This is a genomic window from Pandoraea pneumonica, assembly GCF_902459645.1.
In the GTDB taxonomy this organism is placed as follows: Bacteria; Pseudomonadota; Gammaproteobacteria; order Burkholderiales; family Burkholderiaceae; genus Pandoraea; species Pandoraea pneumonica.
The window spans coordinates 115344-171450 of the sequence record NZ_CABPSK010000006.1 but is presented as its reverse complement, the minus strand read 5'-3'; the positions used below and the strand labels follow the sequence as shown (position 1 = coordinate 171450).

Below are 56107 nucleotides of genomic sequence, written 5' to 3'. Positions count from 1 at the left end.
GCCCGCGAGAAGCTCAACGTCGCCACCCGCACCGAAGCCGTCGTGCGCGCCGCGTTGCTCAATATCATTCAGTTGTGATGCCCGCCGTGATTGCCCACTGCTCCCGCCTTAGCCCAGCCCGACCGGATTCCCTGCATGTCTAAAGCGTCCAAATCACCGAGCACGAAGCTCCCCGTTCGAGGGCGAATGTATGGGCTGCTCGCCATCTGTCTCGTCGTCATGGTCGCCGTGGGCGTCGTCGTACACCGCGAAGTCGACACGTCGCAACGCACGGCGCTGGCCGCCGAGCGCGCACAGATCGAAAACCTGAGCGTGCTCGAAGAGCTCAACGACTACATCTCCGACTTCCGCACGGTCGAGTCCGAAGCGCTCGCCCCGATGTCGCCCAAAGCGCTTGCAGCCATTCGCAGCGCCGCCGACGAGTTCGACGACAAGATCAAGAACGCCTCCGAGCGTTACCAGAAACTGCTCGTGCACGACGAGTACCGCCTTGCCTTCTCGAAATTCCAAACGCAATGGGCGCAGTACCGCCGAATCTCGAATCAGGTCTTTCAACTGGCCCAGAACGGCAAACTCGGCGATGCCGTCAAACTCTACCGCGGCGATTCGAACGCCAAGTACACGCTGGCGAACAGCACCTTCGGCGCGCTGGTCTTCCGCAGCACCGAGGGCCTGATCAAGAACGTGGAGACGAAGGACCGGGCGGCCCACCACCGGCTGCTGCAAATCGACGCGCTGATCGCCGCGATGATTCTCGTCACGCTGGGCTGCCTGCTGTATGTGGATGCGGCGATGCTGCGGCCGTTCACGCGCCTGATCCATCTGGCCGGGAACGCCATTTCGGGCAAGAACAAGACACGCCTGCCGTGGCTCACACGCGGCGACGAAGTCGGCACGCTGTCTCGCACGATCGCCAAGTATCAGGAAAGCACGGCGTCGCTCGTGCGCAATCAGAAGCTCGCGACCGCCAAGAACACGATTCTCCAGCGCGCGCTGGCCAACGAAGAGCGACTCAACAACTTCCAGAAGACGTTCCGCTCGATGGCGTCGCATGAATTCCGCACGCTGCTCAACGTGATCGATGGTCACGCGCAGCGCCTGCTGAGCCCACGCAACGAGGAAGCCGATTCCCGCCCGCGCTACACGAAGATTCGCGAAGCCGTGGCGAAGCTCAATAACGTGATTCAGAACTGGCTGGAAGCGGCGCAAAGCGCCTCGCTCGACGATCCGAAATTCGGCAAACGCTCGGAGCTGTCGCTCGTGGCGTTACTCGAAGATGTGCGCGATGTGGGTTCCGACATGTTCCCCAACGCGACCATCACCGTGACGCCGACAGCGGACCTCGACAGCCGCATGATCGGCGACAGCAACGTGCTGTTCCATGCGTTTATCAACATCGTGAGCAACGCGACGAAGTACACGATGCTGCCGCCCGCTATCGATATCGGCGTGGCTGACGCGGGCGATGCCTTGCGTGTGACGCTGCGCGACAACGGCACGGGCATTCCGGAAGACGAACTCAAGGAAATCTTCCAGATGTCGTTCCGCTCACGCAGCAATGCCGTGCTGGAAGATGGCTCCGGGGTGGGATTGGCCGTCGTTCACGCCGCCATCGAATTCCATCAGGGCACCATCGAAGTGACCAGTCAGGTCGGCGTAGGCACGACGTTCACGATCACGCTGCCGAAGGCCCCGGCAGTGCAAGCCACCACCGAGGCCGACGCGTAACCATTACGCGTTGCTAACGGCTAACGGGGCATCAGCCAGCGGGCGAACTCACGTCGCTGGCATTGCCCCCGCCGCCCAGCGATTTGTACAACGCCATGCGGTTGTTCAACCGGTTCAGGCGTACCAGTGCATCGGCGCTTTGCGCGTCGCGCACGCGCTGCTGCTGATCCAGCCAAAGCTGCACTCCCGTCGCACCGGCCAGAAAGCGTGAGCGCGCCAGCGTCTCGGCACGCTGTGCCTGCACCAGCGACAGCGTCCGCTGCTCGCCTTCACGCGCCAGTTGCTCACGTGCCGACAGCGCGTTCTCGACTTCGCCCAGCGCCGTGTAAAGCGTTTTGCGGAACAACACCACGGCTTCGTCGAATTGGGTCTGCGAAACCTTGATGTTCAATTGCATGGTGTTCCACTGGATGAACGGCAGCGTCAGTCCCGCGCCCAGTGTGCCGATCGGGTTCGTCAACACGCGCGACAAGCTCGTACTCGTCGTACCGGCTTGCCCAGTGAGGGTGAACGTCGGATAGAAGCTCGTGCGCGTCGCGTCGACATTGGCCAGCGACTCGCGCAGTCGCCACTCCGCCGCCCGCAAATCCGGGCGGCGCGCCAGCAAATCAGCGGGCAACCCGGCGGGCACTTCCGGCAACGGCTGGGCGGGCAGCGCCGACGGCTCGGCAGCCGATTGCTGCGGCGGACGGTCGAACAAGATGGCGAGCGCGTTACGGTTCTCGGTGCGCTGCTGCAAAAGCTGGGTAATCGCTGCGCGTTGCACGGACAGGTTCTGCTCGGTCTGCGCGACGTCAAGGCCCGACACGGCGCCTGCGGCGTATCGCGTGCGCACCAGCGCCAGCGTGCGCTCCGCATAGGCGATATTGGCCTCGCCGTAAGCAATCTGCTGATTCAGATAGCCGATCTGCCAATAGAGCGCCGCCGTCGTGCCAATCAGGGAAAGACGAGCCGTCTCGCGGTCCGCTTCGGTCGCATCGGCCTCCCAGCGTGCCGCATCGCGCTGTGCGGCCAGCTTGCCCCAGAGATCGAGCTCGTAGCTCACCTGTGCTTGCAACTGGTTGCCTTGCGCCATCCGATGCGTGTCGAGCGTGCGGCTGATCTGACCGTTGGCCCCGACGCTCACGCTAGGCGTGAGATTCGTGTCGGCCAGGCCCGCCTGCAACTGTGCGCGGTACACGCGGATGCCCGCGGCCGCGAGATCGTTGTTCGCGGCAAGCGCCTCGGCAATCAGGCGGTCGAGCACCGGGTCACCAAACGCCCGCCAGAAGTCAGGCGCGATGGCCTGTGCGGCGGATGCAGCAGGTGTGGCCGTGGGCGTAGCCGTCGGTGCAGCCGTTGCTGCGCCGGGCACCGCCGCCCCGGTCCACTGCGCAGGGACCGCCACCGCTGGCAGCGGGTCGTGGCGCACGCCCGCACAACCGGCGAGCACGATGGCCGCACTCGCGAGCGCGAGCACCGTACGGGAAACGCTTGGCATGGCGGAAATAGCGGGAATACGGATCATCTGTTGCAACCTCAATCGCGCGCGAGCGCTTCAACCGGATCGAGCCGCGCGGCGTTACGCGCTGGCATGAAACCGAAGACCACACCGATCAACGTCGAGCACAGGAATGCCGTCACGATCGATCCCATCGAAAACACCATCTTCCATTTGGCGACGAACAGCGAGAAGACGAAGCTCGCGCCGAACGACAGCGCAATCCCGATCGCACCGCCCATCAGACACACCATCACGGCCTCGACCAGAAACTGCTGCATGATGTCGCTCTGCCGTGCCCCGACCGCCATGCGAATGCCAATCTCCCGCGTGCGCTCGGTCACCGACACGATCATGATGTTCATCACGCCAATACCGCCCACCACTAGCGAAATCACGGCAATCAGCGAGAGCAGCAGCGTGAGCGACTGGCTGGTCTTCTCGACCGTCTTCACCACGCTATCCATGTTGTAGGTGAAGAAGTCCTTACGGCCATGGCGCTGCATCATCAGCGTCTCGAGGCTCTTCTCAGCGATCTTGCTCGGCTGGCCGTCGCGCACCCGCACGGTGATGCTGTCGACGTTGCGCTGCCCGAACAGGCGTCCGCTGGCCGTGGTGTACGGCACCCAGATATTCAGGCTCTTCATGTCGCCGAACGCGCTCTTCTTCTCTTCCGTCACGCCGATCACCACGCACGGCAGGTTGTCGACGAAGATCACTTCGCCCAGCGGATTCGGGTTGGCAGCGAAGAGCTTGCGGCGCGTGTTTTCGTCGATCACGGCGACCTGCGCCTGGCGGCGTACCTCGTCAGGGCCGAAGGCGATGCCCTGTTTGATCTTCATACCGCGCACTTGAAAGAAGTGCTCGCCCACGCCAGTCACCGTCGCGTTGGCGTCGATGTTGCGGTAGCGCAGCAGCAAGTTACGAGCGGTCTCGGGCGTGACGCTGTCGACATAGTTCTGCTCGGCCAGCGCATTCACGTCTTCAGGCACCAGCGTCTGGATCGTGCCTGCGCGGCTATCGCCCCAGTCTTTGCCCGGATAGATGTTGATGGTGTTCGTGCCGATGCTGCCGATCTCGGCCAGCATGTAGCGCTTCGCCCCTTCGCCGATCGCGACGATCGACACCACCGACGTGATACCGATGATGATGCCGAGCATCGTCAGGAACGTGCGCAAACGGTGCGAAACCAGTGCAATCCACGCCATGCGGAACGCTTCGGCGAAGCGGCCCACGCCGCCCGTCCAGCGACGCTCCGGCATCGGTGAGGTGTTGGCAAGGGCGTCTTTCTTGCTGGGCGCTTCGGTAGCCGTCCCGCCATCATCAACCACCGGCGTGTTCTGCCGGTCTGCCACGACTTCACCGTCGCGAATCTCGATGATGCGGCGCGCGTGGGCCGCCACATGCTCATCGTGCGTGACGATGATCACCGTGTGCCCGAGCGCATTGAGCTCGCGCAGAATGCGAATGACTTCCTTGCCGCTGCGCGTATCGAGTGCGCCGGTCGGCTCGTCGGCCAGAATCACCTCGCCGCCGTTCATCAGCGCGCGCGCGATACTCACGCGCTGTTGCTGACCGCCCGACAACTGGCTGGGCCGGTGTTCTGTGCGATCCGCCAGTCCCAGCCGCGAGAGCAACTGCGCAGCCCGTGCCCGGCGCGCGGCGTGCGGTGCGCCCGTGTAGACCGCTGGCATTTCCACGTTGCCTGCGGCGTCCAGATGCGGCAGCAGGTGGTAGCGCTGGAAGATGAACCCGAAGTGTTCGCGGCGCAGTTGGGCGAGTGCATCGGCGTCGAGGTCGCGCGTCTCACGCCCGGCCACTCGGTAGCTGCCTTCGCTCGGGTGATCGAGACAGCCGAGAATATTCATCAGCGTCGACTTGCCCGAACCCGACGCGCCCATGACCGCAACGATCTCCCCCGCTTCGATGGTGAGATTCACGTTGTGCAGCACGACGACGTCGCGCTCGCCTGCCGGAAACCGACGCGTAATACCGGTCAACTCCAGCATGGGATGCGCCGCCGAGTCTGGCGTGGCCGAGCTGGCCGTTGACGGAGGGGACATGGTTTGATGCATTGCGATTACCCTACGCGGACCGAATCACCGGACGCATCGACGCGAGCCTCTTTCACGTCCCCGGCTTCGCCAATGACGACTTGCTCATCCGCCGCCAGCCCTTCGGTCACTTCCACCTTCACGTTATTGTTCAGCCCGATGCGCACCTGCCGCGTCACGACCTTGCCGTCGGCACCCACGACGCGCACGTCGTAGCGGCCGTCTGCCTGCTTCTTGCCCAGCGCGGCCACGGGAATGCTCAGCGCCTGTTTGGCGGTACTCAGCAGCACGTTGACCTGCGCTGTCATCGAGATGCGCAGCTTGTGATCGGGGTTCGGCACTTCGAACAGCGCGTTGTAAAACACCGCCGTATTGCTGCGCGAGCCGCCCAGCCCGCCGAGTGAGCCTTGCGTATCGAGGAAGTTCTGCGGCGCGGGTTCGATGGCGCGCAGCTTGCCGTAGTAACGCTTGTCGGGCTCGCCCAGAATCGTGAAATACGTCGTCTGGCCGGGCGCGACGCGAATCACGTCGGCTTCCGAGACCTGCGCCTTGACGGTCATCGTATCCAGATCGGCCAGCTTCAGAATCACCGGCGCTTGCTGCTGCGCGATCACGGTCTGGCCTTCTTGCGTGACGATGGCGACCACTTGCCCGTCCATCGGGGCGACGATGCGGGTGTAGCCGAGGTTGGCGCGGGCCGACTCGATCTGAATCGCGGCGGAGCGAATCTTCGCTTCGAGCGCCGCCAAGTTCGCACGTTGTGCATCGAGATCGGCCTGCGCGGCTTCGAACTCCTGACGCGACGTCGCGTCGTCGGGCAGCATTTGCTTTTGGCGGCGGAAGGTCAGATCGGCCTTGGCCAGTTGCGCCTGCGTGGCGCGACGTTGGGCCTGCAAATCCTGCTCATTGGCTTCGGCCTGACGCAGCGTGTTCTGCGAGATTACCGGATCGATTTCAGCGAGCCACTGCCCCTTGGTCACCTTGTCGCCCAGCTTTACCTTGAGCGACTTCAACTGCCCCGATACCTGCGCGCCGACATCCACCTGCGTGAACGCAACCAACGTACCCGTGGCGAGCACGGCGTTTTCCAGATCGCTACGCTCAACTTTGGCGGTCAGGTACTGCGGCGGCTTTGGCGAGAGCGCACTACGAAGCCCGAGGATGACGAGAACGGCGAGCACTACAAGGCTGGTGACGAGATACGGCCGACGTCGAATGAACTGGATCATGGAGCAAAGGCACCGTTCGGAGCACGAAAAGTAGAGAGTTTAAGGGCTTTGACGTGTGGGAAAGGCGTTCGCATCGCCGAGAGCGGTAGAAGATTTCGTTGAAAGCAGTGTCTCATCGGCGCGTGACGCTGAAAACTTGTACAAATCACAGTTGGCCCGATCGGACGGCTCAGGCAGTGTGCGGGACAGTTCAGCGCGCGGTGGATGGTATATTCCCCCCGCACTTCTGGGGTCATTCATGAAAACCGAAATCTTCTACGCCCTTTATCTGATCGCCATCGTGACCGAAGCCATGTCGGGCGCGATCATGGGGATGCAGCGCGGCATGGACCGCTTCGGGCTCGCCTTCGTCGGCATGGTCACCGCGCTGGGCGGCGGCACGATTCGCGATGTACTGTTCGGCCGCCATCCGCTCGTGTGGATCGCGCATCCCGAATACCTGCTGCTCACGCTCGGCGCGGCCACGCTCGCGTCCATCGTCGCGCGCCATATTCACCGGCTGCGCATGACCTTCATCACCGTGGACGCCATCGGGCTTGCCGCCTTCACGATTCTCGGCTGCGATGTCGGCATGACGGTGAGCACCAGCCCGGTGATCGTCGTACTCGCGGGGGTACTCACGGGTATTGGCGGTGGGATGCTGCGCGACCTGCTCTGCGGACAAGTGCCGCTCGTATTGCGTCGCGAAATGTATGCGAGCGTGGCGTGTATCGCCGGAGCGCTCTACGTCGGCATGCTGCATTTCGGCGTGGAAAACGGCATTGCGACGGCCATCGGCTGCGTCGCGGGCTTCGTCATTCGCATGCTGGCGGTGTGGTTCGGCTGGCGCTTCAAAACCTTCGAGAACGAAGCGCCCGCAGAGCCGCTGCATTAAACAGCAGCCAATCACCTCACTTCCGTGAAGGGGCCGGGGCCGGCGCCACCGCCGTCTCGACCGGACTACCGAACCCATATTTCGCACGCGGGCGCAGCATGAACGCCTGCGTGCGTTGCTCCATCACATGCGCCACCCAGCCCGCCGAGCGGCCCACGATCCAAATCGCCGTCGCGGTGCCATCGGGCAACCCAAGCGCCCGCGCCAGCACCACGATACCCATCGCCAGCCCCGGATGCGCGCTTAGCTCGTCACGCATGCGCGCGAGAAAGTCGAGCGTCAGGCGTGTGTCTTCAGCGCGCTTGGCGTCGGTGCCCTTCACTTCACGCGCCTGCGCGGCCAGTTGCAGCATCAGGTCTGCCCGCGCATCGCCGCCCGGATAGAGCGGATGGTTGAAGGCGAAGAGGCTCGCCCCGTACTCGCGCACACGGTCTTTACGCGAATCCAGCGCGTCGAGCGGCTCGCATAGCAACAGCGTCTCGATCTTCTGTGTGCTGGTGCCCGTCGAAAAGCCGATATGCGAGCCGATGGCTGCGGCCACGCAACTGAACAAGTCAGCATTCGTCGACGCCGCCACCCGCGCCGCAAACGTCGCCGGGGCCAGTTCGTTATCGGCGGTCAGCACCAACGCGGCGTTGACCGCCCGCACATTCTCCGGCGTCACCTCGCCGCCCGCTGCCCGAAGAATCTGCGCAGCGACCGTCTCCTCGTCGGCACGCGCCACGTATTCACGCTTCGGCCCGAGAAACCCCACGCATCCGGCCATGCAATGCAGCATCAAGCGCGCCGCTTGCACAGCACTGCCGTCCGCAATCTCACGTGGCCCGCGCCCATGCATGGCCAGTGCAAACGGCACCATGCCGAGCAAATTACCGATGTCGCTGCTGGCCACCTCGCTGTCATACGTCGAGAGAAAACGCAGCACGTCCGGCGGGGTGTCGACCTGCGGCCAAACCGCAATGCTGTCCTGCCAAATACCCGTCATCAGCAAATGCACCACGGATTCGAACGACGCTCCAGCGCTCGCCAAATCCGTCGCCATCCGATTGCGATATCGCGGCCCGTGCGGGGTGATCTGCGTGATGGCCGTGTGCAGCACCGGGTCGCCGAAGCGCAGCGTCGATTCGGCCACCGAGCCGGTCGGTGCGCGCCCGCGCTTGCGCGTCCCCAACCGCTCGACATCGCGTCGCAGATAGAGGCTCTTACGGCCGTCTTCGTGCGGACGCGCCCGGATCAGACCCCGGCTCACATAGGCATACAACGTGGCCGGTTTGATCTCGAGCAGCGCCAGCACTTCTTCGCGTGTCATCAGGTCGTTTTGCTGCGTCATTCTGTTCTCCGTGGAAACCCTCGCCTCTCGAAACTCCTTACTGGACAAGGCTTCCCGTCATGCGTCCGTCAAAGATTCGTCACATGATGCCACATTGATATTGACTTTAAAAATCAATATTGATAAACACAAAATCGGCCAGTAAAGTCAACTCCGAACACACAACAAAGGCACTGCGGGGCCGGACGTCGTCCGGTGCCCAGCGGGCCGAGCATCGGAGACAAGGCATGGCCCAGGACACTTCATCGGGGTACGCGCAGCGCATCGACGTTCGCGACACTCTGCAAGCGGCCCCGCTCGGGGCTTATCACTTCAAGCTGGCAATTTTGCTGGCGCTCATCCTGCTGTTCGACGGTTACGACCTCTACAACGCCGCCTACATCGTTCACGACGTGGCATCGCTGTGGCATATGTCGCCAAGCCAGATCGGCGTGCTGCTGTCGTGCGGGCTGGCCGGGTTCGCGGCGGGCTCCGCCGTCTCGGGGCTGTTCAGCGATCGCATTGGACGCCGCCGCGTGTTGCTCACTGGCATCTGGCTCTCGGGACTGTTTAGTCTGGCGATTGCGCTCTTCGCGCACGATCTGACCACCTTCATCGCGTTGCGCTTCTTGATGGGTATCTCACTCGGCTTACTCATGCCTGTGGCGGTGACCTATATCAACGAGATCGCCCCCAAGCGCAGCGCCAACGTCTTCACCATCGTGTTCTTCACGTGCGGCTGGATCGGCGGGGCCACAGCATCGGGCTTCATCGCCGCTTGGCTGATTCCGCAGTACGGCTGGCAAAGCATGTACTTCGTGGGGGCGCTGTCGGTAGTGCTCGCGCTGGCTTTGCAATTCATCTTGCCGGAGTCGGTGTCGTTTCTCGCCAGCCGTGGCAATCAGGAGGCCGTGCGTGCCCAACTCACGCGTCTGTGGCCTGCCCGCGCGACAGAGTTTGCTAACGCGACCTTCACGTCGCCCGATGCTGGCGTCAAAGCCGGTTCGGTGACGGCGCTCTTTTCCGGCGCGTTTCGTCGGCAGACGTTGTGCTTCTGGGCGATGGGTGCGTTGTCGCTGTTCTCGTCGTATGGCCTCTCGGGCTGGTTGCCGACCATCATGCTCAAGCGCGGCGAAAACCTCTCGACGAGTTTTGCTTACGGCTCGCTGCTGGTGTTCGCTTCGGCTTTCGGCAGCCTGATCTGCGGCGTGGTCGCCGACCGCATCGGCAACCGCCGTCTTGCGATGTCGCTCGCATGGCTCGCCGGGGCCGCCGCCATCGCTGTGCTCGCCATCGCCACCGGCGGCAAGGTGACGTTCTTGGGCATCGTGGTCGCGGGCATGTTCGTGATCGGCACGCAAACCGTGCTCAACAACCTCGTCGCCGTGAGCTATCCGACGGAGATCCGCAGCACCGCAGTTGGCTTGTATCTGGGCATCGCTCGCGTCGGCGCGATGTGCGGCCCGGCCATCGCCGGTGTTCTCCAACAGGCGACCGGCGGCGCAGGGGCGATGTTCTTTGTGCTGGGCGCCGCGCTGGTCACGGCGGCCTGCCTCGTGTTTCTGGTCGCACGACCGGAAAACCTGCCGAAGGCCCCGGCCTACGGTCACTGAAACGGCGCACACACGAGAGCATCATGTCCAAACTCACCCTCTCGCTGGCCGTCAACGATTACGACCACGTGCGAGACCTGCTCACCGGTCGCATTGCCGCCGAAGGCATCGAGCTTGTGCCTTCGGTGTTGCCGGTCGAAGAGATTTTCTATCGCACCACCCACTTCCAGGAGTGGGATCTCTCGGAGATGTCGCTGGCGAAGTACAGCGCATTGCGCTCGCAAGGCGACGACCGTTTGATCGGCCTGCCCGTCTTCCCGTCACGCGTATTCCGCCTCTCGTCGCTATACGTGCGCCGCGACGGCAGTGTGAGCTCGCCTGCCGATTTGCGCGGCAAGCGCGTCGGCGTGCCCGAGTGGGCACAAACCGCTGCCGTGTACTCGCGCGGCTGGCTTGCGCACGACCAAGGTGTTGCGCTCGAAGACATCGAATGGATACAAGGTGGTGTGAATCAGGCAGGTCGCCGTGAAAAGGTCGACGTTCAGTTACCGGCCGGTGTGCGCTACCGGCCGTCGCCCGAGCGTTCGCTCACAGCCCTGCTGCTCGACGGTGAAATCGACGCCATTCTCAGCGCAAGACCGCCTGCGCCGCCCCCGGGCCGGGAAAGTGAAGTCGTACGTTTGTTCGCGGATTTTCCGGCGCAAGAGCGCGCCTATTTCGACAAGACCGGCATCTTCCCGATCATGCATCTGATCGTGATGCGCCGCGATGTGTTCGCCGCTAACCGATGGATCGCGGGCAATCTGGTGAAAGCCTTCACGCAGGCGAAAGACGCCAGTTTGGCGCGCCTCGACGACATCACTTGTTCGCACTTTCCGCTGCCGTGGATGAGTCAGCACGCCACTACGGCGCGGGACCTATTCGGTGCCGATCCGTGGCCATACGGCATTGCCGCCAATCGCACCACGCTCGACGCCTTCCTGCGTTTCGCCTTCGAGCAGGGCGTCTGCCATCGCCCCATGCAGGCCGACGATCTGTTTCCCCCCGAGATGCTCGCCGCCGTGCGGGTTTGAAGCGGCATGCCTGCTCTCACTTACGTTTTCCGCTGGATTTATTTGCCTTCATCATCATGACGCAAGCCACCACGCCCTACACCCCTGCTATCACCGAGCACGACGCGCAATGCATTTCGCAATTGCTCGAAGACCTTGCCGCCGCCAATCACATCCTCGCGCATCACGAAGTGCTCGACGGCTTCGGTCACGTGAGCGTGCGCGATCCGCGCAACTCGCAACACTTCCTAATCGCTCAGTCGATGGCGCCGGAGCTGGTCACGCCGGATGACATCCTCACGCTCGATTTCGACTGTCAGCCGGTGGATGGCGACACGCGCAAGCGCTATCTGGAAACGTGGATTCACAGCGAGATCTACCGCGCGCGTCCCGATGTGATGTCCATCGTGCACAGCCATGCACCGTCGGTCATTCCGTTTGCGGCGTCGAGCGTGCGTCTGCGCCCGGTGTATCACATGGCGGGCTTTCTCGGCAGCGGCTCGCCGGTGTTCGACATTCGCCATTGCTTCGGCTGCACCGACATGCTCGTGCGCAACAGCGATCAGGGCAAAGCGCTTGCCGACACGCTGGGCGATTCGGACGTGGCCCTCATGCGCGGCCACGGTTTCGTCGCCACCGGCCCGTCGCTGCCCGCGTCGGTCTATCGCGCCATCTACACCGAGTTGAACGCCGATATGCAGTACAAAGCCGTCACGCTGGGCGGCGATGTGACCTATCTGGACGAAGAGGAAGGCAAGCGCTCGACCGCCACCAACCTCGGGGTGATCGAGCGCCCCTGGACGCTGTGGAAGCGTCAGGTAGCAGCGCTTCGGAAAGACTGACGCAATCGGCGGCTCACGTGAGCGCGCCCGCGCCCGTGTTGAGCAGCCTCGCCCAACCCACGGAAGACGACGTGAGCTCCTAACGAGCCTGCATCGCCTTCACGAGTTCGACGACTTCTCCAACGTGATGTTTAACGGCGGCCTTACCCACCGCCGCCCATCCGTCGAACGACGTGGTGCCGCTGACCGTGCCGATAAAGCCAGTGCCCGCCTGCTCTGCCGCCTGAGCATCGACGGCGTGGTCGCCGACGTAGATCGCCTGCGCTGCGGCAACTCCTAGGCGGCCCAACGCATGGGTGATCCCTTCGGGATCGGGTTTATGCCGCTTAACGTCGTCGCCGCCAACGATGATGTCGACATGCGAGCGCAACCCCGCCAGCGTGAGAATCGCATCGATGCGGTGGCGAAACTTGGTCGACACAATCGCCAGTGCCAGTCCCTGATCGCGCAACGCCGTGAGCAAGCCCGGCACTTCGGGATAGATTCGCGTCGACTTCACCATGATCTCGTCCGCGCGCGCGACGAAGTGATGCACAAAGGCGTCGGCACGCGCCGCATCTGTGTCCCCGCTTAGCGTGCGATACATGATCGGCAACGAAAGCCCGATCACACCGTGAATCTGCTCAGGTGTCACCGGCGGGCATTCGAGGCGCGCGAGCGCATGCTGCGTGCATTCGATGATGGCCTCCGAGGAGTCAGCCAGTGTCAGATCAAAATCAAAAATTACCGCCCGGATAGCTTGTGTCTGCATACGTTGAGTCGCGTGATGATCGTGATGTGTGTTGATGGCAGTGTGTGCGAGTGCGCGTGGAGGGTGTCGCGTCAGTCCGATTTCCCGTGATCCGCCGCATCGAATCGCTCAGGCTCGCGTGCGGCCCACTGCGTAGCCCAGCCCAGCAGCGGCTGTAGCGCTGCATGTAGCCGCCGACCTTCGTCGGTCATGCGATACCCGCCTTCGGCATGCTCGACCAGCCCGGAGGCCTTCAATTCCGTTAGCCGGGTATTGAGCAGGCGCGCGTTCGTCTCGCACGCCTCTTGCAGCGCCCGAAACGTCATCGGCGCACCGCGCAGCTCCCAGAGGATTCGCAACGCGGTGCGCCGTCCCAGCAAGTCCAGCACGACCATAATGGGCCGGCCCGACTTCGATCCGCGCACGGATTGTCCAATTTTTGGCGTCGTCATGCTTTACAAAGTAAAGCGTCGTCCCTAAGCTGTCAATCGTTCGAGTCATGGAAACCTCCATGCAATCTCTTCTTCTGATTTCCGGCGCGGGCCTGCTAGCGGGTGCGATGAACGCGCTCGCGGGCGGCGGCTCCTTCGTGAGCTTGCCTGCACTGATTGCGGTTGGCGTGCCGCCAGTGCAAGCCAACGCGTCGAGCACCGTGGCGCTGTTTCCCAGCGGCGTGGCCAGCGCTTGGGTGTATCGCCACGACATCAGCCCGATCGGGGAGGTGTCGATGCGCGCGCTGCTCATTGCCACACTAATCGGCGGCTTCGCTGGCGCAGGCCTATTGCTGCACACGTCATCGCAAGCGTTCTCGTTCGCGCTGCCGTGGCTGCTGCTGTTGGCGAGTCTCGCCCTGACATTCGGACGACGGCTTGGCGAGGCGTTGCGCGGGCGGTGGCATATCCATGCGCATGCGGTGCTGGCAATCCAATTTCTGCTGGGCATCTATGGCGGTTACTTCGGCGGTGCCGTGGGCATCATGATGGTCGCCGTCTGGGGGCTGCTCGATGGGCGCGATATCAAACGCTTGAACGCGCTGCGCACGCTGCTCGTGACGGTCGCCAATGCCAGCGCGGTCTTGATCTTCGTCGGTGCGAACGCCGTGCAATGGCGCGAGACGCTCGTCATGCTGATCGCGGCCACCGTGGGCGGGTATCTCGGCGCCCATGCAGGCCGACGCGCGCCGTCGCACGTCATTCGCGCAGGCACGCTGCTGCTCACCTACTGCGTGACGCTAGTGTTCTTCGTGAAAACCTACGGGCCGGCGCTATGGCATTGATGCGCCGTTCACCTTAATGCAGCGCCTGAAACGCACGCCAGATCGCGGGGTTCGCTTCGAACCCGATGCCGGGCCCCTGTGGCACGCCCGTCTGGCCTTGCACGACTTGCAAGCCGTCGGCCAGCCCTGCGAACGGCGCGAAGGCGAACGGCGTGACTTCCGCACCGCCCAGCCCAAGTGCGGCGCAAAGGTGCAGCGAGAAGAGATGACCACCATGCGGCCAGAACGCGCCGCGCGCCCAACCGGCGGCCGTCATGGTCTCGACGATGCGCAGATACCCCGACACGCCGTAGCAATGCACCGGATCGAAGACGAGCACGTCGCGCGATGGACTCAAGCCACCGTGGCGCGCGAGCAATGCCGCTTCGGCGTAGGAGAACAACGCCTCGCCCGCAGCAATCGCGCCGCCATAAGCCGACGCAATCTCAGCCTGCGTGGCAAAGTCGAGCGGATCGCAGATGTCCTCGAACCAGTGAAGTCGATACCCGGCAAGCGCCCGGGCGGCCGTGAGTCCGCTCTCGAGATCGAACCGGTTCATGGCATCGACCGCCAGATGGCCCGCGCTCGTCAGTTGCCGAGCCGCCGCATCGATGCGCCGCAGATCCTGATCCAGCGGGTCGCTCGCGATCTTGATCTTCGCGTGTGTGAAGCCAAGGTCGACACAGCGCCGTATCTCGTCGGACAAGCGTGTCAAATCGTCATTCGGATATCGATAACCGCCACCGGCGTAGACGGCAACGCGCGGCGCATCGGGGACCTCGCGGCCCAGCTTTTCCGCGAGAAAGCGGTACAGCGGCAGGCCAGCGATCTTGGCTGCTGCGTCCCACAGCGCCATATCAAGCGTGCCTACGGCGACGCAGCGTTCCCCGTGGCCGCCCGGCTTTTCCCCTGCCATCATTACGTTCCATGCCCGCAACGGGTCCAGATTCGTGCCGCTGTCGTCGGCCAGATCGCGATCCGTCGCAATCAGCAAGCGTGGCGCAAAGCGCTCGCGAATCAACCCGCCCTGTCCAAAACGCCCGATGGACGCATACCCGTAGCCGACCACCGGCTTGCCGTTGCGCACGACATCGGTCGTGACCGCGACCAGACTCGTCGTCAGGCCGCCCGACGCGATGGCCGGATCGCTGTAGCGGGAAACCGGGATGGTGCACTCGCGAATCGCGGTGATACGCATGGACAACCTCGTGAAGGAATCAGGGGGCCAGTCGAGGGTTTTCGATCGAAGTACATGAGCGGGCCGAGCCGGGCAACGGGTTTGCCCGCCGCAACTCGCCGTCAATACTAACCACGAACACGGGAACATGCAGATCAACGCCACGCGCTCGATGCGGCATATTGCGCTCTTGCGCTTTGCGAACGACGTCCGGGAAAGCGGGCGTGAAGGTATGATTGAGCGCTTTCTGCGTTTGAACTTTGACTTTTTCCCGGCGCACGGCGATGCGCCGGCTGGTTTGACCCGGAGTAGATGATGAAAAGGTTGTTCCAACTCGCTCACCTGTTCGCACTAGCGGGCGCCCTCCTTCTGCCGACTTCGCGTGCTGCCCACGCCGAAGAGATTTCCGTCACCCAATGGGGCAGCAGCCTGTACGGGCTGCCCTATGCGGTGGCCATGGAGCAAGGGCTGTTCAAAAAGGCCGGTATCGATATCACCGGCATCATCAGCTCGGGCGGCGGGGGCACCACGGTGCGCAACATCCTCGCGAGCAAGACACCCTACGGCGAAGTGGCGGTCTCCGCCGCACTCGCCGCCGCGCGGCAGGGTCTGGACATCGTCATCGTGAACGTGGGCACGCGCAGCGTTGCCGAAGCGTCGATGGTCACGATGCCGAGCAGCCCCATCCACACGCTCGACGATCTCGTCGGTAAGAAAGTGGCGATTACCTCGCCCAAGAGCGTGTCCGAGATGCTGTTTCTCATGGTGCTGCGCGAGAAAGGCATCGACGCCTCGAAGGTCACCCGCGTCGCCTCGGGCGGCTACGTCAATGGCATGACCATGCTCGAACAGGGCGCAGTCGTGGGCGCAGTGGCCATCGAGCCGCTCTCGATTCTGCGCAAATCGCAATACCGCACGCTCTATCGTGCCGGTGACGTGCTCAAGCCCATGACGACATCGGTCGGCATCACGACACGCGCCTTCGCGCAATCGCACCCTGATACCTTGCGCGCGATCATCGCCGGGCGCCGCGCCGGGGTCGATGCCACCTATGCCGACCCTGCCGGTGCGGCGAAGCTGCTTGCGACGCAATTCAAACTCACGCCGGACGTCGCCAAAGAGGCCGTCGACAACATGGTCCGCTCGCATATGTGGAGTCAGGGCCAATTCGACCGAGCGGAACTGGATCGCGTGGCCAGTGGGCTAAAACTCATCGGCGAGATCAAAGACGATGTCGATTGGGCGAAGCTCATCGATTCGCGCTTCCTGCCTGCCGACGTGCGGGCGAAGGGTCAGCTATGACCTCGCAGTACCCCGGCCCGCATTTGCATCTGGTGGAAGGCGCCGAGACGCCACTCGCCAGCCGCGAGCCACACGCCGTCGTCGCCGGTGTGACGAAGGCGTTCGAAACCCCCAATGAGAAGTCGGGCAAAAAGACGCCGATGCAAGCGCTCGGCCCTGTCGACCTGACGTTGCGCCGTGGCGAATTTTTCTCGGTCGTCGGGCCGTCCGGCTGCGGCAAATCGACGTTGCTCGACGTCATTGCCGGGCTGACGAAGCCGACCTCCGGCACCGTGCATTTCGAAGGCCAGCCCGTCGTCGGTGTGCCCGATGGCGTCGGCGTGGTCTTTCAGGAAGATGCGTCGTTCCCGTGGCTGACGGTGCGCGAAAACATCGGCTTTGGCCTGCGCATGGCAGGCGTCGACGGTGCGGAGATCGCCCGTCGCGTCGGCTATGCCCTCGGCTTCATGGGACTGCGCGACTTTGCCAATGCTCACCCGGCACAACTCTCGGGCGGCATGCGTCAACGCATGTGCATCGCCCGAACGCTCGTGATCGAGCCGCGCCTGATTCTGCTCGACGAGCCGTTCGGCGCACTCGATCAACAGACGCGCATGCTCATGGGCGACGAGTTGCTGCGACTGTGGCGAGAGACCTCGGCCACCGTGCTGTTGATTACGCACGCGCTCGACGAAGCGGCCGTGCTGTCGGATCGTGTCGGTGTGATGTCGTCGCGCCCGGGACGCTTCATCGACATCATCGAAACCGGCTGGGAGCGCAATCGCGATAGCCGCGTCGTCGCCACGCCGCGCTTCGGCGAAATCACGTCACGCCTATGGGAAACGCTGCGCGTCGAGTCGCTCAAGGCGATGCAGGCCGGTGAGCGACCCGACGGGAACGGCGGCACGCCCGGCCCGGGGTTTCGCGGCCGCTAAGCGGGCGGTATGAAGACATTGCCATGATTCGCACCGAACGCCTTATCCGTCTTGCTGTTGTCGCAGCGCTCGTCCTGCTTGTTGAAGGGTTGTGCCGTTCGGGCACGATTGCGGCGTCGGTGATGATAGCCCCGAGCGCAATGGCCCTGCACGCCATCGACATCCTGCGCGAAGGCCGCTTCACGCACGACATCGTTACCAGCTTTGCCTGCATTGCTGCCGCATCAAGCGCCGCCGTTGTTCTCGGTTTCGTCGCTGGGCTCGCCCTTCACGCCATGCCGGGCGTGCGCCGCGCGCTGGAGCCGCTAATCGCCAGCTACTACGCGGTGCCAACCTTCGTGTTCTATCCGGTTTTCATCGTGTTGTTCGGCGTCAGTGTGCTGCCGATCATCGTGATCGCCACCTTGCTGGCCGTGGTGTCGATGATGACGGCGACCATGACCGGACTCGACCGCATTCCCCGCTCGTTCTCGAAAACCGTTCGTGTCATGCGGCTCACACGCTGGCAGTCGGTGTGGTACGTGCAGTTGCCCGCCGCCCTGCCGCATATGTTCACCGGCGTACGGCTCGCGGTTTCGCACGCGTTCATCGGTGTTATTGCGTCCGAGTTCATTCTCTCGGGGTCGGGTATCGGGTACGCGATCAGCTATGCGTATAACAACTTCGAGAATGCCGACATGTACGCCTTGATGCTCACCGTGCTCGTGGCGGTGACCCTCGTGGGCGGTGTGCTCAACCACATCGATGCGCGGTTTCAGACGCGCAGCCGCCGTTGATCGGGTGCCGCTCGCATGGATACGAAGAAACCCAATCATCTCGGCACGCTTGCGGTTCTGCTCGTGTTGGTCGCCCTGTGGCAAGTGCTGCACTGGTTCAACGGGGCCGCGCTGAGTTCCCCCATTGCAACGGCACGCAGCCTTGGCCAGATGATGGGCACCGCTGCGTTTTGGGATGACGCGGCAGAAACCGGCCTTGCGTTGATTGACTCGCTGGTGATCGCGGTCGCAGGCGGTATTGCGCTGGGGCTGGTGCTGGGATCGAACCGGCTGGCGGCCAATGTGGCCGAGCCGATTCTCGTCAATCTTTACTCACTACCGAAGGTGACGCTCTACCCCTTGGTGCTGCTGATCTTCGGGCTGGGGCTCGCCGCCAAGGTGGCTTTCGGCGTCATGCACGGCCTGATCCCGATCCTGATCTTCACCATGAACGGCATCCGACAGATCAAGCCCGTGTACTTTCGGGCCGCCCACGCCATGCATTTGTCGCGCGCGCAAATCGCGTTGCGCGTGGTGCTGCCTGCGGTGCTGCCGGAAGTGCTATCGGGCGTACGGCTGGGGTTTTCGCTGTCGCTGTTGGGGGTGCTGATCGGCGAGATGTTCGCCTCGCAAAAGGGGCTGGGACATCAGCTCTCGAACGCGATGAATCTCGGCAATATCGACACGATCATGGCTGTGGCGCTGTTTCTCATGCTGTTTGCGCTCGCAGGCAACGCGCTGCTCATGCGGGTCAGCCGACGCTACGCGGCGGTGTGAGCGCCGCGCTCGTCATCACGGCATCAAGTTGAAGCCTGCATAAAGGCGAGCGACCGGTAGGCCACGGAAGGCGCGACGACAACGCAGTTTCTGCCGTTGGCCTTGGCGGCATAGAGCGCGGCATCCGCCCGAGCCATCACCGATGCGAGCGTATCGCCTTCGCCGAACTCATCGACCCCGGCGCTCAGCGTCGACACGACATCGCGCCCCTGCACACCGGTGCCGCTGGACGCCACGATAGCGCGCAGCCGGTTGACCATGCGGCCCGCGTCTTCACGCGTGGTCGCGGGCAGCAATATCGCAAACTCTTCCCCGCCGATACGCCCGACCAGGTCCCCTTGCCGGACTTCGCGCGAAATCACGGAGGCGACGTGCGCCAGCGTCTTATCGCCTGCGGCGTGCCCATATCGATCGTTGGTGGTCTTGAAGTTGTCGATGTCGAGAATCGCGATCGACAACGTCGACCCCGCAGCCACCGTGGATTCGAGCACCGCCTCGGCGCGGGCAATGAATGCGCGACGCGCCAGCACACCGGTCAGGTCGTCGAAGGTAGCCAGCCGCTCCATCCGGTCGGCAAGCCGGTCATGCGCGAGCATCACCATGCCGACGGACAGGCAAGGCAACGTCAATGTCGCCATGCCCAGGAACATGACGTTAAGCGGCGTGGCTTGCAGGAAGACTTCCTCGTGTGCAAAGCCCAGTCCGTAGGCAAGGCAGCGCACCGCATGCACGACCGCGCCCAACAAGGCAGCGATCGATACGAAGTAGTAGGCGTATTTGGGCCGACCGGCTGGCCGGTACTTCAGCACCATCCAGCCGATCTGAAAGCGAATGTAAGCAATGAACCCGGAGACCATGGCGCTGCGCGCGTCCACGTGCGGCGACACGAACGTCCAATAGACCAGCAACACGAGAATGGCGACGACCGCCGCGTGTTCCCATGGGAGCGACGTGCGGGTATGAAGAAACTGCCGAAAGCCGCGCAAGCCGAGCATCGAGGCCACGACGAGCAAGCTACTCGCCACGACCACAATCCCGTTAGTCGGCCCGAAGAGCAGCAGTCCCGCCGTGATGGCCAGCATGGCGCTGGCGATGCCCCAAAGCCGTATGCCCGGTACACCCGTCCGAAACAGCGAGCCAAGAATGGCGACGCTCATGACGCACGACAGGATCGCGATGCTGATGAATACGGCCGAAATGGACATGGCTACGGGACGGAGGTGTGTGTTTCACATATGTCCGCCAGCATAGCCGAAGTCGATGGCCTGGCATCGAGTTAGTCGCGTTCGCAACGAACCGGTGTCGGGCCTGCACGACACCGGTGTCCGATTCACCCCGCAAAACGCCCCACAGGCGGCATCACGAGTTGCCCAAGTTCGCCGCGCTGATACGCGCGGATGCGGCCCTCGATTTGCTCGGGCGTGTTCATCACGAAGGGGCCGTGTTTCGCGATCGGCTCCTTTAGGGCAGGCCCCGACAGCACGACAAAGTGGCTGTCCTCGTCGGCGGACAGATGAAGCGCAATCGCCTCCTGCGCGGTGCTTCCATCAAACATCACACCGATGGCTTCGCCCGCCGCCAATTCGCGTGCCTCATCGTCAATCCCGACCCGCAGACCGCCCGATACGGCGTAGACCATCGCACTCCAGCCGCGCGGCAAATCGTGACTGAACACCGACGACGGCCAGAGAAACCCATCGAGCAACGTGAACGGCTCCGGCAACTGCGCGGTGTGGGGTGCCGTCACGCCATTACTGCTGCCCGCTGCCACTCGCACACGAACACCCGGCGCCCGGACTTCAGGAATTTCATGCGGCTCGGCATGCACCGCATACGGCGCGTCGAACTTCTTGCTTGCGGGCAGATTGACGAAGATCTGCAACGCATGAACGTGCTGATTCTCGCCTTCCGGCTGCTCGGTATGCACCGCACCACGGCCCGCCGCAAACCAGTGCAGCGCCCCGGGCCGGATCGGCCCGTGATTGCCGAGCGAGTCGTAGTTGACGTGCGCCCCCACGGCGTCTTCGAACATGTAAGTCACCGCCGAGATACCTGCGTGCGGATGCGGCGCAAAGGTGGGGCCGGTCATGTGAAAGTGATCGAGCATGACGACCGGGTCCATCAGGCCGTTGAATGCCCGCTCTTCAAAGTGCTTTGCCCGAAAGGCGTCGCCAATCGTCATGTCATGACCGGCGACCACCTTCGACAAATGTACGAATGGGTTCATGTTGGCTCACTTGCTGAGGGCGTTCTTGTATTGCCAAACCAGATTGGCGAATGGCATATCGAGATCGGCATAGACCTGTGCCGCTTTGGGATCGTCGTTGCCGTGCAGCATTTCCACCCCAGCGGTGGCGTAGTCGGTGACAGGAATGCCCGCACCGGCAAGGCGCTGGAGACCCACCGTACGCTTGGCATCGGTGAACGTGCCCGACGCGTCGAGTACAACGCGCGGATCGTAGCCAGCCGCCTTGAGCGAGAGTGCCGGGAACGTGGCACAGACTTCGAGCGATACCCCCGCGATCAGCACTTGCTTGCGGCCGGTCTTTTCGATGGCGGCCCGCACATTGGGGTCGTCCCACGCATTGATCGATGTGCGGCTGATCACGGGCACGCCCGGCAATGCGGCAGCCAATTCGGGAATAGTCGGGCCCCACATGCCATCGGGCACCGTCGCAGTCATGATGACCGGAATACCGAGCGTTTTCGCCGCCTTCGCCAGCGCGACGACGTTGTGCTTGAGTTGGCCCACGTCCATATCGCGAACACCGGTGAACAAGCCGATCTGGTGATCGACCAGCACCAGCACCGTGTTATCGCGCGAGAGCAGGGAGTACGGGGCGCCCGAGGGGGCGACAGCATTCGTCACGGGCGCTGCACCCGCAGCACTGGCCGTTTTGGCCGGGACGGCAGCCGTCGTCGCGACAGCAAATGCGAGGGCAAAAGCATTCAGGAGAGGGTTCGTTTTCATGATCTTCGGGAGCGTTAGCGTCGGTAAGCGACCCGCTGCATCGAACATTCGGCACCGGGTCAAAGACCGGTACCCATCGGCGCCGGTTGAAATGAATCATATTTACGCAACGACAATAGATAAATATGTCATTTGACAACCTATCGTTGCATGTATAGAACGATGAACATGACCCACGCCGCCCAACCGAAACCCCGATGACGCCCGTCTCTCTCGATCTGAACGACCTATATTTGTTCGCGCAAGTGGTGGAGCAGCATGGCTTCACGGCGGCCGGCGAGCGGCTGGGCGTGAGCAAGTCCCGCATCTCCCGTCGAATTACCGATTTAGAAGCGAACCTTGGCGTTCGGCTGCTGCACCGCACGTCACGGCGATTGAGCCTGACCGACGCAGGGCAGGAGCTCTACGAGCATTGCCGCGCCATGATCGCCGCCGCCAGCGCTGGGGAAGATGCGGTTCGACAGCGCACGGCCGAGCCGTCAGGGCTGGTGCGCGTGAGCATGCCGGTGGCTGTCACCGACATCGTGCTCGCGCACGTGCTGCCCCGCTTCATGGCGCAGCACCCCAAGGTGAGGCTGGCGATACAGGCGAGCAACCGGCAAGTGGATCTGGTCGAAGAAAACGTCGACGTGGTGGTGCGGGGAATGGGTTTCGAAGTGGAGGCGTCGAGTCTGGTGCAAGCACCTTTGTGCACCGTGCGCTGGGGACTGGTTGCCAGCCCCGAATATCTAAAGCGCAACGTTGCGATAGCGACCCCGGACGCCCTGCCGCACGGCGACCTGATGGTCTACGCACCGATCAACGAGCCGGTCAGTGCGGTGCGGCTGATCGGTGCGCGCGGCGACGTCACCACACCGATCGCGCACCCTCGGCTGCAAAGCGACAACATCGCCACGCTCAAGGAAGCCGCGCTAGCTGGCATGGGCATCGCCAGCCTGCCGTTGTACGCGTGCACGAACGAGATCGCGTCGGGTGGATTGCGCATCGTCCTGCCCGAATGGCGCTCCCGGGAAGGACGCCTCGCGATCCTGTTTCCGACACGGCGCGGCATGATGCCTGCGGTGCGCGCGCTGGTCGACTTTCTCAAAACCGAACTGCCGCCGTTGCTCCAATGAGCGGCAACTGGCGGCACCAAGCGGCAACAAGCGCCCTCAGCTATCGCTTTTCGATGACGGCACCGATGCCTTGGCAACGGTTTCGTGATGCCCGCCGAACGCGTGGCGCATGGCCGACAGCACCTGATTGGCGAAGCCGTCCTGCCCTCGCGAGCTGAAGCGCGAAAACAGCGCAGCACTCAGCACCGGTGCTGGCACGGCCTCGTCGATAGCAGCCTCCAGCGTCCAACGCCCTTCGCCGGAATCCGACACGTGCCCGGCGAACTGGCTCAGCGCAGGGTCGCCACGCAATGCCCCGGCAATCCGGTCGAGCAACCACGAATCGATCACACTGCCGTGCCGCCAAACTTCGGCAATCTCCGGCAACGCAAAATCGTATTGGTAATACTCGGGGTTTCGCAGCGGCGTGATCTCGGCACCGACCTCTTGCGCGTGCTTACCGATGTCTGCCTGCTTGAGGATGTTCAGCCCTTCGGCAATGGCGGCCATCATGCCGTACTCGATGCCGTTGTGAACCATCTTCACGAAATGGCCCGCGCCGTGCTGACCGCAATGCAAGTAGCCGTATTCGGCCGCAGCGCGGTCGTCGCTAGCGTGTTGACCGGCGGCCTTCACTGCCTCTGGGCCGTCGTTACCGCCGGGGGCGAGCGCGCGAAAGATCGGCGTCAGATGGGTCACGACATCCTTTTCGCCGCCGATCATGAGGCAATAGCCTCGCTTCAGTCCGGCAATGCCGCCGCTTGTACCGACATCGACGAAGTGGATCTGCTTTTGACCGAGTTCCGCACCGCGCCGAATGCCGTCGCGAAAATGCGAGTTACCGCCGTCGATCAGGATGTCGCCCGGTGAGAGCAAGGGCGTGATTTGCGCCAGCGTTTCCTCGACCGTCGCGGCAGGCACCATCAGCCAGACGGTTCGGGGCGCGCTCAACTTCGAGACCATCGTCGCGAGCGAGTCTGCGCCAACGGCGCCTTCGGCTTCCAACGCGGCGATCGCCGCTGGACGCACGTCGTGAACCACGCATTGATGCCCGTGCTGAGTCAAACGCCGCACGATGTCCGCGCCCATGCGGCCCAATCCAATCATGCCCACTTGCATAGCGTGCCCTCCTTTCGATGGTTGATGCGCTCAGTCAGGAATTTGCTAACTTTACGCCTCATTGGGACACGCCGGGTCTCACGGGGTTGCGTCAAAACATTAACGGCTCAAGGCACCAGTACGATCTTCGACCCGATTTTCTTGCGCGCCATCTCGAACCCCTCGATCGCCTGCGAAAGCGGCAACCGGTGCGTCACCATCGGTGCGAGCGCGGCATGGTTGGCAACGAGAAAATCTCGCACCTCTTGCCACGTCGCGCGCGTAGCGCGATAGGTGCCGCGAATTTGATGGCGCTGGCGCACGAGTTTTGCGCCGTCGAAACTGATCGGCTTGCCGTGAATGCCGCAGACCACAAACACCCCAGACGGCCGCAGCACGTCGAGCCCGGCTTGCACCGCTGCGCCAACGCCAGTCGCTTCAATCACGATGTCGTACTCGTCATCGCCCAATAGCGTGCGCATTGCACCGTCGGGTGCCCCCTCCAGATCGAGCGTGGCCGCGATGCCCAGTGCGCGCGCCGTCGCCAGACGCTCGGCGTCGTTGTGTCCGACGATAGCCACGCGAGCGCCACGCGCCTTCGCCAGCACCGCAATGGCCTGTCCGATGGTACCCGGCCCCATGACCAGCACGCGGTCTCCCGCTTTCACCTCTGCGGTCTTCACGGCGGACATCCCGATCGAAAGCGGCTCGGCGAGCGACGCTACACCTGCATCCATGCCGGGCGGCAACGTCAGGCAATTTCGCGCTGGCACGCGCACGCGGTTCGCAAATGCACCGTCGCGCATCATGCCGATGCCGCGGCGGTCGCGGCATTCGTCGACGCGTCCGGACACGCAAAACTCGCACACTCCGCACTCGACCGAGGGAATGACGACGACAGCGTCACCCGGCGTCAGGGTGCTGACCTGCGTGCCTACAGTTGCGACGCGTCCCGCGAACTCATGACCGAGCGTCACCGGAAACGCCGAGCGCAAGAAGTCGTAGCCGCCTGACCAATCGTAGATATGCACGTCGCTGCCGCAAATACCGGCGGCGGTCACGTCGACGATGACATCGTGTTCGCCGGGCTGCTCGGGTTCGGGGACATCGCGCCATTCGAGGCCGAAGGCGGCAGTGGTTTTCTGAAGGGCTTTCATCCGGGGAGACTCCGTCAATCTTGTGGGGTCGCGTCGATACGCGCGATTACTGGGTACGGCGCAACGAAATGTCGACATCGTCGTGACCGATCGCAAAGATCAGCGAATACACGTCGACCTCGGGTGGCATCGAGACCGGCAACGCATCGGCAACGAGCGCCGTCACGCGCTCCCGCAATGCACTGGCTGCCGTGCGGTCTTCCGTCTCGACAAGCAGCACATGCGTGGGCATATCCGGCGATTTCCAATGCGCAAAAGCATTCGGCTGCGCATCGAACACCTCACCAAGATGCGCGGCGACGGCCCCCTCGAGTGCAGCGCACGCCTGCACCAACGGCACCGCTGCGGCCCCAGCGGTGGCTGGCGCATGGATCCGCACGCATGCGAGCGCCCCGCCTGTGCCGCCGCCGGTCGATGCCAGCGTCCGGCACGGGGCGCGCAGCACGTGGGTCAACGTCGAGCGCATATTGGCGGACCAAGGGGTCGGCTCATCGATCACGTTCAGATAGGCCAGCGAGCGGAACACTTCGGGCGACACCGCGCCATAAGCGGTGAAATATTCGCGCTGCCCCGGCTGGGCATGACGATAGCGACGGCCTTCGATGAAGCCGTCGATACCGACGCGCTCCGGCACATGCTCGCGCGTGTGCCAGCGGTTGTACTCCTGCGCGTGCTGCGGCGTGACGTCATTCCAGAGTGCGAGAAACGCCGGACCGGGAAATGCCATGAGTCGTGTATCCAGTGATTGAGAAAAGTGCGTTCAACGAGTCGCAGGCGATAACGTCGATGCCGCTTCACGCCGGGTCGCGGGCATCGCAAACATGCTCAAGGCGGCGAGCAGTGCCGGGACGCCCACGATCAAGAACAGCACCGGATAGGCCATGCCCGAGCCGAGCAGGATCCCGCCGACGCTGGAACCGAGTATGGAGCCGAAGCGACCGATGCCTGTCGCCCATGCAACCCCCGTGGCCCGATTGGCGGTGGGGTAATACGTCGCCGCCAATCCATTGAGACCGACCTGCGTGCCGCTGATGCAAACACCGGCGATGTAGACGAGCGGTGCCAGCACTGCCGCGTTGCCGAACGTCCGGCCGATGCAGATCACGGTGACGAAGGCGACCGTGTAAGCCGCGCCCAGCACCCATGCCGGTCGCGCGCTATCCATCACACGCCCGAGCAACAGACCGCCCGTCGTGCCGCCAATCGACCATAACGCGGTGATGAGTGCTGCGTTGCGCATCGAGCCACCGGAATTTGTAATGATGGTCGGCAGCCAGCTAGCCATCAGATACAGCACGGAAAGACCCATGAAGAAAGCCGCCCACAGCAACACCGTGCCGCGAGCGTACGGCGCGATCAGCAATTCGCGCACCGGCGAGCGGCTTTGTTTGGTTTCCAGCGCGACGAACGTCGTCTGCGACGTGACGACATCCGGGGCGATCTTGCGGCCCAAGGCGCGCAAGCGGTCCTGTTCATCGGGGCGGCGCAACGCGAGAAAGCGCATCGACTCGGGCAGCAGCGCCCACAAGACCGGCAGCAACAACAGTGGCAGTACGCCGCCCACGAGCACCATGGCGTGCCAGCCGTGGCGTTCGATGATCTGCGAGGCGACCACGCCACCGAAGGCGGAGCCCATCGAATTGCCACACATCATCAGTGTGATGATCGATAGCTTGCGCTTGCCCGACGCGTACTCGGCCGTGAGCGTGACGGCCGCGGGCGAAGCGCCGCCGATACCGGCCCCGGCGATGAATCGCAGTATCGACAACTCGGTGACGTTGGTCGCGAACAGCGTGGCGAGCGTCGCCAGACCGAACGTGGCGACCGATGCCAGCAACACGAAGCGCCGTCCACGGCGGTCAGCCAGCGGCCCGAACAGCAGCGAGCCAGCCATCATCCCGAGCAGCGCGGAGACGAAAATCGGGGAGAGTTCCGCGACCGACAGCCCCCACTCGCGCCGCACGGCTGGCGCGATGTACGCCGCCAGCCCAATATCGATGCCATCGATGGCGACAATCAGGAAACACAGCACGACGACACGCCACTGAAGGCCCGACATAGGGCGTGGGTAGAGAAACGACTGCAAATCCAGCGGTGCCGACGCGTTAGGTGAAGCGATGGTGTTTGCCATGCGAGTTCAGGCTCCTTCGATGACGTCAGAACACCTTGCGCAAACCGACGCGCACGGCCAACTGGTTGGGGGTGGTCGAGGCCGTCAGACCGAAAATATCGGCCACCGCCACATTGCCGGTCGAATCGTGCCCGCTTGCGTGCTGCCAGACGAGAATGCCGTAGAGGTACGTCGTCTTCGAGAAATTGTAGGCGGCGCCGCCCTCGACCGACTGATAGTGTCCGCCCGGCGCAAAGCTGTATTGATAGCCGACACCGGCCATCGTACGAGGCGTGAACGAGTAGCCGTAATTGATCTGATAGTTGTTGAAGACCGCGTTGGGTGGTGCCAGCGGATTGGCTGCCGTGCGCACGATATCGAGGAAGCGCACGTTCTCGTACATCGCCGAGACCTGCGAGTTGCCCCAGGTGTATTTCGCACCGCCCCCGACAACTTGCTGGCTCGTCGCCGTGACGTAGTTCTGGAAGATCGGGTTGGTGACCGGGTTCGAATAGGCGGCGCCCGGCTGCGCCACGCTCGTGCCGCCGTAGATCGACGTGCCCGGCGTGCGCATGTTCATGTACGCACCGGCAACTTGCAGGCCGCCGTTCGTATACGACGCGCCGAAACCGTACGTCCGGTCTTGTGCGAAGTTGCCCGCGACGTTGCCGAACGAAAACATCGTGCTGAACTTCAGCCCGCTGTACGTCTGGCTTTCGTACTTGATGACGTTATTGATCTTGTTGTAATTCCACGAGCCGTCGATGTCGCCCAGCGTCGCACCCAACCCGCCTGCGAACATAAACGACGTCGACAGCGGCACGAAGTAGTCGTTGGTCATCGAATACTGATGGCCGATCGTGAGCGTGCCGAGCCGCTTATCGGAAAAGCCGACAAAGGCCTGCCGACCGAACAACGTGTTCGACGGTTGCGAGACGCCGTTCATGATGTTGAAGCCCGCTTCGAGCGTGAAGATTGCCGACAAGCCGCCGCCAAGATCCTCCACGCCGCTGAAGCCGAACTTGTCGCCCGCGCGCCCGCCGCTGGCTGCCTGCCACGCCGACTTGCCGCCGCTATTGTTCACGTAGGTCATGGCGGCGTCGACCGCGCCGTAGATTGTCACGTTGCTTTGCGCGAACGCGCCCAGCGAGCATGCCGCAAGCGGCAAGCAGGCGATCCAGTGCTTCACGGTTGTCTCCTGTATCTCTCTTATTTTTTGTTCGTTCGTGCCCGGCGCGTCTATGCGAAACGCTGACGCTGCGAGCTGTCTCTTGTGTGCCGGGGTCGCGACGAGCGCGCATCGGCTGGCGAGAATAATGGGCGAACGCGGCCCCGCAATATAGGGGCGAAGTGGAAGTTCAGAACACGCGATTCGGAAATAATCGTGAGATTTCGGTCAGGCGCGGCGACGACGGTTCGTCAGTTGAAACCGTCGCACCGAAAACTACAGATACGTGCCCTGCGCTTCGAGTTTCGCGAGTCCGGCGACGAGAAAATCGAGCAATGCGTGAAACAGCTTGGGGTTGTGATGATGGGCCGGACGCAACACCTTTATCCAATAGTCGGGCAGTCCGTATCCAGGCAGCAGTTGCACCAAACGCCCAGCCTGCACGCTGTCGTTGGCGCGATAGCGGGGCAGAATCGCCACGCCCATCCCGTCGACGCAGGCGTTGTGCATGGCATCGATATCGTTGGTCGCAAAGCCGCCGTCGACGCTCACCTGAATATCGCCCGCGCGCGCGTCGGTAAACGTCCACGTGCGCACGGTGCTTTGATACGAATAAAGCAGGCAGCGATGCCCGGGCAAATCCGACGGGTGCGCCGGGGTGCCGTGTTGCGCCAGGTAGCCGGGCGATGCGTAGACGTGCCGCTTGAACGGACACAGCGGGAATTCTTCGACGCCGTCGTAGGTGACGGGCAAACCGGTAATCACGAAGTCGAAGTTCTCGAGCACCGGGTCGACGGCACGGTTTGCCAGTTGCAGTTCGAGGCTGGCCTTGGGGTGCGAGAGGAAAAACTCGTTGAGCAGCTTGCCGAGAAAGTGGTTCGTGAACGATGCTGGGGCCTTGACTCGCAAACGGCCCCCGAGCGACCGATCGTCTACTGCTGCGCGCTCTGACAAACGCTCATAGGCGCTGAGGAAGTCGCGGGCACTCCCGAGCATGTCGCGCCCCGAGGCCGTGAGCGTGAGGCTGCGCGTGGTGCGTTGAAAGAGCAGGACATCGAGTTCTTTCTCCAGCGCGCTGACCCGCTTGGTCACCACCGGTGCCGAGACGTCGAGCCGGCGCGCCGCCGCCGTGAAGCTGCCCATCTCGGCCACGGCGAGGAACGCTCGCACGTTTTCTACACTGTCCATCGCTGCCCACCTCGTTGCGCTGATGGAGAGGCATTGTATCGATGGCGGCGCGTCGTCGACAGTCTCTATTTCGGTGACGTTCTGCGGCGAGCCAGAAACCGGTCCAGTTCCCCGGCAAACGCCTTACTATCGCGCGGGCTAAATGGTGCCGGGCCACCGGTCTCGATACCGGCGCTGCGCAACTGGTCCATCATGTCGCGCACGGAGAGCCGCTCTTTGATGTTGGCGTCTGAAAACCAGCTACCGCGCGGATCGAGCGCATTGCCGCCTTTTTCCAGCACGGCAGCGGCGAGCGGGATATCGGCGGTGATCACCAGATCGCCCGGCTCGACCATTTCGACGATGCGTGCGTCGGCCACGTCGAAGCCCGAGGGCACCTGAATCGCCTTGATGAACGGCGAAGGCGGTGTGCGCAGAAATTGATTGGCGACGAGCGTCACCGTCATTTCTTCACGCCGCGCGGCGCGAAACAGGATCTCTTTGATGGCCGCAGGACAGGCGTCTGCGTCGACAAGCACTTGCATGAAGGTCTTCTGTTGAGTGGGAAGCGCCATCATACGGCAACACCGGCGCTACCCTGCTCACCTGCCAGCGCCAATCACTGCGCCAGCATCAGCCCCAGATTCTGAATCGCAGCACCCGACGCGCCCTTGCCGAGATTGTCGAGCACGGCCGCCAGCAATATCTGCCCGTTCGCCGGATTCGCAAACACGCTCAGTTGCATGACATTGGTGCCGTTCATCGCCTCCGGGTCGAGTTGCGTCACGGAGCCCGGTGCCTGCATGGGCATGACCTGCACATAGGGCTCACCGGCGTAGTGCTCAGCCAAACGTTGATGCAGCGCCGCACCGTCGACGCCCGGCTTCAAGAGGCGTTGTTCGATGGCGATCGTCAGCACGATGCCCTGACGGTACGAACCGTACGACGGCACGAACATCGGGCGGAAACCGAGCCCGGCGTGCTGGGCAATCTCCGGCGGGTGCTTGTGCGCCAGTTCCAGACCGTAGACGCGGTATTGCGAACTCGCAACGGCATTCGGCCCCTCGTGCTCCTCGACACCGGCCCGCCCGCGCCCGGAATAGCCAGACACCGCATACACGCTGATCGGATAGTCCTTCGGCAGCAGTTCAGCTTCCATCAAGGGTCGAAGCAGGCCGATGGCGCCGGTCGGGTAGCAGCCGGGGTTGGTGACACGGCTCGCCTGCGCAATGCGCTGCGCCTGCCCCTGCGTCATCTCAGGAAAGCCGTAGGTCCAATCGGCGTGCGTGCGGTGCGCGGAACTCGCATCGATGACCCGCACGCGCGGATTGACGATGGATGCCACGGCCTCGCGCGCTGCGGCGTCCGGCAGGCACAGGATGGCGATATCGCACGCGTTGATCGCTTCGGCACGGTGCGCCGGGTTCTTGCGATCGGCCGCGGGCAGCGTCATGAGTTGAATGTCGGTGCGGCCCCGCAATTGCTCATGAATCTGCAATCCCGTGGTGCCTTGGTCACCGTCGATAAAGATAAGCGGAGAAGACATCAGCATTACCCCTTGTCGTTCGTCGTGGATCAATTTGGTCACTTATCTTCGGACGATGCGTAGAATAAGAAAAGTTGAATTTCATGAATCTGAAATTCTAATTTTCTGAATCAGAGGGGCTGCCGTGAGAGAAATCAGTCTGGATCGCCTGAAGACGTTGGTCGCCGTGGCCGACACCGGCTCCTTTGCCGACGCGGCGCAGGCGTTGCATCTCTCGCCGCCGACGGTAAGCCTGCACATTGCCGACCTTGAAGAACGCGTCGGTGCGCTATTGCTGTCGCGCAAGCGTGGGCAGATTCGGCCGACGTCCGTGGGCGAGGTCTTGGTCGAGCGAGCGCGGCGTTTGCTCGCCGACGCCGAGCAGACGCTCGAAGATATCGAGCGTCATGCGCAGGGGCTGGCGGGACGGGTGCGAATTGGCGCATCGACCGGCGCGATTGCGCATCTGCTGCCGCAGGCGCTGGAAGCCGTCCGCCTGCACCATCCCGACATCGATGTTCAGGTGGCGATTCTGACGTCGCAGGAGACTTTGGACCGGCTGCGCCGTGGCGCGCTGGATCTCGGGCTCGTGGCGCTGCCGCAGGCGCCTGTCGCGGGAGTGGTCATCAAGCCTTGGCGGCAAGATCCTGTCATGGCGTTCCTGCCCTCGCATTGGACACGCCCCAAGTACGTCACGCCAGAATGGCTCACTGGGCAGCCGCTCATCTTGAACGACAGCACGACGCGGTTGTCACGCCTGACGACAGAGTGGTTTGCCGCTGCTGGGCATCACCCGACGCCACGCATCGAAATCAACTACAACGATGCGATCAAAAGCCTCGTCGCGGCAGGCTACGGCGCTGCGCTGCTTCCGCACGAGGCGAAGAACGCGCCGCTGGACGAACGGATTGCCATGCATCCGCTACGGCCAGCGCTTTGGCGAGCGCTCGGTATCGCGCACCACGCCGGCCACATCGAACAGGCCACGCAGTACGTACTCGATGCGCTGTGGGGGTTGCAGGAGGGGACAAAAAAAACGGGGACCCGAAGGTCCCCCAAATTGGGTGAGCCGGTCAGATGACCGGCGGTTTGATGCTCAGTTAAAGCCGTTTGGCCTGCCGAATGCTGCGCAGGAACGCACGCGTGCGCTCTTGCTGCGGGTCGCCGAAAATCTGCTCCGGCGGGCCTTCTTCGCAGACCACGCCGTCGCACAGGAAGCAGACCTTCGACGCCACCTCGCGGGCGAAGCCCATCTCATGCGTGGCGAGCAGCATGGTCATGCCCTCTTGTGCCAGATCGCGCACGATGTTTAGCACTTCGGACACGAGTTCCGGGTCGAGTGCCGACGTGATTTCGTCGAGCAGCAACACCATCGGGTCCATCGCGAGCGCGCGCACAATCGCCACGCGCTGCTGCTGTCCGCCCGACATGCGATCGGGATACTCATTTGCCTTGTGCGCCAGACCGAAGCGCTCCAGCAACGCCATCGCACGGGCCTCGGCTTCGCGGCGAGGCTGCTTCAACACGCGCGTCGGGGCGAGGACGATGTTCTCCAGCACTGTCATGTGCGGGAACAAGTTGTAGCCCTGAAACACGATGCCAATATCGCGGCGCAACGAATTGACGTCGACGCCTGGCCCCGTGATCCGGTCGCCGTGCACGAGGATTTCCCCCGCGTCGATGGGCTCCAGCCCGTTGATGCACCGCAGGAGCGTCGATTTGCCGGATCCGGACGGGCCGATCAGACACACCACCTGATGCTCTTCGACCGTCAGTGCCAGCCCTTTGATGACGGGCACGTCGCCGTACGACTTCGCGATGTCGCGAATCTCGATGAATGACATGTCGCTCGCTCCCTCAGGCACCGCCCGCACGCATGCGGGCCCGGTCACGTTGTGCCATCCGTTCCACGAAGCGCACCTGCGGAATCGAGATGATGATGAACAGCACGGCCACAGTCGTCGCCGCCGACAGGTTGTAGTGATTCGACGCAATCACCATCGACTGATTAAACGCATCGATCACGCCCACCACATTGACCAGTGCCGTGTCTTTCTGCAACGCGATGAAAGCGTTGAGCAGCGGCGGAATAATCTGCCGGATGCCCTGCGGCAACACCACGTGGCGCAGCGTCTGCGTGTACGACAGCCCCAGCGAGCGCGCTGCCGCGACCTGACTCCAATGCACGCCTTGAATCCCCGCGCGATAGATTTCCGCGACGTAGGCACCCACGGTGAGCGTCAGCGCAATCACCACGTAGGTCGTGAGCGACAGATCCTTGAGAATCGGCACGCCGGTGAGCGGCAGACCGAAGCCGACCAGATAGATCACCAGCACCGCCGGCATCGCACGGAAAATATCGACGTAGGCGGTCGCGATAAAACGCAGCGGTGCGCCCGCCTTGCCCGGCGCAAACATCGCCAGCGCCACAACCAAGCCCCAGATCAGCACAAAGACTTCGGCAATCACGAAGATCTGCACGTTGACCCAGAACGCGTCGAGCACCAGCGGGAACGTCTTGATAATCAGCGGCAGGAAGAAGAACGTCTTCGCCACCGCCAACTGGTTCGCCAGCACGAACTGCAACGCGAGCACGACGATGAGTTGCGCAAGCGTGTAGCCGAGCGTGATCCAGCTTTGCACATCGGCCTCGGCGCGCGCGACACGTGCTGCCACGATGTCATTGCGCGTCGCGGCCTCGCTGAACGCCCGCCAGCGTGCATAGGCACGCGAGAGGGGGACCAGCACGATCAACGAGGCCAGACCGAGCAATACGGTGCCCACGGGCACCCACCAGCCGCCGAGCTGACTCTCGAGCAGGCCTTCACGCAATGCACCGATCGTGTAGGCACTGCTTGCGATGGCGACCGCTGCGCCGATCAATGCGACGAGAAACAACGTGAACGGCGACGACGGCATGCCGCCGATGTTCAGCCGCCGCTCACGCCCTATCGCCCCGATCAGCGCGCCGGGCGCCTTTTGAGAGGGTTCGCTCATGGCTCAGATGACCTCAGGGCGTCAGTACCGGCACTTTCGCAGGGTCGGCACCGAGGCTAGGCACCAGATACTGCGTGGCCAGACGATCGAACGTGCCGTCCTTCTTCATCTCGGCGATCAGCTTGTTGAACGCGGCGAGATTCGGCGAATCCTTGTTCACGAGACCGCCCCACTGTTCGCTCGTGTCGTAACGTCCCACGACTTCGAAGCGGCCTTCCGACTTCTTCGCGATGGACAGCACGTTAGGCGTGTCGTACAGCACGGCGTCCACTTGACCGGCGGCCAGTGCGGCGTACATCGCGGCAGCGTCGGTGTAGACCTTCGGGTGTTCGGCAACCTTCACCTTGTCGGTCAGGTACGGCAGGATCGTGGTGCCCTGCTTCACGCCCAGGCGCATCTTCTTGATGCTGTCCTTGTCGACCTTCGTGCCCGTCTTGACCAGCACGCCTTGATCCGAGCTGAAGTACGGATCGGTGAAGTTCACGACCTTCTTACGCTCGTCCGTAATCGTGATTTCGCTCAACGCGATATCGAAACCCTTGGCCTGACCGGTGACGACCTGTGCGAACGAACGGTTGACGACGATCACGCGATCGAGCCCGGCGCGATAGGCCATGTTGGCGGCCATGCAGTATTCGAAGCCGTCCTTGATGGTGTCGGGCGAATCGCCATTCCACCAGCCCGGTGCCGGCAGCACGGGACGCACGGACAACGCGCCCGGCGTGACCGTTTCCAGCTTCACCGAACCGCGCGTGCCGGTGACTTCGCATTTGCCGAAGTCCGGTGCAGCGACGGCGGTGGTGCACAGGCCGCCCAGCATGAGTGCGGTGAGCAGCACGCGCGCGGACGTCGCCTTGCGGGTTGCGCGTTTCGTGTCTTGCCGGTCGTTCAGTTTCATGGGGATGTCTCCTTGCATCTTGAGGTGGCGTCTAACTAGGATCAGCGAGAATCAGGCGGGCAGTGCTGCGGCCGGCTGGGCGATACCGCCATGGGGCTTGCCTGCGGCGACGTCGCCCCAGAGCACCGCATGGTCTTCCGGCAACGCGCGCGAGTTCGGCATGGACAGCCACAGACGCATCAGCATACGGTCTTGGCCGGTTTGCACATCGTCTTTGAATGCCGTGCGGCCGTGATACACGACGTGATTATTCAACAGTTGAATATCGCCCGGCGCAAATCGCATCTCGAAGCATTGCTCTTCAGCCACAGCCATCAGCATGCGAATGGCTTCGTGTTCGGCTTCCGAGAGCTTACGCACGCCCGGCAGCATCTGTGCGTTCTCGATGTAAGTGAGCGAGAAATGGCTCGTGAGTTTGCCGTCGCGCACCCCGAAGATCGGCAGGTCGTAAGCGACATGCTCACCGCCCGCCTCTTCACCGAAGCGGCTGCGCGGGATGGGTTGGCACAGCAAGGCGTGCAAGTCCGGACGGCGCTTGAGAATTTCGTTGTAGACGGTAGCGCTGCTAGCCAGCTTGCTCACGCCGCCTTCGGAGGCCTGACGCACGCACAGCAAACCCACTACGTCGCAGCGGTCGGTGTGAAAACGCAGTTGTCCCGGCGACAGGGTGCGCGCGCCCGACGAGAGGAATTGTTTGCCCGAGCTATCGACGGTGGCGCCGTAGAGCTTCGCGCCAACGCCCATGCCTTCGTCCTTGATCTCGCGCATGACTTCGCCACGATAGTTCTGGAACATCGGCGTGCCGAGATGCGCGCCCAGCGCGTACCACATGCGGCGCAGTTGTTCGGCGCTGTAGCGGCTGACGTCGAGGCCACGGATCTTGACCATGCCCGAGCCGTTTTCCAGTTCTTCGCGCACATCGTCGAAGAAAGCGGCGGCGTCTGGCAGCGGGAAGTTATGACGATTGATATCGCGCCAATCGATTTGTTCGGTTGCCTTCAGCGCGGCGTCGATTTGTTCGAGCACGATGGCCGGGAACGTCTTGACCCAGCGGTCGTGGTTCACCATCTCGGCACCCTGCCACACACACGCGCCTTGCAGACTCTGCGACTCGGCCATGAAATTCTCCTGATAGATACGATGAGTAGTCCGTCTTACTTTGTATATACATGTAAAGACACTACACCCATCTTTTGAAGTCCGACAATCGGGAGCGACGTCCAATCAGGGAAAGTCCTAGCCTCGCAAAACAACAGGCTCACGAAGCCCGTTTGCGCGACGGTATGACCGTTCGTAACGCCTTATACCGTGGGGCAGGCGCTGCGAATCGCGGGTCCGAAATCCCGTAGGGACGACCCGAACTCCCGGGTACGTGGACTCCCGGTCGACTCGACTATACGCGAACAAAATGTCGCTCGTATATCATTTATTGATTTCGTATACGATTTTGAGAAAAATGTTTCTCAGTGCGTGATGTCCGCGGGCGACGCGTCAGCGATCAGACGGTGGTTTTACCGCTCAAACGGAAATACGCCATCACTTCGCGCTGCGTCTGTTCCAGATGTTTGCGCAGCAGGCGAACAGCGGTTTTCGTATCCCCTGCGGCACACGCCTGATGGATCGCGAAGTGCTCGTCGTAGGACCGTTGATGGTCGTTGACGGCGGAGAGATGGGTGCGAAGAAAGCGCCCCATGCGCTCTTGCGCGGCCTGCGCGGTGGCGACCAGTCGCGGGCGATTGGCGGGCGCGTAGAGGGCCTGATGGAAGGCGAGATTCAGATCGCTCCACGATTGCGGCGAATCTGCCCTCTCGTAGCGCTTGAGCAATTGTTCGGCCAATGCGAGATCGCTGGGGGCCATGTTCGGCACGGCAATCTCTAACGCGCGGCATTCGAGTGCGATGCGCAGATCGAGCATTTCGACGCAATCGCTCGCGGTGAGCGGCGTAACAAACGCCCCCGCATTGCGCTTGAGCGTGACCCATCCCTCGGATTGCAGGCGCATGAGCGCCTCACGCACGGGGATCTTGCTGACGCCCATTTGCGCCGCGATATCGTCCTGACGAATCGGCGCGCCTTCCTGCAATTCGCCCGACAGAATCTGTTGGCGGATCGCTTCGTAAGCGCGTTCGGCAGTGGAGAGGGAGGAATCGTCGCTGGCGGTCACGGAGGGGGCGGGTCAAGGCGAAGGTGAATGGCACGAGGATTATACAATCCTCGAAATCCGTATACTTTTCCGCTCTCGACCCATCCCGTAGCACCGCCCCTTCCGGATCAAGTCGTTATCGCGTCGCGGCCCCCAGCGTATTCGGCGTACGCAGTTGATTCAGCGCCCACATCACAACGACGTTGGCCACCAGACACGGCAAGCCCAAATTGATCCCCCCCAGATCGACCTTCAGAACGTACAGGATGATGGCCATGATCTGCCCTGTCAGGATGCCCATCACCACCGCCCCCGGCCTGACACGCAGCGAGAAGAGGATGACGAGAATGCCCGGCAAGAACTGGGTCACGCCGTAGTACGTGGTGTTGATCAGCGTCAGCATCAGGTTCGGCGCGGTCAGCGTCATGAGAATCGACACCACGAGGTACACGATGATGACGCCCTTGGAGCCCGCCTTTTGCCGGTTCTCGGGAAGATTCGGCAGCAGATTGCGCGTCACGATGGAACCGATCGCGAGGCACATGCCGGTGAGCACCAGCAGGCCGGACAACGCAGCCGCCGCCGTCACCACACCAAGCAGCCAAGACGGCAGCAGATGGATCGCCGCGACGAAAAAGGCCTCGTTCGCCGAACCGAGTGGCTCGCTTCGCGTCAGCGCGTAGTACGACGCGAGCACAAGGAACGGGTACATGAGCATGTACAGCGGCATCGCGACCTGTGTCCGGCGAATCGTGTCTGCACTCTTTGCCGTGTATATGAACTGCACGGAGATCGGCATCATGTAGAAGCCGAGCGATTGGAACAGGATCGTGCTCATGGAGAAGCGAAGCTGTTCGGCAGTCATCTGGTTGCTGACATGCTCACTCGCCACATGAAACACCTTCGCGACGCCGACTTCCCCAGCGACAGCCAGGCCTGTCACCACGATGGCTACCACCATCAGCACGTCCTTGAGCACGGCAACATAGGCCGACGAACGCACGCCAGAGATCGCGATATAGGTGAAGGCCATCACTGCCGCGATGAGCACGAGATTCAACGGCTGGAGGCGCCACCCCAACCCGTTGAACGCCGCGATCAAGCCGGTGAATTGCAGTTGCGCCATCGGCAGCAGGAACAAGATCGACGACAGCGCAACCACCAACTCCACGCCCCGGCTCTGGTAATAGCCTTTGAACAGATCCGGCATCGTGATCGCGTTAAAGCGCTTGCCCGCCTCCCATATCTTCGGGGCCAGGAAGTAGCCAAGCGGATACGCGAGCAGGATGTAGCCCATGAACCAAATGCCGTAAGTCGGCCCTTTCGCGTAGATGCCGCCAGCAAACCCCACCATCGTCGCGACGCTGTAAATTTCGCCCGCCGCGAGAAAGAACACCAGAAATGCGCCGAACTGTCGCGACGCCACAAAGAAGTCATGCGTACTTTGCGGCGCGCCGCCTTTGCGCGAGCTCAGCGCCAGGTACAGCGACAGAACGATAAACCCAAGAAAAACCATCGTGGCCATTTGCGTGCTCCAGGAGGTCAGGCACCCTGCGCGCGGCGTGCGGCGGCAGGACGGTCGAAGCATCGCCAGCAGATCAGCATGCACACCGACGTCAGGAAGAACCACGCAAACATCCACGCGTAGATGAACGGCACGCCCAACACAAAGGTGTCGACGGACGCGACCCAAGGCAACAGGCCCAGCACACCGACATAGGGAACGCCCAGTCCAATCAGAAGCTTGAGCATGGCAAGCCCCTTTCAGCGAGTGGCTGCGTTGGACGGATCGATCGGTGTCAGCACACCGCATCGCGCTTCGATGGCTTCGCCTGCTGTGAGACAGAGCGCCTCTTGGAACCGCCCGCTCACGAGTTGAACGCCCATCGGCACACCGCCAGCCACCCCCGTCGGCACGGACAACCCCGGCAAACCGAGAATCGCCGTCGCCAGCAGCGGACTTTGCGCATCCAGAAGGCCGCGAGCAGCATCGACCCCTTGCTGGTCGGCATCGATCAGGAACGGACGCTGCCAAGACACCGGCATCAGCAAGAGCGGGTAACGCGCGAAGAATTGCTGCCATTCGCGCAGCAAGGTGGTTCGCATCGAAAGCGCGTTCATGTAGCCGACGAGATCGAGCGCATTCGTGTGGCTACGCTGCGTGCCGATAGCGGCGCGCACGGCGGCGTCGCCGAAATGTTCGATGGCGTCTCCCACGCCTGCGGCGAGTTCGTTCATCGTCAGCGCCAGCCAGAGGTCGGTTGCCGCGTGGAAACTGGGCGGCGCGACTTCCTCGACCACGCAGCCGGCATCCTCGAGATAGCGCGCGGCCTGCTCCACGGCAGCGACGACTTCTGCGCCTGCCGCGATGCCCGGCACTTTTGTACACATGGCAACACGGGTTGGAAATGCATCGGGCGTGGCGCCCTGTGGGAGCGATGCTTGCCACGGATCTCGCTTGTCCGGCCCTGCCATCGCTTGCAACGCCACCCGCAGGTCACCCACGGTGCGCGCCAACGGCCCTTGCACCGACGAGAGTTGTGCGCCCATCGTGCGATCGCGCAATTGCGACGGGTTGAACGCCGGGACCCTGCCCTGTGTGGGACGCAAGCCCGCGACACCGCAGGCATAGGCGGGATAGCGAATCGATCCGCCCTGATCGTTGCCATGGGCGATGGCACCGATGCCTGCGGCGACGGCCGCCGCCGCCCCGCCGCTGGAGCCGCCCGGGGTGTAGCTGGCGTTCCATGGGTTCAGCGTGCGGCCATGCAGATCGTTGTCGGTGAACCAGCGCAATGAAAAGGCCGGGGTGTTGGTACGGCCGATGATCACTGCCCCGGCCCGGCGCAGGTTTGCCACGACAGGGCTGTCCTCGCGGGCCACCACGTCTTGATACGAGACGACGCCATTGGTGGTGGCACGGCCTGCCATATCAACGTTCACTTTCACCGTCACGGGCACGCCGTGCAGCGGCCCGAGGGACTCACCGCGAGCCAGTGCCGCGTCGGCATCAGCCGCCGCTTGCATCGCCTCATCCGCCAGAACGTCGACGACCGCGTTGACCTTCGGGTTGACCGCATCGAGCCGAGCCAGGCAACTGGCTACGACCTCCGTCGACGACACCTCCCGCTTTGCGATCTGGTTGACGGTTTCAACGGCACTCCAACGCCACAGTTCATTGCTCATGGATTTGTCTCCTGCTGTGTCTTGTTTTCGATTGAGTTCTACGGACGCTCCGAGCAAGACTAATCCGCTAAGATGCACACGAAAAGACAACATTTTTCCGATGATGACCACTCTTGGTTGTCACCCAACGGAAGACCCCGTCAAGGAGACAAGGGCATGCGGGATCATCACCTCAGGGCGTGGCTTCGGCTGGTTGAGACCGGCAGCATTCGTGGTGCGGCGCGCAGTCTGCATATGAGTCAGGCGGCGATCACCAAGGCCATCCGAGAGCTGGAGGAGGATCTCGATGCCCCGTTGGTCGTGAGGAGTTCGCTGGGTATCACCCTGACCGATTGCGGTCGCGAGCTAACGGTTCGTGCGCGTCAGGCGCAGAACCAGCTTGCCCTTGCGAGGCAGGACATTCGTCAGTTGATGGGGGGTGAACATGCCCGCGTGTCGGTCGCTGTGACGCCGATGGTGTTCCTTGGTGTCCTGCCTGATGTGCTACGCGACTTTCGACGCAGCATGCCGCTGGCGGATGTGACGCTGGAAGAAGGCTTGATGCCGTCGGTGGTGCCCGCGCTGCGCGCAGGTTCGGTCGACTTTGCGATTGCCGCGTTGATTCAGGAAACGCTCGGCAGAGAGTTCGAATTCGAGCCGTTGCGAACGCTCGAAATCGTTGTCGTCGGCAGGAAGGGCCATCCGCTTGCGAAGGCGAAACGCTGGGAGGACGTGGTGGACTGCGACTGGGTCATGCAACTCTCGCCCGGTAGCCAGCACACGTTCTTGCTCGACCAACTAGAGCGGCTAGGCCTTCCACTGCCACGCCGCATCATCAAGACCAACACGTACGGCGTGACATCGAGCTTGATTGGCACCACAGACGCCCTGACGACAGTGCCGCACGGCATGCTGAAAATCGAGTCGCAAATGCACCCTTTGATCCGCATCCCGGTGAATATCCCACTGCAACCGCTTGCCCTCGGCATCGTGACGCTGCGCGATAACCCGCTATCGCTGGCGGCGACGAAATTCGCGGGGCTGTTTCGGGAGGCGTTGACGCGGAAGGCTTGAGGCGAATCGCAGAGGATTACAAACTGCGCCCCAACAACTGGCCCGGCCAACCGCCCACGTCGAACGTGCAAATTCGTTCGTACCCGCAGGACTCGTAGAACCGTACCAGGGCGCCCGTCCCGCCGCCGTAGCAGTCAACGCGCAAACGCAGCACACCGGCAACCCGTGCGCGCTCGTCGGCAAAGGCCATCAAGCGCCGACCGATCCCACGGGCGCGTTCATCTCGTGAGGCAACGAGCACCCTCACATAGATTTCCGGTTCAGTTGCGGGAGGCACATAGGGTTGCGCGTCTCCCAAGACGATTGCCGCGAAAACATGTCCGGACGAGTCCTCGGCAACCCATGCTTCGGGTAACCCACAGGCTTCCGTCACCAGTCGAATCCGCCGGGGCGACGTTGACCACGGCTCGCTGCCCCATTGGCCGTCGTTGCCAGTCTCCACAAACCACGCCATCACTTCATCGAAGACTTTCAAGACGGCGGGTGCGTCATCCGCGGTCGCTCGGCGGATCGTCAGCGGCTCGTTCTTCGCATTCATCACGTTTAGCCCCGCCCACCGACCGGATTGAGCACGAAGTCATACGTCAACGAGTAGCTGCCATCATCGCGCCGCACCCACGGCGCGATCAGCGACTGCCTCACACCGAATACAGCATCCGAATCGAGCCACTCGTCATCCGATCGAAAGACGTGCGTCACCAGCGTCTCATACCCCGGCGCTTCGATACGGAAATGCAAATGCGCGGGCCGCCACGGGTGTCGCCGTGTGGCCGCCAGCAACTCTCCCACTGGGCCATCCGTCGGAATCGGATACGCCTCGGCCAATACGCTGTGGAAGTGGAATCGGCCCTCGCTGTCGGCATGCAGCACGCCTCGCCCTTCCGGATGATCGAGCTCGCCTCGCTGTACGTCGTACTTGCCTTCGGAGTCGGCCTGCCAGACATCGATCTTCGCGCCCGCAATCGGCTGGCCGTCCAGATCACGGATCGCGCCGCTCACCTCACAAGGCTCACCGGCAGCGCCATTCGCCACGTCGTCGCCATTCTCGTAATGCGGTGCACCTTCGACATAAAACGGCCCGAACACTGTCGCTTCAGTACACTGCGGCGGCTTAGCGTTGTTCATCGCCACAGTGAGCATCGACAGCCCCAGCACGTCGCTCAGCAGAATGAACTCCTGCCGCTTGTCGTCGCACTTCTGGCCGGTCGCCGTCAGGTAGGCGATGCCTTTCGCCCACTCGTCCTCGGTCAGTTCGACTTCTCGCGCGAAGTCGTGCAGATGGCGAACCAAGCTGGTGACGATCTCCTTGAGCCTCGGGTCGGGGGTGTCGGCAAAGCGGCCGATCACCTCTTGCGTAATCGTGTGCTGGTCGAGATTGCGCATCTGATGTCCTCGATGACGTGAATGCGCGCACGATGCCGCGCGCCGGAATGCGCACATTATTGCGCAACCGGTCGCGGCGCGCCGCCATGCACCGCACGCCGCAACGCCTAAGCGAAGCGGCGCGCGATCACGTCACCGAGAGGGGCCGAGACATGACTTTCTCTCATAGCCCCCCTTACCCCCCGCGGGGTTTTATCGCACCAGGAACCCTGCGCCGACCGGATCGTTGCGATCGATCACCCAACGCGCGGTACCCAGCACGCTCGCCGTGCCCTTGACCGTCGGCCGCACAGCACGCGTTCCGTTCAGATCGACTTCGCCAAGCAGACACCCCTCGAACGTACCGCTGCCGAGCAAGCCTTCCGTCAGAATCGGCTCGTTCATCTTCAATTTCCCGCGCGCTTCGAACATCGCCATCATCGCGCTAGTGCCCGTGCCGCCGGGCGAGCGGTCCAACTGCCCAGCGCTGAACACGTGCACGTTTTTGTAGAACGCGCCTTCGATCGTCGGCGAATGCCAGAACGTCACGTAGTTCAGATTGTTGACGTGCGCCTGCGTCGGATGCTGAATGCGCATCTTCGCGTTGATCTGATCGCGCACGAGCAAGCCCAGACGCGACAGCTCGCTGCCGTTCTCCGGCGAAATCCGCAGGTTGCACGGCGTCAGATCGACAATGCCGAAGTAGTTGCCGCCCCACACGATGTCGGCTTTCAGATCGCCGTACCCGGGCAGATGCACCGGCACGTCTTGCGCCGCCACATAAGCGGGCACGTTCTCGAAGCGCGTCCACAGCACTTCGTCGCCTTCCGTCGCCACTTCGGCCACCACCAGCCCTGCCGTGGTTTCGAAGCGAATGCGGGTGATGCCGTTCGGGCCACGCGGCACGAAGCCATGCGCCACCATCGCCATCGCCACGGCAATCGTGCCGTGACCGCACATGTGCGAGTACTCGGTACCGTCGATGTAGATCAGACCGGCATCGAATTCCTGACTCGACGGCGGCGTGAGAAACACACCGAACATGTCGCGGTGACCGCGCGGCTCACGCATCAGCGCCTTGCGCAGCCAGTCGTAATTCGCTTCGAGAAAGGCGCGCTTTTCCAGAATGGTCGAACCGGCCGGGTACGGAATGCCGCTGTGGATGATGCAAAGCGGTTCACCTTCGGTGTGGGTGTAGATAACGTCGAACGCGTCTTGCTTACGCATGGCGATGGCTCCAATGAATCAGTTGAGAGTGAGGTGTTGCAATTAGCGCCGATCCGACAACATGTCGAGACCGATGGTGAGATCCAGAATCACGATCGCCAGAACGGCTACCAGAATCGTCGCGCCGGACACCGCGGCGATCGTCGGGTCGATCGTGTACTGCACGTAGTTGAACAACTTGACCGGAATAGTGTTGAGGTCCGCCGTCGTGTTGAAGATCGACAACTCGACGTTGATCCAAGACGAGATGAACGCGAAGATCGATCCCGTCACAATGCCGGGCCGAATGCGCGGCAGAATCACAAGGAAGAACGTCGTCCACGGATTCGCGCCCAGATCGCTAGACGCTTCCTCCAGCGCCCGCTGCTCCGGCGTCATCATCGAGAGCACCGAGCGCAGCACGAACGGCGCAACGATGATCGTGTGGCCAATCAGCAGCGACAGGAAGCTACGCGTGAGCCCGAAGTACCCACCGAACTGCAACAGCGCAGCACCCAACACAATGTGCGGTAACGTGAGCGGCGCCATCAGCACAGCGGTGAGCGCCGCCTTGCCGCGAAACTCGTAACGCGCCAGCACGAGCGACGCGGGCACCGTCAGCAAGAGCGACGCGGCCGTGGCAGCCAATGCCAGCATCGTGCTCGTCGAGAAAGCGGCCAGATAACTCTGGTCGTGCAGCATCTGCTGATACCAGCGCAACGTGATGCCCTGGGGCGGGAACGCCAGAAATTCGGTCGCCGTGAGCGAACTGCCCAGAATCACGACCAACGGCAGCATCAAGTACGCGAGCACGGCCCACGCCACGACACGGATGGAGATGCGCGCGATCATCGGACACCTCCACGCACCGTGCCCACACGGCCAGCCAACACCACCATCACCAGCGTGAACACCAGCAGCACAATGCTGAGCGCGCCGCCGTAATGAACATCGAACGTGGTGCTGTACTGCTGGAAGATCAGCATCGACAGCACAGTAATGCGACCACCAGAGAGCAACGCCGGGGTCACGTACGCCGACACGGCGAGCGTAAAGACCATGATCGCGCCGGCTACGATGCCCGGCATGGTCAACGGCAGCGTCACGTGAAAGAACGTTTCGAACGGCTTCGCACCGAGGTCCGCCGACGCCTGTTCGAGCGACACGTCCACTCGGGCCAGCGAATTCCCCACGGCAAGTACGACGAACGGCAGCAGCACGTAGACCATGCCGATGAGAATGCCCGTCTCGGTGCCGAGAAAACGAATCGGACGCTCGATCTGTCCCGTCATCAACAACGTTTCGTTGACGAGGCCGTTGCGCCCGAGCAGCACCATCCAGCCGAACGAACGCACGATGTTGCTCGTGAGCATCGGCACCACCAGCAGAATCACGCACGCGCGTCGCCACGCCTGCCAGCGAACGATGCGCACGAGATACCACGCCAGCGGATAGCCCAGCAGCACGCTGAATACCGTCGTCAGACACGCAATACGGAAGGTGACGAGCGTGACCTCCCAGTGATAACTATCCGCGAGCACGCGGGCGTAGTTCGCGAACGTCAGCGCCGAAAACCCTGCACCGTGAGCCTCGGTAAAGCTCGCCACCAAGACGACTGCCAGCGGCGCGAGAAAGAACGCCGCGAAGAACAGCAACGGCAAGCCGATCATCCACACGGGCGCCAGCCGCAGCGAACGCGCTGGCTCGCGGTGCGCGGGCAGCGACAGGGTCGGGTTCATGCGGCATCCCCGATCAGATGCACATCCGCCGGATCGAAGCCGAGATGCACCGGCGCCCCAGCCCGCAGCGTGGCGGCGATGCCGCTCGTCGTGCGCGCCACGATGCGCTGCGCGCCCACGTCGGCATACAGCAGCGCATGGCTGCCAATGTCGACGATGTCAGCCAGCACGCCGTGCATGCGGCAGGCCGCAGCGTCAGGTGCGGCGTTGGCAGCCTCTGCCACCACATGCAGCTGCTCAGGACGCAGCACCGCGACACCGCGCTTCGACACCGAAGCCGGTGCGGGCCATTGCGCAGGCGTCGCCATATCGAGATGCAGAGCGCCGTCGCGCACGTCGAACGCAATCATGTTGGCATCGCCGATGAATTCAGTGACGAAGCGTGTCGCCGGGCGGCGATAGATATCGATGCCCGTGCCCACCTGCTCGATGCGCCCCGCGTTCATGACGACGATGCGATCTGCCATCGTCATCGCCTCTTCCTGATCGTGCGTCACGAAGACGAACGCGATGCCGAGCCGCTCTTGCAAATGCTTGAGCTCCAACTGCATACGCTTGCGCAACTTCATATCGAGCGCCGAGAGCGGCTCGTCGAGCAGCAACAGCTTCGGCCGATTCACGATGGCACGCGCCAAGGCGACACGCTGCTGTTGCCCACCGGATAACTCACGCGGGTAACGCTCGCCGAAGTTTTCGAGCCCGACCATCGCCAGCGCGTCTCGCGAGCGCTTGGCGGCCTCGTCGCGCCCGACACCCTGACGGCGCGGACCATACGCCACGTTCTCCAACACGCGCATGTGAGGGAATAGCGCGTACTGCTGGAACACCGTGTTGAGCGGGCGACGGTACGGCGGCAACTGGGTCACGTCTTCGCCGTCGATGGCAATGCGGCCGCTGTCGGGCGTTTGAAAACCGGCGATGGCGCGCAGCAGCGTCGTCTTGCCGCAGCCGCTCGGCCCGAGCAACGCGATGAACTCGCCTTGTCGCACGTCGAGGCTGATGCAGTCGAGCGCCTGATAGCCGCCAAAGCGCTTGGAGACCGCGTCCAGAGAAAGCAATGCTGTCATGACACTACCCTTCCTCACCGCTTTGCAGAGACCTGACGGTTCCAGGCGGACGTGATCTCCGCGCGGCGCGCGTTGATCATGCTCCAATCGAACAACTTCAGATCGTCGACCGACCCGTTCGCGCCCCACGGCAGCTTGCGAGCGACATCAGGCGACACCTTCACACCGGCCACCGCAGGGCCGAGATACAACTTGCTCGCCAAGCACGAGGCGGCCTCGGGCGTCAGCGCCGTGTTGATGAACTTCTCGGCAGCCGCTTTGTTGCGCGAGCCCTTCACGAGATGCAGGCGGGCATCCGTCGCCCATACACCCTCTTTGGGCACGACGAAGCCAATCGGCACACCCTTGTCGATCAAATCCCATGCCCCGACGTTGAAGTGCGCGCCGATGATCGCCTCACCGCTCTGGAAGGCATTGGTCGCCGCGCCCGAGCTATCGTAGAAAAGCGACGCGTCGAGCGACGCCAGCTTGCTGTACACCGGGCCGAGGTTCGACGGATCGACGCCCAACACATGCGCCAAGAAGATCACGAACGGCACGCCCGCCGAGTTCGAGGGCGACGGCACCGTTACAGCACCCGCGTATTCGGGCTTCCACAGGTCTTTCCAGCTGGTCGGCGGGGTCTTCACCGACTTGGTGCTGTACGTCAGGCCGAGCGAGTAGTAGCCGGAACTCACCGCGTACGTCGTGCTGCCGTTGCGATAAACGCCCTTCGCGTTGACGTTCTTCAGATTGGGGATAGCAGCAGGGTCGAGGTTGTCGACGACGCCCGCGTCAAAGGCCAGTTCGCTGATGCCGCCATCGAGCCATGCCACGTCGATGGTCGGTGAATTCTTTTGCTGTTGCAGCTTGGCGAGCGTTGTGGTGGATGTACCGATCTCGGGCGTCACCGTGATGCCGGTCGCCTTCGTGAACGGCTCGGCCACGCAGGCTTTGAAGGCGTCGCCCCAGTTACCGCCATACATCGCGACGGTGATGCGCTCGCGAGAGGATTGCGCGTACGCCCCGAAGGAAACCAAAGACGCGGTCGTCGCGATTGCCGTAGCAGCCAAGGCAATGGCGGACTTCCGTAAGGTGTTGCGGTTGCAGAATTTCATGTCGTCCCTCGAGGAAGGTGTGGCCAGTCATTCCAACGCTTGCAAGCATTACGTCCATCTCGTGCATTCAGCCATTTGCACTGAATCACTGTGATGCATGGTAGCGAGCAAGGGTTGTCGCCAACTTGCAAGTGCCGGTCAAAAACTTGTATAAACGCGACATCCGAAACGCTATCAATACGGCAAAACCGCCCGGCGGGAGACTGGAAAAAAAATGAAGTCTGCGACGCGCACACCGAACTGGCTGGCGCCCGATGTCTCGCCACGCGGCGACGACATCGGCAATGCCGTGCGCGCGCCAAGCACAGACGAATCACCTCCCTGCACGAAAGCCAAGCTCTCGATCGGTCTTGTCCTGCTTCACCAGTTCACGCTGGCGGCATTTGCGGGGCTTATCGATGTGCTGCGGTTGGCGGCCGATCACGGCGGTCGCAGCCGTCAAATCGACGTGCACTGGCGCGTAATGAGCATGGACGGGCTGCCGCGCGAGTCGAGCGCCGGGGTGGCGATCAACGTCGAGAGCGCGCTGCCCGACGATCCGTCGTGCTTCGACTACATCGCCATGTGCGGCGGCAACGACTACCCGAATACCTACTTGCCGCCGCCATTGCGCGACTGGCTGCAACTGGCGAGTGCGAAGCACGTGCGCATGCTCGGCATCTGCACGGGCACGTTCACGCTCGCGCAAGCTGGACTGGTCGGCTCACGCACGGTGTGCGTGCATTGGAATGTGCTTGACGCGTTTCGCACGCGATTCACGCAGACAAAGGCCGTCGTCGATCATCTGTTTGTCGACGAGGGAGACTTGATTACGTGCGCCGGATCGACGGCTGCCATCGATCTGGGGCTGTATCTTGTGGCCCGCCATTGCGGTCAGGCCAAGGCGCACCAGGTGGTGCGGCACATGATGCTGCAAGGCATCCGGCCCGCGAAACTGCCGCAGGCGCACTTCTACGCCGATCTCTCGCATATTGCCGACGTGCGCGTGCGCCAGGCGGCGCACTTTATCGAGCAACGCATCGACAACCCGCCCACGCTCGACGCCATCGCCCGCTATGTGAGCGTTGGGCGGCGACAGTTGGAGCGCGCGTTTCACGAGGCACTCGGCGTCTCGCCCATGTCGTTTCTGCGCAGCATGCGGCTCGACTACGGACGCTGGCAGTTGCGGCACGACACGCGCAGCATCACCGATATCGCACTGGAGTGCGGGTTCTCCGACGGGGCGCATTTCTCGCGCGACTTCCGGGCCAGATACGGCGTATCGCCGCGTGAGTTCCGTCAGAACGACGCTGCCAGGCAAGGCTGAAACGACAGTGCCTCACGGCGGATATCCCGCACGTGAGGCACTGGGGCGCCGCGTATGAACGCGGCAGTAACACGACTTCAGACTTCTTATGCGTTCCGCAGCGCCGGGCGCGAGCCCTTGCCCAGCACCACGTTGGCGATAACGGCCACGACGATATTCAGCGCCAATGCAATCAGCCCGGTGTAGAGCGAGTACTTGTCGCCGCCCAGCGTGAAGGTGTGCACCGGCTTGATGCCATCGGCAAACGCCAGCCAACTGCCGCACACAATGCCGAACGCCCACCCGCACAGCAGCGCACGCGCGCCGAACCAACCCACGAACAGGCCGAACACTAGCGCCGGGAACGTCTGCAAGATCCACACGCCGCCAAGCAGTTGCAGATCCAGCGCGAACTGCGTCGGCAGGAACAGAATGAACACAAGCGCGCCCAGCTTCACGACCAGCGACACCACCTTGGCGACCTTCGCTTCCCCCTCGTTCGTGATATTCGGGTTGACGTAGGGCTTCCAGAAGTTGCGCGTAAAGAGGTTGGATGCACCGATAGACATCACGGCAGCAGGCACCAGCGCACCGATGGCAATTGCGGCGAACGCAAAGCCCGCGAACCAGCTCGGGAACAGGCCGTTGAACAGCGCCGGGACGACGTCGTTGTTCGTCGGCACCTTTACCCCTGCGGCATAGGCCATGAAGCCGAGCAGCGCGATCAGGCCAAGCAGCACGGTGTAGGCAGGCAGGAACACGGCGTTCTTACGAATCGTGTTCGCATCCTTCGCTGCGAAAATGCCGGTGAGCGTGTGCGGATACATGAACGCGGCCATGGCCGAGCCCAGCGCCAATGTCGCGAACGGCAGGAATTGCGACGGCTTGAGTGTGAGCCCGGTCGCCCCGCCCTTCTTGGCAAACACGTCGCGCGCCGTATCGAACACGGCGCCGTAGCCGCCCAGCTTGGCAGGCACGACAACCACGGCCACGAGCACGACGATGTAGATCATCAGGTCTTTGACGAACGCGATGAGCGCCGGTGCGCGCAGGCCTGCCGAATACGTGTACAGCGCAAGAATGACGAAGGCGGCCAGCAGCGGCAACTCACCTGTCAGCCCGAGCGCCTTGATCACGACTTCCATCCCGATCAGTTGCAGGGCGATGTACGGCATGGTCGCAACAACGCCGGTCAGCGCAATCGCGAACTCCAGCGGACGCGATTGATAGCGTCCGTAGACGACGTCGGCCGCGGTCACGTGACCGGCCTTGTGCGCCGCATGCCAGAGCTTCGGCATGATCAGGAAGACGATCGGGTAGACGAGAATCGTGTAAGGCAGCGCGAAGAAGCCGTAAGCGCCGACCGCGTAGACCAATGCCGGGACGGCAATCACGGTGTAGGCGGTGTAGAAATCGCCGCCCACGAGGAACCACGTGATCCACGCGCCAAAATTGCGACCGCCCAGACCCCACTCATCCAGATGCGCGCCTTTGTTCGAGGGGCCCGCCATCCAGCGCGACGCCCAGAACCCCATCACGGTGACGAGGACAAAGAAAAATACGAAGACCGCGAGCGCGGTCCAGTTGATACCGGCGGCGCCCATTTACTCTTCCCCTTTCTTCAGACCATCGCGAAATACGATCCAGATCAGCAGCGATGTCACCGGCACCCAAGCGAACTGGTACCAGTAGAAGAACGGAAATCCCCAGAGCGATGGCAGCTCACTGTTGTAGAACGGCACCCACAACAAACCGATAAACGGCAGCAATAGCAATAACCGCATTTCAGCAAGTCTCCTCTTGTTTTAATTCGGCGAAGGCGCATGTCGATCACGCGTAAATACACTCTAGCCGAACGATGTAGGATTTGCTGAAGACCCCCGAAAGCCCGCCAGCAGCGGGTTTCGGAGATTTGAAGCGATGTTGTGCGTGTTAAAACTTAATAACGAATTTCGGTCGGTTTATTTTGGTTTTATTTACCGAAATCGGCATCAATGGTTTTTTACAGAATTCAATCGTCGTTTTTCGTCAGGTAATACGCCTGCGCTAATGACACCCAGTACCGAACGCCATCGCCAATGATGTCGTCGTTGAAGTCATAAGCCGGATGATGCAGCCCAACGCCGGTCTCGCCGCGCGGCGCATTGCCGATCAGCACGTAAGCCCCCGGCTTCGCTTCGAGCATGAAACCGAAATCTTCCGACGTCATGTTGGGCGGCACGTCGGCATGCGTCGCCGCATCGCCGAACGCCGTGCGAATGACCTGCTCGCAAAACGCCGTCTCGCGTGCGGTGTTCACCGTCGCGGGGTAGTACTGGAAGAACTCCGTCTCGATCGTCGCCCCGGAGGCTAACGCCAGACCGTCGCCGATACGGCGGATACCGTCTTGCAACTGGTTGAGCACTGCCGACGATAGCGTGCGGATCGTGCCACGCAACTCCGCGGTATCGGGAATCACGTTATCGGTGTCGCCAGCGTGCATCATGCACACGGATACGACCGCCGGCGCGACGGGGTCCTTGTGCCGCGCGGCAAGCGTCTGGCACTGAAGCACCATCGAGCAAGCCAGCGGAATCGGGTCCAGCCCGAGATGCGGCTGCGCAGCGTGGGCCCCTTTGCCGCGAATGGTGATCCGAAAGCGCACACCTGCGGCCATGATCGCGCCCGTGCGCAGGCCGAACTCGCCCGCTGGCAGCGTCGGCCAGTTGTGCATGCCAAAGACGGCCTGCGTCGGAAATCGCTCGAACAGGCCGTCGTCGATCATCTTCTGCGCACCTGCGCCGCCCTCTTCGCCCGGCTGAAAGACGAAGTGCACCGAGCCTGGCAGTTGCGGAAGTTCTCGCAGCACGCGCGCCGCCCCGAGCAGCATCGTGGTGTGGCCATCGTGTCCGCACGCGTGCATCACGCCGTGATGGCACGACGCGTGGTCAAACGTGTTGGCTTCCTGAATCGGCAACGCATCCATGTCGGCGCGTAAGACGATACCGCGCGTGGGGTCTTGCCCCGGCAGACTCGCGACGACGCCTGTGCCCGCCATCCCTCGATCCACGGCGTAACCGAGCGACGTCAGATAGTCGGCCACGATGTCGGCCGTTCGGCGCTCTTCGAAGCGCAATTCGGGATGCGCGTGCAAATCACGGCGCAGCGTGCGCAATTCGTCGCCGCAAAGCGCTAGCAATGCGTCCAGATCGCTGGAGGGCATCATGCTTGAGATTCCTTCTGGGTTGGCTCGTGGTCGAGGTTGGCGAGGGCAAGCAGCATGCCGACGCACGCGTCGGCCACCTCACGCCCTTTGTGGCGAAGATGCTCGTCAAAGAAGCCGTAGTGCTCGTCGTGCGAGTGGAAATGATGCGGCGTCAGCGACATTGAGAACACCGGTACGTCAGTGTCGAGTTGCACGCGCATCAGGCCATCGACGACAGCCTGTGCCACGAACTCGTGGCGATAGATGCCGCCATTCACCACCAGCGCGGCCCCGACGATGGCGTCGTATTGCCCGCTCTGGGCGAGGCGTCTCGCGAACAAGGGGATTTCGAATGCGCCCGGCACGTCGAAATGACGGATCGCGTCGGCGGGTACGCCGAGCTCCGTCATACGAGTCTGAAAGGCGTCGCGCGCGCCGTCGAGCAGATCGGCGTGCCAGCCCGCCTGTACGAAGGCAATGCGGTGAATATCTAGGGAATTCGTCATAGCTTGTCTGTCACGCGAGACGCCCGCACCCGGTGTGACCCGATGGCGCAGGCGTCTCGCTCACTTCATTAGCGCGTCGTCAGGACGCGTCGGCCGACAACTGCGCAGCACCCGCCGAGCGGCGCGTGAGCAACGTCACGACCACCAGCGTCACCACGTTGAACACCAGCGCGACGATGCCGACGTTGAGGTCTTTGAGCGCGTCGGGGAAGAACGGGAACAGCGCGGCCACCGACTTCTTGGTGAGCGACACCCAGCCGACCGTCGCGACGCCGACGATGATGCTGGCGAACGCCGCCGGACGCGTGATCAGGTGCTTGCCGATCAGGCTGGCCAGCAACACCGGGAACAACTGCGTCACCAACGCATAGGCCATCAACAACAGCGCAACGATGGTCTGGCCACCGTTAAGCGTGAACAGCACCGCGAGCGCCATGACAACCGGTGCCAGCCACTTCGCCACACGGGCCACATGCGCATCGCTCGATTGCGGACGCAGCGGACGATAGACGTTGTTCGCGAGCAAGGTAGCCGAGGTCATCAGAATCATCGATCCCGGCACGAGCGCCGTCAGAATCCCGGCCGCCCCGATCACGCCGACGAACCACGGATCGAACGTCTTGAGCGACACCTTGAAGAGCGCCAGATCGATGTCGCCACCCGTCAGGCCCGGCACCGCCAGCACCGCCGAGAAGCCCACGAACAGGATGAACAACAACATCAGTTGGTAGATCGGCAACACGAAGGCGTTACGGCGCAGCACTTCTTCACGCTTGGCCGTGTACGTAGCCATGAACATGTGCGGCCACATGTAGAAGCCCAGCGTCGACAGAATCACCGTCGAGACCATCCACACGGGGCTTTCGCCGACGTCGCGCAGAGCGAGGAAACCGGGCTTGGCCTTTTCGATGGCCGCGAACATGTCGCCCACCCCACCGTAGTAGTGATACGGCAGATAGAGGCCGAGGAACACGGCGACGAACATGACTAGCGCGTCTTTGACGACGGACGTCCACGCCGAGCCATGCACGCCGGACAGCGCAACGTACACCGCCACCACGACAGCACCGATCAGCACGCCCTGATTCGACGAAATGGCCGAATACGACGACACGCTGACGATGATGCCCAGCCCTTTGAGTTGCAGCACGAGGTACGGCACGAGGGCCGCAAAGCCGACGATGGCGACGAGCACGCCCAGTACCGGACTGTCGTATTTCGAGGCGAAGAAGTCGGGCTGCGAAATCAGGTTGCGCTCCTTGGCGTAACGCCAGATCGGCGGCAGCAAGAAGTACGACAGGATGAACGGCAGGCTGCCGTAGCCCAGCAGGTAATACGCGCCTGCGCCGTGTCCGTAGGCATAGCCGCTGCCGCCGAGAAACACGAACGTCGTATAGATTTCGCCCGCCATGAGCAGGAAGACGATGGCCGCGCCAAAGCCGCGACCGCCGACGGTCCACTGCTCCAGACTCATGTCCTTGCCGCGCCGCGCCCGAATGCCGAGGAATAGCGCGAGCGCCACCGCCAGAAAAATAAAGATCAATGCGCTATTCATGCTCAGGCTCCTTCGCCACCGTGATCGGACGACGCGAGTCGCGCCTGATCAGCATAGAAAATGATGGCCATCACGATCGACGTGAGCACTAGCGCCCCAGCCAGCCACGCCAGCAGGAACGGCATGCCGAGCACGTACGGCGTGACGCGATTGACGAAAAACGGACCTACCAAAACCGCCAATACTGGTAGGAGTGCTAATAGATGTATGGACCGCATGTGCGTCTCCTGGTTTGTTCCCGTTTGCTTGTCGTGCCGAACGGCGTATCACGTGAAGTGATCGATGCCGTGCGGCGCGTCACGAATGCGGCGAAGCGTGTCCCGTACGATTCCCCGCGTCGGATCCGTCGCCGGGTTACGCCGGTTCCATCAAGTGAGAGATGCTCTTGACGTGCGTGTAGCACTCAAGCCCCTCGGTGCCGCCTTCTCTGCCGTAGCCGCTGTCTTTCACGCCGCCGAACGGGGTTTCCGAGACGGCCGACACCAGATGGTTGATGGCGAGGTTGCCGACTTCGAGTTCGTCGCCCAGCCGGTAGGCGTTCGCTGCCGAGCGCGTGAAGGCGTAGCCCGCGAGGCCATACGGCACGCTGTTGGCGCGCGCGATGGCATCGTCCAGACTGTCGACCGGCACGATGAGCGAGAGCGGGCCGAAGGGTTCTTCAAGCATGGCGCGCGCGTCGGGCGGCACATCCGCCAGTGCCGTGAACGGGAAGACGTAGCCGGGGCCGTCGTTTCGCTCGCCACCGCACACCACACGTGCACCGCGCGCGACGGCGTCGTCGACCAATGAATGCAGCGCATCCAGACGGCGCTGGTTCACCACGGGGCCGATGTCGCTCGACGACTCCAGCGCGTGCCCTGCACGGATTGCCCCGCCGTGACGCGCGAACGCGCTCACAAAGGCGTCGTAGACCTTGCGATGAACGAAGAAACGCGTAGGTGCCACGCAAACTTGCCCGGCGTTATTGAGTTTGCCTTTGACGCAGGCGAGCGCTGCGGCGTCAGGATCGGCGTCGTCGCACACGATCACCGGCGCGTGGCCACCCAATTCGAGAATGGCCGGTTTCATGTGCTGGGCAGCCAGCCCCGCGAGATGCTTGCCGACCGGCGTCGAGCCAGTGAACGTGATGCCGCGCACGATCGGGCTGGCAATCAGGTGCGACGAGATCGTCGCCGGGTCGCCGAACACGAGGTTGAACACGCCGTCCGGCAGGCCTGCGTCTTGAAACGCCTGCGCCATCAGCACCGCCCCGGCCGGGGTTTCTTCCGCGGCCTTGAGAATGATCGAGCAACCGGCGGCGAGCGCGCCGCCGACCTTGCGGGCGGGCGAGCTCATCGGGAAATTCCACGGCGTGAACGCCGCGATCACCCCTACCGGCTCACGCACCACCGTGTGGCGCATGCCCGGCTCGGCGGGAATCACACGTCCGTACAGGCGCTTGCCTTCGTTGGCGTCCCACGTCATCAGATCGCAGCCACGCAGGACTTCCGCCCGTGCCTGTGCCAGCG

General features: G+C 62.8%; 56 protein-coding genes (2 of these 56 only partly in view). 16 read left to right on the top strand and 40 right to left on the bottom strand.

Annotated elements, in window-relative coordinates; translation table 11 throughout:
- Positions 1-78, top strand: the 3' portion of a protein-coding gene (locus PPN31114_RS24425) for a response regulator transcription factor (RefSeq protein WP_150682124.1). 525 nt of this gene lie to the left of the window's left edge; 78 of the gene's 603 nt are visible here — the last part of the coding sequence; its start codon lies off the left edge, out of view; its stop codon occupies positions 76-78.
- A gap of 57 nt (positions 79-135) precedes the next feature.
- Positions 136-1728 (top strand): sensor histidine kinase, encoded by a 1593-nt coding sequence (locus tag PPN31114_RS24420; protein WP_150682123.1) that lies wholly within the window; start codon positions 136-138, stop codon positions 1726-1728.
- 31 nt (positions 1729-1759) lie between these two features.
- Here PPN31114_RS24420 and PPN31114_RS24415 read toward each other — a convergent pair whose 3' ends face one another.
- The 3 genes from PPN31114_RS24415 to macA all read right to left on the bottom strand — a co-directional run bounded on the left by PPN31114_RS24415 (position 1760) and on the right by macA (position 6491).
- Positions 1760-3208, bottom strand: a complete 1449-nt coding sequence (locus PPN31114_RS24415; RefSeq protein ID WP_150682122.1) for an efflux transporter outer membrane subunit — start codon at positions 3206-3208, stop codon at positions 1760-1762.
- Positions 3209-3246: 38 nt separating this feature from the next.
- Positions 3247-5217 carry a macrolide ABC transporter ATP-binding protein/permease MacB gene (macB, locus tag PPN31114_RS24410; RefSeq protein ID WP_370865919.1) on the bottom strand — a complete coding sequence of 657 codons (1971 nt, stop codon included), beginning with the start codon at positions 5215-5217 and terminating at the stop codon, positions 3247-3249.
- Between the two features lie 71 nt (positions 5218-5288).
- Positions 5289-6491: a macrolide transporter subunit MacA gene (gene macA / locus PPN31114_RS24405; protein ID WP_150682120.1), complete on the bottom strand. Its 1203-nt coding sequence runs from the start codon at positions 6489-6491 to the stop codon at positions 5289-5291.
- Positions 6492-6729: 238 nt separating this feature from the next.
- Here macA and PPN31114_RS24400 point away from each other — a divergent pair, with 238 nt between their 5' ends.
- Positions 6730-7365 (top strand): trimeric intracellular cation channel family protein, encoded by a 636-nt coding sequence (locus PPN31114_RS24400; RefSeq protein ID WP_150682119.1) that lies wholly within the window; start codon positions 6730-6732, stop codon positions 7363-7365.
- 16 nt (positions 7366-7381) lie between these two features.
- Here PPN31114_RS24400 and PPN31114_RS24395 read toward each other — a convergent pair whose 3' ends face one another.
- Positions 7382-8695 (bottom strand): citrate synthase, encoded by a 1314-nt coding sequence (locus tag PPN31114_RS24395; RefSeq protein WP_246182728.1) that lies wholly within the window; start codon positions 8693-8695, stop codon positions 7382-7384.
- A 227-nt stretch (positions 8696-8922) separates the two neighbouring features.
- On the opposite strand from PPN31114_RS24395, the gene PPN31114_RS24390 reads away from it, so the two are divergent.
- Genes PPN31114_RS24390 through PPN31114_RS24380 form a run of 3 tightly spaced genes read left to right on the top strand, consistent with a single transcriptional unit; the run spans position 8923 to position 12121 of the window.
- Entirely contained in the window at positions 8923-10287 is a 1365-nt protein-coding gene (locus PPN31114_RS24390; protein WP_150682118.1) for an MFS transporter, read from the top strand.
- A gap of 23 nt (positions 10288-10310) precedes the next feature.
- Positions 10311-11300 carry a substrate-binding domain-containing protein gene (locus PPN31114_RS24385; RefSeq protein WP_150682117.1) on the top strand — a complete coding sequence of 330 codons (990 nt, stop codon included), beginning with the start codon at positions 10311-10313 and terminating at the stop codon, positions 11298-11300.
- A 56-nt stretch (positions 11301-11356) separates the two neighbouring features.
- Positions 11357-12121, top strand: coding sequence for a class II aldolase/adducin family protein (locus tag PPN31114_RS24380; RefSeq protein ID WP_150682116.1), 765 nt, complete (start codon positions 11357-11359; stop codon positions 12119-12121).
- A gap of 79 nt (positions 12122-12200) precedes the next feature.
- Here PPN31114_RS24380 and PPN31114_RS24375 read toward each other — a convergent pair whose 3' ends face one another.
- Both PPN31114_RS24375 and PPN31114_RS24370 read right to left on the bottom strand, forming a co-directional pair.
- On the bottom strand, positions 12201-12872 hold the full coding sequence (locus PPN31114_RS24375) for an HAD family hydrolase (RefSeq protein ID WP_150682115.1): 672 nt from the start codon (positions 12870-12872) through the stop codon (positions 12201-12203).
- A 71-nt stretch (positions 12873-12943) separates the two neighbouring features.
- Positions 12944-13276 (bottom strand): winged helix-turn-helix transcriptional regulator, encoded by a 333-nt coding sequence (locus PPN31114_RS24370; protein WP_370865916.1) that lies wholly within the window; start codon positions 13274-13276, stop codon positions 12944-12946.
- Between the two features lie 86 nt (positions 13277-13362).
- On the opposite strand from PPN31114_RS24370, the gene PPN31114_RS24365 reads away from it, so the two are divergent.
- Positions 13363-14127: a sulfite exporter TauE/SafE family protein gene (locus tag PPN31114_RS24365; protein WP_150682113.1), complete on the top strand. Its 765-nt coding sequence runs from the start codon at positions 13363-13365 to the stop codon at positions 14125-14127.
- Between the two features lie 13 nt (positions 14128-14140).
- Here PPN31114_RS24365 and PPN31114_RS24360 read toward each other — a convergent pair whose 3' ends face one another.
- Positions 14141-15304 carry an enolase C-terminal domain-like protein gene (locus PPN31114_RS24360; protein WP_150682112.1) on the bottom strand — a complete coding sequence of 388 codons (1164 nt, stop codon included), beginning with the start codon at positions 15302-15304 and terminating at the stop codon, positions 14141-14143.
- A 127-nt stretch (positions 15305-15431) separates the two neighbouring features.
- Between PPN31114_RS24360 and PPN31114_RS26270 the strand changes: the two genes are divergently transcribed.
- The 5 genes from PPN31114_RS26270 to PPN31114_RS24340 are packed head-to-tail and all read left to right on the top strand — an operon-like array spanning position 15432 to position 19031.
- The gene (locus PPN31114_RS26270; RefSeq protein ID WP_174988457.1) at positions 15432-15599 is read left to right on the top strand and encodes a hypothetical protein; all 168 of its coding nucleotides are present in this window, start codon (positions 15432-15434) and stop codon (positions 15597-15599) included.
- A complete protein-coding gene (locus PPN31114_RS24355; RefSeq protein WP_246182727.1) occupies positions 15599-16585 on the top strand; it encodes an ABC transporter substrate-binding protein in 987 nt (328 codons plus the stop codon). The genes PPN31114_RS26270 and PPN31114_RS24355 overlap by 1 nt, the downstream gene beginning before the upstream one ends.
- Positions 16582-17499 carry an ABC transporter ATP-binding protein gene (locus PPN31114_RS24350; RefSeq protein WP_217426987.1) on the top strand — a complete coding sequence of 306 codons (918 nt, stop codon included), beginning with the start codon at positions 16582-16584 and terminating at the stop codon, positions 17497-17499. The genes PPN31114_RS24355 and PPN31114_RS24350 overlap by 4 nt, the downstream gene beginning before the upstream one ends.
- A 23-nt stretch (positions 17500-17522) precedes the next feature.
- Positions 17523-18275, top strand: a complete 753-nt coding sequence (locus tag PPN31114_RS24345; protein WP_150682110.1) for an ABC transporter permease — start codon at positions 17523-17525, stop codon at positions 18273-18275.
- A 15-nt stretch (positions 18276-18290) separates the two neighbouring features.
- Positions 18291-19031, top strand: a complete 741-nt coding sequence (locus PPN31114_RS24340) for an ABC transporter permease (protein ID WP_150682109.1) — start codon at positions 18291-18293, stop codon at positions 19029-19031.
- Between the two features lie 23 nt (positions 19032-19054).
- On the opposite strand, the gene PPN31114_RS24335 is transcribed toward PPN31114_RS24340, so the two are convergent.
- The 3 genes from PPN31114_RS24335 to PPN31114_RS24325 all read right to left on the bottom strand — a co-directional run bounded on the left by PPN31114_RS24335 (position 19055) and on the right by PPN31114_RS24325 (position 22002).
- Positions 19055-20236, bottom strand: a complete 1182-nt coding sequence (locus tag PPN31114_RS24335) for a GGDEF domain-containing protein (RefSeq protein ID WP_150682108.1) — start codon at positions 20234-20236, stop codon at positions 19055-19057.
- A 125-nt stretch (positions 20237-20361) separates the two neighbouring features.
- Positions 20362-21258, bottom strand: coding sequence for a pirin family protein (locus tag PPN31114_RS24330; RefSeq protein ID WP_150682107.1), 897 nt, complete (start codon positions 21256-21258; stop codon positions 20362-20364).
- Positions 21259-21264: 6 nt separating this feature from the next.
- Positions 21265-22002 carry an isochorismatase family protein gene (locus PPN31114_RS24325; protein ID WP_150682106.1) on the bottom strand — a complete coding sequence of 246 codons (738 nt, stop codon included), beginning with the start codon at positions 22000-22002 and terminating at the stop codon, positions 21265-21267.
- 197 nt (positions 22003-22199) lie between these two features.
- On the opposite strand from PPN31114_RS24325, the gene PPN31114_RS24320 reads away from it, so the two are divergent.
- On the top strand, positions 22200-23117 hold the full coding sequence (locus PPN31114_RS24320) for a LysR substrate-binding domain-containing protein (RefSeq protein WP_150682105.1): 918 nt from the start codon (positions 22200-22202) through the stop codon (positions 23115-23117).
- A gap of 36 nt (positions 23118-23153) precedes the next feature.
- Here the strand turns inward: PPN31114_RS24320 and gnd are convergent, their stop codons facing one another.
- The 8 genes from gnd to argC form a co-directional block, all read right to left on the bottom strand.
- Positions 23154-24215 carry a phosphogluconate dehydrogenase (NAD(+)-dependent, decarboxylating) gene (gene gnd, locus PPN31114_RS24315; protein ID WP_150682104.1) on the bottom strand — a complete coding sequence of 354 codons (1062 nt, stop codon included), beginning with the start codon at positions 24213-24215 and terminating at the stop codon, positions 23154-23156.
- Positions 24216-24322: 107 nt separating this feature from the next.
- Complete coding sequence (locus PPN31114_RS24310) at positions 24323-25351, bottom strand: zinc-dependent alcohol dehydrogenase (RefSeq protein WP_174988454.1); 1029 nt, start codon at positions 25349-25351, stop codon at positions 24323-24325.
- 46 nt (positions 25352-25397) lie between these two features.
- Entirely contained in the window at positions 25398-26078 is a 681-nt protein-coding gene (locus PPN31114_RS24305) for a DUF4286 family protein (RefSeq protein WP_150682102.1), read from the bottom strand.
- Between the two features lie 33 nt (positions 26079-26111).
- The gene (locus PPN31114_RS24300) at positions 26112-27482 is read right to left on the bottom strand and encodes an MFS transporter (protein ID WP_150682101.1); all 1371 of its coding nucleotides are present in this window, start codon (positions 27480-27482) and stop codon (positions 26112-26114) included.
- Between the two features lie 25 nt (positions 27483-27507).
- Positions 27508-28650 carry a porin gene (locus PPN31114_RS24295; protein ID WP_174988451.1) on the bottom strand — a complete coding sequence of 381 codons (1143 nt, stop codon included), beginning with the start codon at positions 28648-28650 and terminating at the stop codon, positions 27508-27510.
- Positions 28651-28905: 255 nt separating this feature from the next.
- Entirely contained in the window at positions 28906-29817 is a 912-nt protein-coding gene (locus PPN31114_RS24290) for a LysR family transcriptional regulator (protein WP_150682099.1), read from the bottom strand.
- A gap of 65 nt (positions 29818-29882) precedes the next feature.
- Entirely contained in the window at positions 29883-30341 is a 459-nt protein-coding gene (locus tag PPN31114_RS24285) for a YaiI/YqxD family protein (RefSeq protein WP_150682098.1), read from the bottom strand.
- A 74-nt stretch (positions 30342-30415) separates the two neighbouring features.
- The gene (gene argC / locus PPN31114_RS24280) at positions 30416-31342 is read right to left on the bottom strand and encodes an N-acetyl-gamma-glutamyl-phosphate reductase (protein ID WP_150682097.1); all 927 of its coding nucleotides are present in this window, start codon (positions 31340-31342) and stop codon (positions 30416-30418) included.
- Between the two features lie 124 nt (positions 31343-31466).
- Here argC and PPN31114_RS24275 point away from each other — a divergent pair, with 124 nt between their 5' ends.
- Positions 31467-32402 (top strand): LysR family transcriptional regulator, encoded by a 936-nt coding sequence (locus PPN31114_RS24275; RefSeq protein ID WP_150682096.1) that lies wholly within the window; start codon positions 31467-31469, stop codon positions 32400-32402.
- A gap of 19 nt (positions 32403-32421) precedes the next feature.
- Here PPN31114_RS24275 and PPN31114_RS24270 read toward each other — a convergent pair whose 3' ends face one another.
- From PPN31114_RS24270 to PPN31114_RS24235, 8 genes are all read right to left on the bottom strand, one after another.
- Positions 32422-33165 carry an amino acid ABC transporter ATP-binding protein gene (locus tag PPN31114_RS24270; RefSeq protein WP_150682095.1) on the bottom strand — a complete coding sequence of 248 codons (744 nt, stop codon included), beginning with the start codon at positions 33163-33165 and terminating at the stop codon, positions 32422-32424.
- A gap of 13 nt (positions 33166-33178) precedes the next feature.
- Complete coding sequence (locus PPN31114_RS24265) at positions 33179-34318, bottom strand: amino acid ABC transporter permease (protein WP_150682094.1); 1140 nt, start codon at positions 34316-34318, stop codon at positions 33179-33181.
- 13 nt (positions 34319-34331) lie between these two features.
- Positions 34332-35216 carry an ABC transporter substrate-binding protein gene (locus PPN31114_RS24260; protein ID WP_246182726.1) on the bottom strand — a complete coding sequence of 295 codons (885 nt, stop codon included), beginning with the start codon at positions 35214-35216 and terminating at the stop codon, positions 34332-34334.
- A 51-nt stretch (positions 35217-35267) separates the two neighbouring features.
- Positions 35268-36335 (bottom strand): TauD/TfdA family dioxygenase, encoded by a 1068-nt coding sequence (locus PPN31114_RS24255; protein ID WP_150682093.1) that lies wholly within the window; start codon positions 36333-36335, stop codon positions 35268-35270.
- A gap of 379 nt (positions 36336-36714) precedes the next feature.
- Positions 36715-37380 carry a GntR family transcriptional regulator gene (locus tag PPN31114_RS24250; RefSeq protein WP_150682092.1) on the bottom strand — a complete coding sequence of 222 codons (666 nt, stop codon included), beginning with the start codon at positions 37378-37380 and terminating at the stop codon, positions 36715-36717.
- A gap of 115 nt (positions 37381-37495) precedes the next feature.
- Complete coding sequence (locus PPN31114_RS24245; protein WP_150682091.1) at positions 37496-38884, bottom strand: sodium:solute symporter family protein; 1389 nt, start codon at positions 38882-38884, stop codon at positions 37496-37498.
- A 17-nt stretch (positions 38885-38901) separates the two neighbouring features.
- The gene (locus PPN31114_RS24240; RefSeq protein WP_150682090.1) at positions 38902-39111 is read right to left on the bottom strand and encodes a DUF3311 domain-containing protein; all 210 of its coding nucleotides are present in this window, start codon (positions 39109-39111) and stop codon (positions 38902-38904) included.
- A 12-nt stretch (positions 39112-39123) separates the two neighbouring features.
- Entirely contained in the window at positions 39124-40545 is a 1422-nt protein-coding gene (locus tag PPN31114_RS24235; protein WP_150682089.1) for an amidase family protein, read from the bottom strand.
- Between the two features lie 156 nt (positions 40546-40701).
- On the opposite strand from PPN31114_RS24235, the gene PPN31114_RS24230 reads away from it, so the two are divergent.
- Positions 40702-41598, top strand: coding sequence for a LysR substrate-binding domain-containing protein (locus tag PPN31114_RS24230; protein WP_150682088.1), 897 nt, complete (start codon positions 40702-40704; stop codon positions 41596-41598).
- 16 nt (positions 41599-41614) lie between these two features.
- Here the strand turns inward: PPN31114_RS24230 and PPN31114_RS24225 are convergent, their stop codons facing one another.
- The 7 genes from PPN31114_RS24225 to PPN31114_RS24195 form a co-directional block, all read right to left on the bottom strand.
- Positions 41615-42136 (bottom strand): GNAT family N-acetyltransferase, encoded by a 522-nt coding sequence (locus PPN31114_RS24225; protein ID WP_150682087.1) that lies wholly within the window; start codon positions 42134-42136, stop codon positions 41615-41617.
- 5 nt (positions 42137-42141) lie between these two features.
- Positions 42142-42981, bottom strand: a complete 840-nt coding sequence (locus tag PPN31114_RS24220) for an intradiol ring-cleavage dioxygenase (RefSeq protein ID WP_150682086.1) — start codon at positions 42979-42981, stop codon at positions 42142-42144.
- A gap of 192 nt (positions 42982-43173) precedes the next feature.
- Positions 43174-44187 (bottom strand): proline racemase family protein, encoded by a 1014-nt coding sequence (locus PPN31114_RS24215; protein WP_150682085.1) that lies wholly within the window; start codon positions 44185-44187, stop codon positions 43174-43176.
- Positions 44188-44229: 42 nt separating this feature from the next.
- Entirely contained in the window at positions 44230-45018 is a 789-nt protein-coding gene (locus tag PPN31114_RS24210) for an ABC transporter permease (protein ID WP_150682084.1), read from the bottom strand.
- The gene (locus PPN31114_RS24205) at positions 45015-45905 is read right to left on the bottom strand and encodes an ABC transporter permease (protein ID WP_150682083.1); all 891 of its coding nucleotides are present in this window, start codon (positions 45903-45905) and stop codon (positions 45015-45017) included. Before PPN31114_RS24205 ends, PPN31114_RS24210 begins: the two co-directional genes overlap by 4 nt.
- Positions 45902-46972 carry an ABC transporter ATP-binding protein gene (locus PPN31114_RS24200; protein ID WP_150682082.1) on the bottom strand — a complete coding sequence of 357 codons (1071 nt, stop codon included), beginning with the start codon at positions 46970-46972 and terminating at the stop codon, positions 45902-45904. The genes PPN31114_RS24205 and PPN31114_RS24200 overlap by 4 nt, the downstream gene beginning before the upstream one ends.
- Before the next feature lie 14 nt (positions 46973-46986).
- Positions 46987-48069 (bottom strand): ABC transporter substrate-binding protein, encoded by a 1083-nt coding sequence (locus PPN31114_RS24195; protein ID WP_150682081.1) that lies wholly within the window; start codon positions 48067-48069, stop codon positions 46987-46989.
- A gap of 214 nt (positions 48070-48283) precedes the next feature.
- Here PPN31114_RS24195 and PPN31114_RS24190 point away from each other — a divergent pair, with 214 nt between their 5' ends.
- On the top strand, positions 48284-49375 hold the full coding sequence (locus tag PPN31114_RS24190) for a GlxA family transcriptional regulator (protein ID WP_150682080.1): 1092 nt from the start codon (positions 48284-48286) through the stop codon (positions 49373-49375).
- 86 nt (positions 49376-49461) lie between these two features.
- Here PPN31114_RS24190 and mctP read toward each other — a convergent pair whose 3' ends face one another.
- The 7 genes from mctP to PPN31114_RS24155 form a co-directional block, all read right to left on the bottom strand.
- On the bottom strand, positions 49462-50958 hold the full coding sequence (gene mctP / locus PPN31114_RS24185; protein ID WP_150682079.1) for a monocarboxylate uptake permease MctP: 1497 nt from the start codon (positions 50956-50958) through the stop codon (positions 49462-49464).
- Positions 50959-51138 carry a DUF3311 domain-containing protein gene (locus PPN31114_RS24180; RefSeq protein WP_058375367.1) on the bottom strand — a complete coding sequence of 60 codons (180 nt, stop codon included), beginning with the start codon at positions 51136-51138 and terminating at the stop codon, positions 50959-50961. It abuts the gene before it with no gap.
- Between the two features lie 227 nt (positions 51139-51365).
- Positions 51366-52559 carry a M20 aminoacylase family protein gene (locus PPN31114_RS24175; RefSeq protein WP_150682078.1) on the bottom strand — a complete coding sequence of 398 codons (1194 nt, stop codon included), beginning with the start codon at positions 52557-52559 and terminating at the stop codon, positions 51366-51368.
- Positions 52556-53044, bottom strand: a complete 489-nt coding sequence (locus PPN31114_RS24170; protein WP_150682077.1) for a 6,7-dimethyl-8-ribityllumazine synthase — start codon at positions 53042-53044, stop codon at positions 52556-52558. Before PPN31114_RS24170 ends, PPN31114_RS24175 begins: the two co-directional genes overlap by 4 nt.
- Positions 53045-53123: 79 nt before the next feature.
- Positions 53124-54599 carry a sodium:solute symporter family protein gene (locus PPN31114_RS24165; RefSeq protein ID WP_150682076.1) on the bottom strand — a complete coding sequence of 492 codons (1476 nt, stop codon included), beginning with the start codon at positions 54597-54599 and terminating at the stop codon, positions 53124-53126.
- A gap of 2 nt (positions 54600-54601) precedes the next feature.
- Positions 54602-54817 (bottom strand): DUF3311 domain-containing protein, encoded by a 216-nt coding sequence (locus PPN31114_RS24160; RefSeq protein ID WP_150682075.1) that lies wholly within the window; start codon positions 54815-54817, stop codon positions 54602-54604.
- A gap of 136 nt (positions 54818-54953) precedes the next feature.
- A protein-coding gene (locus PPN31114_RS24155; RefSeq protein ID WP_150682074.1) for an NAD-dependent succinate-semialdehyde dehydrogenase crosses the window boundary here: on the bottom strand, positions 54954-56107 show its 3' portion. The gene runs 280 nt beyond the window's last position; the window shows 1154 of its 1434 coding nt (coding positions 281-1434); the start codon falls outside the window, past its right edge; its stop codon occupies positions 54954-54956.

What these genes read in the sequence shown, in the direction of transcription:
- PPN31114_RS24420 (WP_150682123.1), top strand. Translation starts at nt 136, where the DNA reads ATGTCTAAAGCGTCCAAATCACCGAGCACGAAGCTCCCCGTTCGAGGG.
- PPN31114_RS24415 (WP_150682122.1), bottom strand. Translation starts at nt 3,208, where the DNA reads ATGCCAAGCGTTTCCCGTACGGTGCTCGCGCTCGCGAGTGCGGCCATC.
- macB (WP_370865919.1), bottom strand. Translation starts at nt 5,217, where the DNA reads ATGCTGGAGTTGACCGGTATTACGCGTCGGTTTCCGGCAGGCGAGCGC.
- macA (WP_150682120.1), bottom strand. Translation starts at nt 6,491, where the DNA reads ATGATCCAGTTCATTCGACGTCGGCCGTATCTCGTCACCAGCCTTGTA.
- PPN31114_RS24400 (WP_150682119.1), top strand. Translation starts at nt 6,730, where the DNA reads ATGAAAACCGAAATCTTCTACGCCCTTTATCTGATCGCCATCGTGACC.
- PPN31114_RS24395 (WP_246182728.1), bottom strand. Translation starts at nt 8,695, where the DNA reads ATGACGCAGCAAAACGACCTGATGACACGCGAAGAAGTGCTGGCGCTG.
- PPN31114_RS24390 (WP_150682118.1), top strand. Translation starts at nt 8,923, where the DNA reads ATGGCCCAGGACACTTCATCGGGGTACGCGCAGCGCATCGACGTTCGC.
- PPN31114_RS24385 (WP_150682117.1), top strand. Translation starts at nt 10,311, where the DNA reads ATGTCCAAACTCACCCTCTCGCTGGCCGTCAACGATTACGACCACGTG.
- PPN31114_RS24380 (WP_150682116.1), top strand. Translation starts at nt 11,357, where the DNA reads ATGACGCAAGCCACCACGCCCTACACCCCTGCTATCACCGAGCACGAC.
- PPN31114_RS24375 (WP_150682115.1), bottom strand. Translation starts at nt 12,872, where the DNA reads ATGCAGACACAAGCTATCCGGGCGGTAATTTTTGATTTTGATCTGACA.
- PPN31114_RS24365 (WP_150682113.1), top strand. Translation starts at nt 13,363, where the DNA reads ATGCAATCTCTTCTTCTGATTTCCGGCGCGGGCCTGCTAGCGGGTGCG.
- PPN31114_RS24360 (WP_150682112.1), bottom strand. Translation starts at nt 15,304, where the DNA reads ATGCGTATCACCGCGATTCGCGAGTGCACCATCCCGGTTTCCCGCTAC.
- PPN31114_RS26270 (WP_174988457.1), top strand. Translation starts at nt 15,432, where the DNA reads ATGCAGATCAACGCCACGCGCTCGATGCGGCATATTGCGCTCTTGCGC.
- PPN31114_RS24355 (WP_246182727.1), top strand. Translation starts at nt 15,599, where the DNA reads ATGAAAAGGTTGTTCCAACTCGCTCACCTGTTCGCACTAGCGGGCGCC.
- PPN31114_RS24350 (WP_217426987.1), top strand. Translation starts at nt 16,582, where the DNA reads ATGACCTCGCAGTACCCCGGCCCGCATTTGCATCTGGTGGAAGGCGCC.
- PPN31114_RS24345 (WP_150682110.1), top strand. Translation starts at nt 17,523, where the DNA reads ATGATTCGCACCGAACGCCTTATCCGTCTTGCTGTTGTCGCAGCGCTC.
- PPN31114_RS24340 (WP_150682109.1), top strand. Translation starts at nt 18,291, where the DNA reads ATGGATACGAAGAAACCCAATCATCTCGGCACGCTTGCGGTTCTGCTC.
- PPN31114_RS24335 (WP_150682108.1), bottom strand. Translation starts at nt 20,236, where the DNA reads ATGTCCATTTCGGCCGTATTCATCAGCATCGCGATCCTGTCGTGCGTC.
- PPN31114_RS24330 (WP_150682107.1), bottom strand. Translation starts at nt 21,258, where the DNA reads ATGAACCCATTCGTACATTTGTCGAAGGTGGTCGCCGGTCATGACATG.
- PPN31114_RS24325 (WP_150682106.1), bottom strand. Translation starts at nt 22,002, where the DNA reads ATGAAAACGAACCCTCTCCTGAATGCTTTTGCCCTCGCATTTGCTGTC.
- PPN31114_RS24320 (WP_150682105.1), top strand. Translation starts at nt 22,200, where the DNA reads ATGACGCCCGTCTCTCTCGATCTGAACGACCTATATTTGTTCGCGCAA.
- gnd (WP_150682104.1), bottom strand. Translation starts at nt 24,215, where the DNA reads ATGCAAGTGGGCATGATTGGATTGGGCCGCATGGGCGCGGACATCGTG.
- PPN31114_RS24310 (WP_174988454.1), bottom strand. Translation starts at nt 25,351, where the DNA reads ATGAAAGCCCTTCAGAAAACCACTGCCGCCTTCGGCCTCGAATGGCGC.
- PPN31114_RS24305 (WP_150682102.1), bottom strand. Translation starts at nt 26,078, where the DNA reads ATGGCATTTCCCGGTCCGGCGTTTCTCGCACTCTGGAATGACGTCACG.
- PPN31114_RS24300 (WP_150682101.1), bottom strand. Translation starts at nt 27,482, where the DNA reads ATGGCAAACACCATCGCTTCACCTAACGCGTCGGCACCGCTGGATTTG.
- PPN31114_RS24290 (WP_150682099.1), bottom strand. Translation starts at nt 29,817, where the DNA reads ATGGACAGTGTAGAAAACGTGCGAGCGTTCCTCGCCGTGGCCGAGATG.
- PPN31114_RS24285 (WP_150682098.1), bottom strand. Translation starts at nt 30,341, where the DNA reads ATGCAAGTGCTTGTCGACGCAGACGCCTGTCCTGCGGCCATCAAAGAG.
- argC (WP_150682097.1), bottom strand. Translation starts at nt 31,342, where the DNA reads ATGTCTTCTCCGCTTATCTTTATCGACGGTGACCAAGGCACCACGGGA.
- PPN31114_RS24270 (WP_150682095.1), bottom strand. Translation starts at nt 33,165, where the DNA reads ATGTCATTCATCGAGATTCGCGACATCGCGAAGTCGTACGGCGACGTG.
- PPN31114_RS24265 (WP_150682094.1), bottom strand. Translation starts at nt 34,318, where the DNA reads ATGAGCGAACCCTCTCAAAAGGCGCCCGGCGCGCTGATCGGGGCGATA.
- PPN31114_RS24260 (WP_246182726.1), bottom strand. Translation starts at nt 35,216, where the DNA reads ATGAAACTGAACGACCGGCAAGACACGAAACGCGCAACCCGCAAGGCG.
- PPN31114_RS24255 (WP_150682093.1), bottom strand. Translation starts at nt 36,335, where the DNA reads ATGGCCGAGTCGCAGAGTCTGCAAGGCGCGTGTGTGTGGCAGGGTGCC.
- PPN31114_RS24245 (WP_150682091.1), bottom strand. Translation starts at nt 38,884, where the DNA reads ATGGCCACGATGGTTTTTCTTGGGTTTATCGTTCTGTCGCTGTACCTG.
- PPN31114_RS24240 (WP_150682090.1), bottom strand. Translation starts at nt 39,111, where the DNA reads ATGCTCAAGCTTCTGATTGGACTGGGCGTTCCCTATGTCGGTGTGCTG.
- PPN31114_RS24235 (WP_150682089.1), bottom strand. Translation starts at nt 40,545, where the DNA reads ATGAGCAATGAACTGTGGCGTTGGAGTGCCGTTGAAACCGTCAACCAG.
- PPN31114_RS24230 (WP_150682088.1), top strand. Translation starts at nt 40,702, where the DNA reads ATGCGGGATCATCACCTCAGGGCGTGGCTTCGGCTGGTTGAGACCGGC.
- PPN31114_RS24225 (WP_150682087.1), bottom strand. Translation starts at nt 42,136, where the DNA reads ATGAATGCGAAGAACGAGCCGCTGACGATCCGCCGAGCGACCGCGGAT.
- PPN31114_RS24220 (WP_150682086.1), bottom strand. Translation starts at nt 42,981, where the DNA reads ATGCGCAATCTCGACCAGCACACGATTACGCAAGAGGTGATCGGCCGC.
- PPN31114_RS24215 (WP_150682085.1), bottom strand. Translation starts at nt 44,187, where the DNA reads ATGCGTAAGCAAGACGCGTTCGACGTTATCTACACCCACACCGAAGGT.
- PPN31114_RS24210 (WP_150682084.1), bottom strand. Translation starts at nt 45,018, where the DNA reads ATGATCGCGCGCATCTCCATCCGTGTCGTGGCGTGGGCCGTGCTCGCG.
- PPN31114_RS24205 (WP_150682083.1), bottom strand. Translation starts at nt 45,905, where the DNA reads ATGAACCCGACCCTGTCGCTGCCCGCGCACCGCGAGCCAGCGCGTTCG.
- PPN31114_RS24200 (WP_150682082.1), bottom strand. Translation starts at nt 46,972, where the DNA reads ATGACAGCATTGCTTTCTCTGGACGCGGTCTCCAAGCGCTTTGGCGGC.
- PPN31114_RS24195 (WP_150682081.1), bottom strand. Translation starts at nt 48,069, where the DNA reads ATGAAATTCTGCAACCGCAACACCTTACGGAAGTCCGCCATTGCCTTG.
- PPN31114_RS24190 (WP_150682080.1), top strand. Translation starts at nt 48,284, where the DNA reads ATGAAGTCTGCGACGCGCACACCGAACTGGCTGGCGCCCGATGTCTCG.
- mctP (WP_150682079.1), bottom strand. Translation starts at nt 50,958, where the DNA reads ATGGGCGCCGCCGGTATCAACTGGACCGCGCTCGCGGTCTTCGTATTT.
- PPN31114_RS24180 (WP_058375367.1), bottom strand. Translation starts at nt 51,138, where the DNA reads ATGCGGTTATTGCTATTGCTGCCGTTTATCGGTTTGTTGTGGGTGCCG.
- PPN31114_RS24175 (WP_150682078.1), bottom strand. Translation starts at nt 52,559, where the DNA reads ATGATGCCCTCCAGCGATCTGGACGCATTGCTAGCGCTTTGCGGCGAC.
- PPN31114_RS24170 (WP_150682077.1), bottom strand. Translation starts at nt 53,044, where the DNA reads ATGACGAATTCCCTAGATATTCACCGCATTGCCTTCGTACAGGCGGGC.
- PPN31114_RS24165 (WP_150682076.1), bottom strand. Translation starts at nt 54,599, where the DNA reads ATGAATAGCGCATTGATCTTTATTTTTCTGGCGGTGGCGCTCGCGCTA.
- PPN31114_RS24160 (WP_150682075.1), bottom strand. Translation starts at nt 54,817, where the DNA reads ATGCGGTCCATACATCTATTAGCACTCCTACCAGTATTGGCGGTTTTG.